This window comes from Bacteroidales bacterium, assembly GCA_012519055.1.
GTDB lineage: Bacteria > Bacteroidota > Bacteroidia > Bacteroidales > Salinivirgaceae > JAAYQU01.
The window spans coordinates 57672-105923 of sequence record JAAYQU010000010.1 but is presented as its reverse complement, the minus strand read 5'-3'; the positions used below and the strand labels follow the sequence as shown (position 1 = coordinate 105923).

At 34.0% G+C, this 48252-nt stretch carries 38 protein-coding genes (1 of these 38 cut by a window edge); 27 read left to right on the top strand and 11 right to left on the bottom strand.

The genetic code is table 11. From position 1 onward, the window contains the following. The 3 genes from GX311_02225 to GX311_02215 all read right to left on the bottom strand — a co-directional run. Positions 1 to 878, bottom strand: an 878-nt coding sequence (locus GX311_02225; GenBank protein ID NLK15196.1) for a hypothetical protein, incomplete at its 3' end; no start/stop codon positions are given. 9 nt (positions 879 to 887) lie between these two features. Then, the gene (locus GX311_02220) at positions 888 to 2297 is read right to left on the bottom strand and encodes an MBOAT family protein (protein ID NLK15195.1); all 1410 of its coding nucleotides are present in this window, start codon (positions 2295 to 2297) and stop codon (positions 888 to 890) included. Between the two features lie 131 nt (positions 2298 to 2428). Beyond that, a complete protein-coding gene (locus GX311_02215; GenBank protein NLK15194.1) occupies positions 2429 to 3229 on the bottom strand; it encodes an autotransporter outer membrane beta-barrel domain-containing protein in 801 nt (266 codons plus the stop codon). A gap of 112 nt (positions 3230 to 3341) precedes the next feature. Between GX311_02215 and GX311_02210 the strand changes: the two genes are divergently transcribed. Together GX311_02210 and rsgA are read left to right on the top strand one after the other, a co-directional pair. After that, positions 3342 to 4223, top strand: coding sequence for a DUF2797 domain-containing protein (locus tag GX311_02210; GenBank protein NLK15193.1), 882 nt, complete (start codon positions 3342 to 3344; stop codon positions 4221 to 4223). A gap of 82 nt (positions 4224 to 4305) precedes the next feature. After that, the gene (gene rsgA / locus GX311_02205; GenBank protein ID NLK15192.1) at positions 4306 to 5262 is read left to right on the top strand and encodes a ribosome small subunit-dependent GTPase A; all 957 of its coding nucleotides are present in this window, start codon (positions 4306 to 4308) and stop codon (positions 5260 to 5262) included. 207 nt (positions 5263 to 5469) lie between these two features. Here rsgA and rnpA read toward each other — a convergent pair whose 3' ends face one another. Next, complete coding sequence (rnpA, locus tag GX311_02200; protein ID NLK15191.1) at positions 5470 to 5859, bottom strand: ribonuclease P protein component; 390 nt, start codon at positions 5857 to 5859, stop codon at positions 5470 to 5472. Positions 5860 to 6035: 176 nt separating this feature from the next. On the opposite strand from rnpA, the gene GX311_02195 reads away from it, so the two are divergent. From GX311_02195 to GX311_02175, 5 genes are read left to right on the top strand one after another with little or no spacing between them, the layout of a single operon-like run. Next, positions 6036 to 6818 (top strand): peptidylprolyl isomerase, encoded by a 783-nt coding sequence (locus GX311_02195; protein NLK15190.1) that lies wholly within the window; start codon positions 6036 to 6038, stop codon positions 6816 to 6818. A 14-nt stretch (positions 6819 to 6832) separates the two neighbouring features. Then, complete coding sequence (lgt, locus tag GX311_02190; GenBank protein ID NLK15189.1) at positions 6833 to 7654, top strand: prolipoprotein diacylglyceryl transferase; 822 nt, start codon at positions 6833 to 6835, stop codon at positions 7652 to 7654. 5 nt (positions 7655 to 7659) lie between these two features. Beyond that, complete coding sequence (locus GX311_02185) at positions 7660 to 8265, top strand: hypothetical protein (protein NLK15188.1); 606 nt, start codon at positions 7660 to 7662, stop codon at positions 8263 to 8265. 32 nt (positions 8266 to 8297) lie between these two features. Continuing rightward, positions 8298 to 8879, top strand: a complete 582-nt coding sequence (locus GX311_02180; protein ID NLK15187.1) for a hypothetical protein — start codon at positions 8298 to 8300, stop codon at positions 8877 to 8879. Continuing rightward, positions 8876 to 10051, top strand: coding sequence for an amidohydrolase family protein (locus tag GX311_02175; GenBank protein ID NLK15186.1), 1176 nt, complete (start codon positions 8876 to 8878; stop codon positions 10049 to 10051). The genes GX311_02180 and GX311_02175 overlap by 4 nt, the downstream gene beginning before the upstream one ends. 6 nt (positions 10052 to 10057) lie before the next feature. Here GX311_02175 and vanZ read toward each other — a convergent pair whose 3' ends face one another. Continuing rightward, positions 10058 to 10456, bottom strand: a complete 399-nt coding sequence (vanZ, locus tag GX311_02170) for a VanZ family protein (GenBank protein NLK15185.1) — start codon at positions 10454 to 10456, stop codon at positions 10058 to 10060. 214 nt (positions 10457 to 10670) lie between these two features. On the opposite strand from vanZ, the gene GX311_02165 reads away from it, so the two are divergent. From GX311_02165 to GX311_02095, 15 genes are all read left to right on the top strand, one after another. After that, positions 10671 to 11249 (top strand): UbiX family flavin prenyltransferase, encoded by a 579-nt coding sequence (locus GX311_02165; GenBank protein ID NLK15184.1) that lies wholly within the window; start codon positions 10671 to 10673, stop codon positions 11247 to 11249. Positions 11250 to 11485: 236 nt separating this feature from the next. Then, positions 11486 to 12574: a mannose-1-phosphate guanylyltransferase gene (locus GX311_02160; GenBank protein NLK15183.1), complete on the top strand. Its 1089-nt coding sequence runs from the start codon at positions 11486 to 11488 to the stop codon at positions 12572 to 12574. Positions 12575 to 12623: 49 nt separating this feature from the next. Then, positions 12624 to 14297: a PDZ domain-containing protein gene (locus GX311_02155; GenBank protein ID NLK15182.1), complete on the top strand. Its 1674-nt coding sequence runs from the start codon at positions 12624 to 12626 to the stop codon at positions 14295 to 14297. Positions 14298 to 14432: 135 nt separating this feature from the next. Then, complete coding sequence (locus GX311_02150; GenBank protein ID NLK15181.1) at positions 14433 to 15701, top strand: hypothetical protein; 1269 nt, start codon at positions 14433 to 14435, stop codon at positions 15699 to 15701. 190 nt (positions 15702 to 15891) lie between these two features. After that, a complete protein-coding gene (locus GX311_02145; GenBank protein ID NLK15180.1) occupies positions 15892 to 17073 on the top strand; it encodes an ATP-grasp domain-containing protein in 1182 nt (393 codons plus the stop codon). Then, on the top strand, positions 17070 to 17711 hold the full coding sequence (locus tag GX311_02140) for a hypothetical protein (GenBank protein NLK15179.1): 642 nt from the start codon (positions 17070 to 17072) through the stop codon (positions 17709 to 17711). Before GX311_02145 ends, GX311_02140 begins: the two co-directional genes overlap by 4 nt. 2 nt (positions 17712 to 17713) lie before the next feature. Continuing rightward, positions 17714 to 18763: an NTP transferase domain-containing protein gene (locus GX311_02135; GenBank protein NLK15178.1), complete on the top strand. Its 1050-nt coding sequence runs from the start codon at positions 17714 to 17716 to the stop codon at positions 18761 to 18763. After that, on the top strand, positions 18756 to 19970 hold the full coding sequence (locus GX311_02130; protein NLK15177.1) for a glycosyltransferase family 4 protein: 1215 nt from the start codon (positions 18756 to 18758) through the stop codon (positions 19968 to 19970). Before GX311_02135 ends, GX311_02130 begins: the two co-directional genes overlap by 8 nt. Before the next feature lie 7 nt (positions 19971 to 19977). Further along, the gene (locus GX311_02125) at positions 19978 to 20952 is read left to right on the top strand and encodes a hypothetical protein (protein NLK15176.1); all 975 of its coding nucleotides are present in this window, start codon (positions 19978 to 19980) and stop codon (positions 20950 to 20952) included. 121 nt (positions 20953 to 21073) lie between these two features. Next, entirely contained in the window at positions 21074 to 22540 is a 1467-nt protein-coding gene (locus GX311_02120) for an oligosaccharide flippase family protein (GenBank protein ID NLK15175.1), read from the top strand. Between the two features lie 145 nt (positions 22541 to 22685). After that, positions 22686 to 23819 carry a DegT/DnrJ/EryC1/StrS family aminotransferase gene (locus tag GX311_02115; GenBank protein NLK15174.1) on the top strand — a complete coding sequence of 378 codons (1134 nt, stop codon included), beginning with the start codon at positions 22686 to 22688 and terminating at the stop codon, positions 23817 to 23819. A gap of 120 nt (positions 23820 to 23939) precedes the next feature. Next, positions 23940 to 25004, top strand: coding sequence for a helix-turn-helix domain-containing protein (locus GX311_02110; protein ID NLK15173.1), 1065 nt, complete (start codon positions 23940 to 23942; stop codon positions 25002 to 25004). Positions 25005 to 25174: 170 nt separating this feature from the next. Then, positions 25175 to 26500 (top strand): glycosyltransferase family 4 protein, encoded by a 1326-nt coding sequence (locus tag GX311_02105; GenBank protein ID NLK15172.1) that lies wholly within the window; start codon positions 25175 to 25177, stop codon positions 26498 to 26500. A 256-nt stretch (positions 26501 to 26756) separates the two neighbouring features. Next, positions 26757 to 29918, top strand: coding sequence for a hypothetical protein (locus GX311_02100; GenBank protein ID NLK15171.1), 3162 nt, complete (start codon positions 26757 to 26759; stop codon positions 29916 to 29918). Between the two features lie 143 nt (positions 29919 to 30061). Then, positions 30062 to 31213 carry a class I SAM-dependent RNA methyltransferase gene (locus GX311_02095; GenBank protein NLK15170.1) on the top strand — a complete coding sequence of 384 codons (1152 nt, stop codon included), beginning with the start codon at positions 30062 to 30064 and terminating at the stop codon, positions 31211 to 31213. An 8-nt stretch (positions 31214 to 31221) separates the two neighbouring features. Here the strand turns inward: GX311_02095 and GX311_02090 are convergent, their stop codons facing one another. The 6 genes from GX311_02090 to GX311_02065 form a co-directional block, all read right to left on the bottom strand. Then, positions 31222 to 32808: an aminodeoxychorismate synthase component I gene (locus GX311_02090; GenBank protein NLK15169.1), complete on the bottom strand. Its 1587-nt coding sequence runs from the start codon at positions 32806 to 32808 to the stop codon at positions 31222 to 31224. A gap of 141 nt (positions 32809 to 32949) precedes the next feature. After that, on the bottom strand, positions 32950 to 33447 hold the full coding sequence (locus GX311_02085; protein NLK15168.1) for a hypothetical protein: 498 nt from the start codon (positions 33445 to 33447) through the stop codon (positions 32950 to 32952). Between the two features lie 162 nt (positions 33448 to 33609). Then, positions 33610 to 34696, bottom strand: a protein-coding gene (locus GX311_02080; protein ID NLK15167.1) for a peptide chain release factor 2 whose coding sequence is annotated in 2 segments (ribosomal slippage) — positions 33610 to 34632 and positions 34634 to 34696 — 1086 coding nt in all. Because the reading frame shifts where the segments join, the coding sequence is not laid out codon by codon here. Positions 34697 to 34784: 88 nt separating this feature from the next. Further along, a complete protein-coding gene (locus GX311_02075; GenBank protein NLK15166.1) occupies positions 34785 to 36536 on the bottom strand; it encodes a DUF3857 domain-containing protein in 1752 nt (583 codons plus the stop codon). Positions 36537 to 36588: 52 nt separating this feature from the next. Further along, on the bottom strand, positions 36589 to 38550 hold the full coding sequence (locus GX311_02070; GenBank protein ID NLK15165.1) for a DUF3857 and transglutaminase domain-containing protein: 1962 nt from the start codon (positions 38548 to 38550) through the stop codon (positions 36589 to 36591). Between the two features lie 66 nt (positions 38551 to 38616). After that, entirely contained in the window at positions 38617 to 39162 is a 546-nt protein-coding gene (locus tag GX311_02065) for a hypothetical protein (protein ID NLK15164.1), read from the bottom strand. A gap of 245 nt (positions 39163 to 39407) precedes the next feature. Here GX311_02065 and GX311_02060 point away from each other — a divergent pair, with 245 nt between their 5' ends. From GX311_02060 to GX311_02040, 5 genes are all read left to right on the top strand, one after another. Beyond that, entirely contained in the window at positions 39408 to 40583 is a 1176-nt protein-coding gene (locus GX311_02060) for an aminopeptidase (GenBank protein NLK15163.1), read from the top strand. A 170-nt stretch (positions 40584 to 40753) separates the two neighbouring features. Beyond that, positions 40754 to 42985: a tetratricopeptide repeat protein gene (locus GX311_02055; GenBank protein ID NLK15162.1), complete on the top strand. Its 2232-nt coding sequence runs from the start codon at positions 40754 to 40756 to the stop codon at positions 42983 to 42985. Between the two features lie 42 nt (positions 42986 to 43027). Next, the gene (locus tag GX311_02050; GenBank protein NLK15161.1) at positions 43028 to 44848 is read left to right on the top strand and encodes a U32 family peptidase; all 1821 of its coding nucleotides are present in this window, start codon (positions 43028 to 43030) and stop codon (positions 44846 to 44848) included. Positions 44849 to 44935: 87 nt separating this feature from the next. Beyond that, complete coding sequence (locus GX311_02045; protein NLK15160.1) at positions 44936 to 45583, top strand: ATP-binding protein; 648 nt, start codon at positions 44936 to 44938, stop codon at positions 45581 to 45583. A gap of 141 nt (positions 45584 to 45724) precedes the next feature. Further along, positions 45725 to 48252, top strand: partial view of an N-6 DNA methylase gene (locus GX311_02040; GenBank protein ID NLK15159.1) — the 5' portion only. Its footprint extends 421 nt past the window's final position; the window shows 2528 of its 2949 coding nt (coding positions 1-2528); its start codon is at positions 45725 to 45727; the stop codon falls past the right edge of the window.

The window sequence follows — 48252 nt, the reverse complement described above, 5'->3', positions numbered from 1 at the left end:
TCTTCTATGATGGATAGTACCTTTTTAGCTCCAATCTCTGATAAATGGTCTCCATCTACAAAGTCGGTATCATTAAAAACCGGTGATTCCCAAAAATCAAAAACTGGTACTTGATACTTATTGCGAATTAATTCAAATTCTTTTTCCCCAATTTCTATAACTTCTTTATTGTAATTATTATAATAATTATTATGTTTTGGAAGATTAATTAATACGATATTAACGCCTTTACTCAACGTTAAGAAAATAATTTTTTCAAGATATGAAACATTTGAATTTACAAGATTTACATCAAACTTATGAACACTATGTTCTATTGCTCTATCCTTTGCAGAGCCAATTATAGGAGTAAACATTTTGTTCTCTTCCTTTATGTTTTGACTGTCAGCAATGTTTTCTTTACTTCTAAACAAATAACTAAAATCTCTATTTGAACGGAAAAAAGCTGATGTCGCCATAATTTTATTTGAATATGATGAATCATAAAGAGACTTAGTTTTTTTATAATAAGTCCTATCTAACCACATTGTATTAGCAATTTTATAATCATATCCAAATAAATCGTAGTCAACACCTATTATTACAAGCTCAATATTATTTTCTTGTTCTAAAACTGTTTTTAAAATCGTATAGAAATGAAAAATATCTTGACCTCCTATAGAAAAATTAAATGATGTTTTTCCATTAAACTCTGGTTCGTTTAAACATCCAACATGTGAATTGCCAATAAGTATTACTTGCGAAGATTTTTGTTTATTATAAGCATCGAATTTTTTATCAATTGTGGTTTTATAGTCTTTATAAAGATATTCTATAGTGAAAACACCAATAATTAGTATTGATAGTGTGGTTAAAACTACTTTAAAAAAAGGCTTCATTTTATATTATTAAAACTGAAAATAAATAAATTCTTGTACTTCAAAACTTCCAAATAGGTAAATACTAAGTAATAAGATTGATGAAAGAATACTTAAAACAAAAGTTTTCTCATACAATTTCACTTTTTGTTTTTCAAAATATGAAATAAGAATATCAACTATAAATAAAACAACAATAAATATAATAAGCATTAGAAAGTCACTCCGCTCCATAGTTGGAAGTCCAATTATTTTGGATGTGTTAATCTTAAAAAAATTAGTAAAGAAATAAATCAAATCGTGAATAGAATTAGCTCTAAAAACAACCCATGTAAACATCGTAATGCCAAAAACAAAAGAAATCCTAATGAATTTGAATGTTTTGATTTTTGTTAAATTCCTTGATAATATATTAAGAAGTCCATGTATTAGTCCCCATATAATGAATGTCCAATTCGCACCATGCCAAAATCCCGAAACAAGGAAAGTTATTAAAATATTAAAATTTGTTGCAATAGTTGTCTTTCTATTACCTCCTAATGGAATATATACATAATCCTTAAACCAAGATGATAATGATATGTGCCACCTTTTCCAAAATTCAGAAAATGAAACAGCAAGATATGGTTGTCTGAAATTTGTCATTAAGTCAAAGCCAAAAAATTTGGCTGTTCCTATTGCTATATAAGAATAACCTGCAAAATCACAATAAATCTGAAATGTGAAAAAAAATGTAGCCCAAATTAGTGGTAAGCCCTTAAAACTTTCAATATCGTTGAAGATGGTATTTACATAAAATGCTAAATTATCTGCAATTACTATTTTCATAAACAAACCCCAGCAGATAAGTAAAAAACCTTTATTTGCTTTTTCCCAATTAAAAACACGCTTTGAATAAAATTGAGGCAATAAATTTGTCGCTCTTTCAATAGGTCCGGCAACTAAATTTGGAAAAAAACTGACAAATGCGGCAAATGCAATAAAGTCTTTTGTAGGTTCGAATTTTCGTCTGTAAACATCAATAGTATAGCTTAGGGTTTGAAATGTGTAAAAGCTTATACCAACAGGTAAAATGATATTCAATGAATTGGCTTTAATATCTCGTCCAAAAAATGAAAAAGCTGCAACAAAGTTATCCACAAAAAAATTGTAGTATTTGAAGAATCCTAAAAATCCAAGATTCACAACAATACTGACCAGTAATAAAATTTTTCGTTTTCGCTGATTCTCCTCTTTGCCTAATAGGAGTCCCATTAAATAATCAACAACTATACTGAATGTGATCAATGATAAAAATCTCCAATCCCACCAGCCGTAAAACACATAGCTTGCCACTACAATTAGCAAGTTTTGAAGTTTTAAATTTCTATTTGTTACAAACCAATAGAGTATAAAAACTATCGGTAAAAAAATCGCAAAATCTATCGAGTTAAAAAGCATTAATTTTTTTTGTCTGTTAATCGTTTATTATTTGCGCTTTGTTATTTTAACGGTCTTATAAAATCTGCCACATATTAAATTCGTAACAATCCGTTTAATCCGTGTCGTCTGTGTTCTAATTTCTAGATACATCACGGAAAAATCCAAGAAAACCCCATTGCAACCTCAAAAACACCTAAATTGATACTTGTTTTATTTGGCTGAGAAGGTTTTTTATCAAAAAATTGGAGTTTGCCTGAAAAACCGAGTAGCAGGTGTTCTGTTATATGATAGTTTAACGTTGCCGAAAGATTTGCCCCAAACATTTGGTTCTCACCTTGAAACTCGTAAGCAGGAATTTTCCCTTTTGTTTTATAGTCCGAATATGTAAAAAGAAGTTGTGCTGTTACAAACAGTTCGTTTGTAACCGATTTACTGCAATATGCAACGCCTACTCCTACGTTGTTCAATCTTTCCATAGCCCAGGTATTGATACTGTCGTAGCTTTGCTTAAACCACATATGTCCATACTCCGCTGCCACTCCGAACAAGCTTCTATTGATATAATATTGTCCGCCAATTGTAAAGTGTGCTCCTCGCTTTAGCTCCTCTTTCAAAATATTTTGAGTAGAAATATTGCCAAAGGCTTGCACATAATTACTTATGGCAATTCCAATTCCAGTACGGACTATAAATCGCGGGTGCGACAAATCAGGGTATTTGGGATAAAAATGGTAATTTATTGTAGCAATATCATCGGGCGAAAAGAGTAAAACGTTGTCGGAAGAAGCCAACTGGCAGTAAACTTCTTCCATTTCCAAATTGAACTCTATTTCCGAACAATTTAAAGTATCGTTCTTGGTGGTTATTACCTGATGTTGCCCAAGCAATCCCAATGGGCTTGAAACAAAGAGGATAAATATCAGATAAAAAAACGGTTTTACAGTTCGCATCTATTCAGCAATTTAATAACAAATTAACATATACATAGTTAGACAAAATTGTCTGCTTCAAACTCAAGTTAAAAGACACCATAAAACAACGGTAAAATTAACCAATAAAGTATTGAAGTTCTGCAAATTTAGCTATTTTCGCATAGTTTTATCAAAATGGGCTATAAAACTTGGTTATTATTTACAACGCAACATGAATATGTATTCCGGGAATATTCTTAAGATGGTATCAATCCACGAAAACCCTGTAAAATATTTTTTGCCAATAGGTGATTCACAAATTGATATGAACGAACTATTGGGTGCAGAAATAAAGTTTTCCTATTTGGGCATAATCAACTGCGTGGCGTGTGGAGCTAAAACAAAAAAATCTTTTGCTCAAGGATATTGCTATAAGTGCTTTATCACAAGACCTGAAACGGAAGAAGATGTTTTGCACCCCGAAAAATGTAAGGCGCATTTAGGAATTGCCCGCGATATGGAGTGGGCAAAGAAAAACTGTTTGATAGAACATCATGTGTATCTATCTGACACATCGCAACTTAAAGTTGGAGTAACACGTAATCACCAAGTGCCCACACGCTGGATAGACCAAGGAGCTTCGCAGGCAATTAGCTTTGCACTTACTCCCAACAGGTATTTGGCAGGAATTATTGAGGTATTCTATAAAAATCATATTGCCGACAAAACCCACTGGCGAACCATGTTAACAAACAACAATCAAAAAAATGTTGACCTGATTGAATCGAAGCAGAAACTAAGCAGCTTGTTACCAGATGAATACAGGCAATATTTTAATAGCGACGATACTATTTATAAATTTGAATATCCAATTATCGAGAAAGTAACTGTAAAACAATCTGTTAACTTCGATAAAAAGCCTATCTTTTCGGGAAGACTGATTGGAATAAAAGGGCAATATCTCTTGTTTGACAACAGCTACGCTCTGAATATCCGTAAATATTCTGGTTATAAGTTCGATATTGAGGTGTGAAATAAAGGAGCAAGTAGCAAGGTACAAGGTACAAGGAACGCAACCAACTTTATAAACTTTTAACTTTTACTCAAACAAACACATGAAAAAAGAAACCGGTACTGTTCTTCGCTCTACAGGGGGCTTAAGCATAGTTAAACACGATAAAACTGGCGAACTAATTGAATGCACACTGCGCGGAAGAATTAGACTAAAAGGAGCACGGTCAACAAACCCTGTTGTTGTGGGCGATAAGGTTGTATTACATACTGACACCACGCACAATCAAACCGTTATTACAGAAATACTTAAACGTAAGAACTATATAATCCGCAGAGCGACAAATCTTAGTAAAGAGAGTCATATATTGGCAGCCAATATTGACAACTTTTATATTATAGCAACCTTGGCAGAGCCAAACACCTCTCTGATGTTTATTGACCGCATGCTGATTACTGCCGAAGCCTACCGTATTGATGCAAAAATTGTATTCAATAAAATTGATTTGTATGAAGATGAAGAACTACTTGAAAGATTTGCAGAATATATAACAACCTACGAATCTATTGGATACCAGTGTTTCCGTACCTCTGCGTCAAAAAACATAGGGATTGATGATATTAAAAACGATATGGCTGGCAAAGTATCTCTGTTTGCAGGTCATTCAGGAACCGGAAAAAGTAGTTTAATAAACAGAATAGACCCGTCACTAAATCTTAAAATCGGTGATATTTCAGAGGCACATAAACAGGGCAAGCACACCACAACTTTTGCTACAATGCATGAAACGGTCAACAATAGCTATATAATTGATACTCCGGGCATAAGGTCTTTTGGCTTGATTGATATTGACCGAGACGAGCTATACCACTTTTTTCCGGAAATATTCAAATCGTCCGAACATTGCCAATTTTACAACTGCACGCACATTCACGAGCCCGGGTGCAATGTTATTCAAGATGTTGAAGAGGGAATTATACCTGAATCGCGATATTTTAACTACGTTACTATATTTCTTGATGATGATGACGAAAAGTATAGACATGACGACTATGCGTAAATTTAAAAGGTAAAAGATAAAAGGTGCAAGGTAAGAGCGGGAAACAGGACGGTGCACTGAGCAAAGCGTTGTACTGAGCGAAGTCGAAGTGTAGAAATGAACATTACCAAAATAAGATTTATCAAATTTGGGCTAAAGCCCATAAATATATGTACCAACCTCCCCCATGACTTAAAAGTCATGGCTATTAATTTAGTAACCAGCCGTTTAATTGTTAATTATTAACTGAACAAGCCGTTTTAAAGATGCCTCAATTTTTTCGTTAATCTTCGCGAACTCTTCTTTCTCATTAGAGATATAGATAAGCATTACATCCATTCGTAAATTATTTTCGCCGAGTTTTTGTCTAAGTTCATGCTTGTGAACTCTCCAACTTTCGCGCATCTGACGTTTAAGCCTGTTTCTATCAACAGCACGTTTAAACTTACGTTTCGACACACTTACGCACACTTTCAGAGGCTCAGTATTGTCACCGGGGAAAACCTTAAACAAAACTCTAACAGGGAAAAGACTAAATGTTTTAGCATCAGACAATAAACATTCAATAGCTTTTCTGCTTTTTAAGCGTTCATGTTTATTTAAAGTATTTTGCTTCATGAAAAGGTTCGTCGAATACGTATTAATAATATTCAAAGTTACGTAATATTTTTTTAGCTAATTTTAACGCGCCGATTAATTATTATAATTCATATCTTTATCGACTGTAAATATCTTTAAAAAAAACATAAAACTATATACAAATGAGAATATTAACAATAGGCGCATTACTAATTATGTGTTTTTCTTTGCAATGCCAAACAGCTCACAAACGTAGCAAAGTAGAGATTGAAACAAAATTTGGCAATATCGTAATTGAATTGTACGATGAGACACCTAAGCATCGGGACAATTTTATCAAACTCGTTTCAGAAAAATATTACGATGATTTGATATTTCACCGTGTTATTAAAAATTTTATGATTCAAGGTGGCGATCCCAATTCCAGAAATGCCAAACCCGACGAACGATTGGGCAATGGCGGACCTGATTACACTATCGAGGCTGAGTTTGCTCCTCATCTGTTTCACAAGAAAGGAGCTATTGCGGCTGCACGACAAGGCGACAACGTTAACCCGGAAAAAAGAAGTTCGGGAAGCCAATTCTACATTGTACAGGGAACTACCGTAACACCTCAGCAATTAAAATCAATGGAGATGCGAATAAATCAACCGCAAATGCAAAGATTGGTTGGTCAATATATTGCAGGAAACCCAGAAATTGAAGCAAAAATAAGATCGTTTCAAGAAACCCAACAATATGATTCAATCAACGAAATTATTAATCCAATTGTCGAAATAATACAAAGATCACCTGAGTATAAGCCATTTAAATATAGCGATGAGCAAATCCAAATCTATTCAGAAATTGGAGGAACTCCACACTTAGACGGAGCTTACACAGTTTTTGGCGAAGTTGTCGAGGGGTTGGATGTAATAGATTTAATAGCAGCACAACAGACAGGACAAGCCGACAGACCTGTGGAGGATATTAAAATGAAGATTAAGATAATAAAATAAAAACCACACAAACTATGATAGGTTATATCATATGGGATGTTAGTCCCGAAATATTTACAATAGGTTCATTCTCTTTACGTTGGTATGGACTTTTGTTTGCCGCCACTTTCTTTTTCGGATATCTCATTCTGAAACGTTTTATTAAAATGGACGGATTGAGTATCAAAGTATTAGATTCTTTGGCTATGTATTTTTTTATAGGTACAGTTATCGGGGCTCGGCTTGGACACTGTTTCTTTTACGAAGCTGATTACTATCTTAGCAACCCTGCTGAAATATTAAAGATTTGGCATGGCGGATTATCGAGTCATGGCGGAGCGGTTGGTATCTTGATGGCTTTGTATCTTTTCTCAAGAAAATTTAAAATACCTATGATAAATATTCTCGACCGAGTTGTAGTGGTTGTGGCTTTAGGGGGATTATTAATCAGAATGGGCAATCTTTTCAACAGCGAGATATACGGAATTGAGACTACGTTGCCATGGGGATTTATTTTTGTCAGGGCTGGTGAGACTGTTCCAAAGCACCCAACGCAGATTTATGAAGGATTAGCCGCACTATTAATCTTCTTTTTACTGTACAAACTATTTGTTTCAAAGCACAAACAATTGCACAACGGTGTACTTTTTGGACTGTTTCTGACATTGCTGTTTACTATGAGATTTTTCGTAGAGTTCATCAAAGAAGACCAAGTTGCACATGAAGCCGGTATGGTCTTGAATATCGGGCAGTGGTTAAGCCTCCCGTTTATTTTGTTCGGAATAGGATTACTGATTTACATTTATTATAAAAACAAAGGTTTCCTGATTAAGAATGATTCACCTAAGAAATCTTAACCGCAATGAAGAAGATAATATTTATTGGAATAGTACTTTTGTTTGCATTTGGTTGCGAAGAGACCAATTATCCATTTATTTTTCCGGAAAAATATTTTCCTGCATATCCTGAAAGCTATTGGGTTTACTCTAACGGCACAACAGTAAAAGTAGATCCCGGATATCACAAACATATATACTACAAAGAGTTGGGGAATATGGCACAGTCGGAGTATGTTTTTGTTCCCCGTATTAACAACGAATATGTGTTTAAGTATAATATAACACAAAACAGCACACTTGTGCCAATCAAAACCCTACTAAAAACAACACCTGGCGCGGCATGGGTGGTTAATCACTGGGAAGGACAAGAAGTTTTTAGAAAGGTGGTTGAAGCATCTGCGTCAGTAACTTTGTCTCAAGGTGTTGGCACGAACGGTCAAACCGTGTTCGATTCCGTTATAGTGGTGGTTGAATTTATCGGACAAGAGAATGAAAACTCGTGGGTATGTCGCGAGTCGTACGCACCTGACGTGGGACTTATAAAACGCGAAATAAATAGCTCCCCCGACTCTGTTCCGGAACCATATACCGAAATGGAACTAAGAAGATATTTTATTAACAAAAAGTAATTTAAGCATAGCATAGCAGAAACAACTTAAGTATGACAATTAGTGGGTTTATAGAAACAAACTCTACACCTGAGCTATGCAGTATAGAAGAATTGTGCAAAAGCAAAGGCTTTGATATCGAAGTTGATGAAAGTACCAATAACAACACCCACGCAACGATAAGATATAATCAACTGAATATTAGCCTATTTGTTACCAACAATGGAATAAACTATAAAACTAAAATGCACAATCTATTTAGTTATGCATTTATAAGTGTAATAATTATTGCGCTGCTTTACAAGCTTTTGCCATTGGGCGTATGGATAATGTTGCTGTTTTTCGTTCCGCTTACCCTTATTGCAATTAAAGTGGTGTACGATAAGCGTGTATATAAAATCGTAGATTCTGTTATTCCCGAAAGTTTAAAGTTTTTGCCCGAAAAAGCCACAAAAGAACAATTGGAGTGGCTTAAAAATCCAAACGTCTGCCCTGCTTGCGGAACAAAACGCAATCCATATCACGACAAATGCTTTGATTGTGGACTACATTTTGGTGCTATTAAAAAACTTGTTGATAACCAATCACAAACAGGGGAAAGGAAGATTAAATATACTTATCAAAACGAGAAATGAGAAAAATAGCCGCCACATATATTTATCCAATTGTCTCTCCACCAATAAAATATGGCATCATATATTTAGACGACAATAATACTATTGTTAAAATAAAAGATAACGGAGGAGAGATGATCGAGGAGCATGGATGCGAATATTACAGTGGTGTAATTGTCCCAGGATTTGTAAATGCGCACACACATTTAGAGTTATCACACCTTAAAGGCTTTTTCAAACAAGGAACAGGTATGCGCAGCTTCTTACAATCGATGATAACACGACCAAAAACCGGAATAGCAAAAATTGTCGAATATGCCGAACAATACGACAAACTGATGTACAACCAAGGCATTGTGGCTGTTGGCGACATTAGCAATACTCTTGATACATTAGAGATAAAGGCTTCGAGTAAAATCTATTATCACACTTTTGTAGAACTATTTGGGCTTGTGCAACAAAAATCGGCAGATATATATAATAAAGGAGTATCTGTTTGCAATGCTTATAAGCAAAGAAATTTAGCATCTACCATAACACCACATGCATCCTACTCGTTAAGCAAAAGTCTTTTACGCAAAATCTACACAACCGAAAACAATCAGCTTCTTAGTATACACATTTTAGAGAACAGTATAGAACAAGAAAAATTGAACGATAGCCAACAATCCCTAAAATCGTTATATAACTCACTGGGCATTATTGATATCGCAAACAATACTAAACACCCGTTTCAATTAATGCTGCAGGATATTAATAACAGCCAGCTACTATCAGTGCACAATACACACGCCACAGCAAATGATTGGGATTTAGCACTTAACACTGCCCATGAAAACAATATATCTCTGTTTGCCGTAACCTGCCCTCGTTCAAACATGTTTATTAATAGCCTTTTACCAGACTACAGCCAATGGAGTGATAAAGTACCAATTTGTATAGGGACAGATAGTCTGGCTTCAAATACAGATTTGTCAATATTTAACGAAATATTGTTTTTGCTCGAGAAAACAAATTTTTCATTTGACGAACTGCTAAAATGGGGGACAATAAACGGAGCCAAAGCACTAAATGTTGACAAGAAATTCGGCAGTTTTGAGATTGAGAAAACTCCAGGAGTAAATTTAATTACACAGTTTGATTATGAAAAAATGAAGCCTACCGATAATGCAACTATCTGCAGGATTGTTTGATATAGTTTATTGTTTTACAACTGAAGTTGCAAAATTTTGCCCAATCGCTTTCCACAACCAACGTTTATAGACTAAAGCAGCAACTATAGCTCCAACTCCACTTGCCACAAAATCCCAAAAACTCGCATGATTAGTGGTTGTCAAAAACTCTTGTGCTAATTCCATCAATCCTCCGAAAACAATTGCAGCCATGATTGCGGTTAAAAATATCACTGATTGTGAAATACCCCTCTCTAACTGTAAGCATGAGAGGAAAAACGTAGTCATAATACCATACATCAAAAAGTGAACTATCTTATCACTATTGGGAAAAAGCGACACTTCACTATAAGTGGGATTCATTAAAGATAAAAACATCACTATACCTATCCACATTAGTGAAATACCGGAAAAAACAAGTCTCATATAATTAATGATTTTTTCAGTTTAATAATATTAGCAGCTAACAATCGAAAGTGATATATTGCTAAATTATTACAGTAATGATACGTTTAATAACCTGTAAAGTTGCACAAAAACAGTTCTATTTTGGCTAACAATCTTTCGAGTTTGACGAATGTGTTCGAATGCAAGGTCAAAAATATTTATCTATCTTTGTTTTTAAATCTCATAAAAAACAATGAGCACGGACAATCTAAAAAAAATAGTTTTAGCTTGCAGCGGAGCCAGTGGGATGTTATATGCTAAGCTTCTGATTGACAAACTATCAAGCTCTGGCGAAATAGAAAAAATCGCATTGGTTTTTACTGAAAATGCAGTAAAAATATGGGAATCTGAGCTACACACGGCTATACCTTCGGCAGAAGGAAAAATTGAACTGTTTGAAAATAACGACTTCTACGCGCCATTCGCTTCAGGAAGCTCCAAATATTCTGCTATGATAATTTGTCCTTCGTCAATGGGGATGTTGGCGAGAATAGCCAGTGGAATATCCGACTGTTTAATATCACGTACTGCTGATGTCATGTTAAAAGAACAGCGCAAACTTATTTTGGTGCCACGCGAAACACCCTACAATCTCATCCATATTAAAAATATGAAGCAAATTATTTCTGCGGGTGGTGTAGTGTGTCCGGCAACACCTTCGTTCTACTCTAACCCAAAAACAATAGAGCAACTATCAATGACTGTTGTAGATAGGATTATTGACTTGGTTGGATTGTCTAATAATACTTTCAGATGGGGATATAAACTTTAATGTTGGGTTTTGATTAATATAATTTCGTGGTTACAATTATATTATTTTCTATCTTTGGACGTTAAAAAAATAAGTTCGCTGCTAAACAAGACTTTTAAAAAAACATTCAAAATATTAATTGTCAGATACATTTCACTTATATTTAGATTATAAAACAAACCCCACAACTCAAACCTAATATATAAAAGAACAACAGTATTGAATCTGTAGAAATCAAGACAGTAAAACATTATAATATGAAAAATCCCAATAATTTCTGTATAATAATGGCAGGTGGCATAGGAAGCCGTTTTTGGCCCATAAGCCGTTCTGAAAAACCCAAACAATTTTTGGATATATTAAAAACAGGTAAAACACTTATACAGCAAACTTTTGAACGATACGAATATTTTTGTCCAAGAGAAAATATTTTCATTGTCACAAATTCGCAATACGAGAAGATAACACACGAACAACTACCTTTTATATCAAAAGAACAGCTGTTGCTAGAGCCAGCGCGTCGCAACACAGCACCGTGCATTGCCTATGCAAACGAAAAAATAAGATGCAAAAATCCAAATGCAAACATAATTGTAGCCCCTTCGGATCATATTATATTGAACGAAGATAAATTTAGAACAGTAATAAACAAAGGGTTAGACTTTACTGCCAACAGCGATAATTTAGTAACAATAGGACTTAAACCCACGCGACCAGACACAGGGTACGGCTACATACAGTTCGACGAAGAGGTTGAGGGTTTTGAATCAATACATAAAGTAAAAACGTTCACCGAAAAACCCAATCTCGAGCTTGCAAAAGTTTTTATTGATAGTGGTGATTTTTTATGGAATTCTGGTATTTTTATTTGGAATCTGAAAACAATAAGTAAAGCGTTTGCAACTTTTCTTCCTGATGTTTCAACACTATTCGGAGATATTTCAAAGTACTACAACACCAACAAAGAGACTGAACAAATTGAAAGAGTCTATGCAATATGTAAGAATATATCTATTGACTACGGTATAATGGAAAAAGCACAAAATGTTTTTGTTGTTGCAGATGATTTTGGTTGGTCAGACCTCGGAACGTGGGGTTCGCTTTATGAACACGTTGCAAAAAACGAGAATCAAAACGCAGGAGTAAACCCAAATATACTCACTTACAATACCGAAAACTCCATTTTTGATTTACCTCCTGACAAGATTGTTGTCATTCAAGGACTTACAGATTTTATTGTTGCAGAATCAGACAACTGTCTACTAATATGCAAAAAAAGCGAAGAACAAAATTTACAGAAAATTATTAGCGATATTAAAAAGAATTTTGGCGAAAATTACGTCTAACTATATCCTTTCAACTTGATTAATCCCTTGAAACTTAAAATATAAATTCATGAATATATTCAAACATACTAACCGAATATCTAAAAGATTAAGAGTAATTATCGCTGTTGCATGCGTAGGACTTACAATATTACTAACTGGAGCAGTCGATAACAGTTTCGAAGTTATAAAAAACTTAGATATTTTTTATACCGTAGTTAACGAATTAGACCAATTTTATGTTGACGAAATTGACCACGGAAAGCTAATTAAAGACGGCATTGACAAAATGTTGGAAACATTAGACCCATATACAAACTATATCCCAGAATCGAAAATTGAGGACCTGCGGTTTATGACTACAGGCAATTATGGAGGGATAGGTGCATTGATTCGAAAATCGGGGAAAAGAGCAGTAATAGCAGACCCTTACGAAGGCTTAGCCGGTCAAAAAGCTGGTCTTCGTGCAGGTGATATTTTATTAAAAATTGACGATTTCGATACCGAAAACCAAAACATTGAAGCTATCTCGGAAAAGTTAAAAGGTACACCTGGCACTTCAATGAAAGTTTTGGTAGAACGTTACGGAGAATCAAAACCTATTGAGTTTAATGTAGTTCGAGAACATATACATATTAATCCTATCCCATATTATACTGTATTTGACAATAACATTGGATATGTACAGTTTAACAATTTTACTCAAAACTGTGCCGGAGAGCTTAAAAGCACAATCGACAGTTTGCTAAATCAAGGAGCTAAATCGCTAATTTTAGACTTAAGAGGTAACCCCGGAGGCTTATTAGACGAGGCAATTTTGATATGCAACCTGTTTTTACCCAAAGGCCAATTGATTGTCTCAACAAAAGGGAAAGTTCAACAATGGAATCGCGATTTTGTAACAACAAAAGAACCCTTTGTTCCCAAAATGCCGGTTGTTGTTTTAGTTAACCGAGGCTCTGCATCAGCTTCAGAAATTGTTGCCGGAGCACTACAAGATATGGACAGAGGAGTTGTTATGGGAACACGCACCTTTGGGAAAGGGCTTGTTCAAACAACACGCCCACTAAGCTACAATGCACAAATAAAACTTACAACAGCTAAATATTATATACCTTCGGGGCGATGTATTCAAGCATTGGACTATTCAAACCGCAATGAAGATGGTAGCGTAGGGAACATTCCTGATTCATTAGTATCGGAGTTTACCACAAAAAACGGACGAAAAGTATATGATGGTGGTGGTATTAAACCAGATATCGAACTGGAAGCGAAAACAATGAGCCGTTTAACAACAGAACTATATGTTGGTAATCATATTTTTGATTTTGCAACACAATATGCTTCGAAACACAACTCTATCGATAAGCCAGATGTTTTCACAATTACCGACCAGGATTTTGACGGTTTTATTGAGTTTGTAAAAACACGCGAACTTCATTACGACAAAGAAAGCAAAGAGAAATTAGATGAATTAATTAAATCACTAAAACAAGAAAAACACTTCGATTTGGTTGAAAACAACATAAAAGAGATTGAAGAAAAAATTCAACGCGATATTGAAAGTGATTTAACTTTATCTAAAGATGAATTGATATTACTATTAAACGAAGAAATCGCAAGTCGCTACTACTATCAACGTGGACGCATTCAAAACTTTTTAAGACACGACACCGAAGTTGACTCTGCCAGAGCATTAATTAACAACATTGCAAGATATAACAAATTGCTTAAAGTAGAATAAACACAAAACTTGCACGTAATATTTTACAACCATAAAACGGTTTGTGAATTTTAAATGGAACAGAACTATTTATCCCCTTTGTATATAGTGCTAATAGTTATTTATTTAACTGTTCTGTTCTTTGCTTTTCATGCCATGTCAATTTTTAAACGAAATGAGTCTGGCGATAACAAACTGTTTATGTGGGGTTTTATTTTCAAAGTTGCAATGGGCTTGTGTTTTGGATTGATATACGATTTTTACTATCAACGCTCCGGAGACACTTTCTACTATTTCGCAAATTCATGTTACTTAGGTGATATGCTTTTTACCAATACTCGTGCATTTTTTAGAATGTTGTTTGACACAGTTACACCCGAAAACATAAACACACTAAGTCACACAATAACCTATTACCCACGCTTTCACGATCCACAAATATATGCTCTACATCGTTATTTGTCGTTGTTTACCGTCATTGGACTTAAAAATTACTATTTGACAACGATATGTGTTTCAGCTACAATGTTTTTGATTAATTGGAAAGTTTATAAATATTTGGCCGACATTTATCCCTCAATGCAAAAATGGATAGCTGTTGCAATACTTTTTATACCTTCGGTAACTTTTTGGGGTTCGGGCATTACTAAAGATACATTTTCGTTTACTTTCGGATTGCTGTTTTTTATTAAATTCCACGCCATTGTATTCCGAAAGAAATGGAGCATTTGGAATATTTTAGTACTACTCTTCAGCGCATATATCGTAATAACCATAAAGCCATACATACTATTTACTTACATAGCTGCAGGTTTTATCTGGCTCGGATTTGACCAAATAAATAAAATAAAAAACAAAGTGTTAAGAATAGCGGTGTTGCCCTTAACAATACTTTTGTTTGGTTTTATGGGCATGTGGGCACTAAACTACGTTATGGCATCAGTTGGAGGATCATACGGTAGTATAGAGAGCATGTTACAAAAGGCAGCTATTACACAATACGATTTAAAGCAAGAGTATTACGAAGGCTCGGCATTCGATATTGGCGATTTTGAACCAACCATTGGTGGAGCACTTTCTGTAATGCCAGCGGCGGCAGTCGCAGGTTTGTTTCGTCCATTTTTATGGGACTCAAGATCATTGGTTATGCTTATGTCTGCAATTGAAAACACTATTCTTTTATTGCTTTTTTTGTATGTAATATTTAAAGTTGGGCTTCGTAAAACATTAAAGATAATACAAGAAAACCGATTCTTAATTTTCTGCTTTATTTTTGCACTTTTTATGGCAATAGGCGTAGGCATTTCAACATCGAACTTTGGAGCATTAGTACGTTTTAAAATACCGATTACGCCGTTTCTGTTTCTTGGAACGGTTTTTATTATAATATTGAACAAGGAAAAAAAAGAGAACGTTGTTAGTTAATAACAGCTACCGAATAAAAACTATATTTGCAATAACAAGCAATAAATATAAAATATTCGATCTTCTTGTGCTGAAACTACTTAATAACACTAAATATATGAACTATCTTCATAAAAACATATGAATATAAAGTTAACAAAGAATTTGAGCTTTATTGTTAAAGTTCTAGTAGATTGAAGAACACAGATTTATGAAGAAAAATAAAAAATCTATTTTAGTATTTGGAGGTTCTAATTTTCAACTATCTTTAATTAAAGAATGTTTAAACAAGAATCTTTATACAGTTGTAATTGATCCCAATCCTAAAGCCATTGCTCGACTGTATGCTGATGCATTTGAAGTTGTGGATGGACAAGATTTTGAAGGCACATGTAAAGTTGTAGAAAAGCACAAAACAGATGCTATTGTTACGGCAGCCACAGATAAACCCTTGGTCATGATGGCACAAGTTGCCAAAAAATATAAATTCAACTTTTTCTCTGAAGAAACAGCGAAATTATGTACAGATAAATTTTTGATGAAAAAAAAATTTGCTGAATTGGGGTTCCCTTTTGCAAAAGGAAACGTTATTAAAACAGCAAACGATGAAATAAATTTCCCAATTGTCATTAAACCTACGGATAATTCGGGAAGTAGAGGGGTCGTTCTTTGTAAAAATAAAAATGATTTAGAAAATATTTTTAAAGAATCAATACAATACACTCAAAAGCCTTACTTACTTGCAGAAGAATTTATTGATGGCAAAGAATATAGCGTAGAGTCGTTACATTTTAATGGAAAATCAAAGATTGTACAAATTACCGAAAAAATAGTCACTCCTTTACCTTACTTCGTTGAGTTAGGACACATACAACCTGCTTTGTTAGAGAAAGATGTTCATAAAAAGTTGGAAACTTTAATCGAAGACGTGTCAAAAGCATTTGGTTTTGAAAATTGTGGAGCACATAATGAGGTAAAAATTAAAGATGGAAAAATAACTTTAATTGAAATTAGTCCCAGACTTGGTGGGGATTTTATATCTTCGACACTTGTTAAAGCATCTACAGGTATCAATATGGAAAAAGCATTGTTACAAATTGCACTAGATGAAGAACCAAATTTTTCTAACAAAAAGCTTAGTGTTGCAGGAATATTCTTTTTTTGTTTTGAACCGGGTATTATTTCTAAAATAAATGATGTAAAACAAATTCTAAACATACCTGAGGTAATTGACTACTCTTTTGATTTAAAAGTTGGGGACAAAATTCCTAAAATTGTTTCCAGTATTGATAGATATGGTTATTTTGTTTTAAAAACTGATAATAGAGAAAACTTGTTAAATTTAAAAGAAAATATTTTTAATCAAATTAAAATAAACATTGACAAGATATGAAAAGGGTCGCGTTTATAGGCTCTGGAGAAATGGCTCGCCATGTAGGGCATTATATGGTTGAAGACAACCAATTTGAAGTTGTAGGATATTATGATGATTTTACGCCAGTTGGCACAATTGTAAATAATTATCCTATTCTTGGCAAATTAGATGACGTAGAAATGCAATACAAACAAGGCGTTTTTGATGAACTTAGTATTGCTGTAGGCTACACAAGAATGCAATACAGAAAAGATGCTTTTGAGAGATTCAAAAACAAAATACCTTTTGCCACTTTTATTCATTCGAGTTGCATTATAGATTCTACTGCAAAAATTGGGGAAGGTGTCTTAATTTTTCCGAAATCTGTTATACTCATCGATTCAATAATAGAAGACAATGTATTTATACAAATTAATAGCTGTATTGCCGATGTTTCAGTTGTAAGAAAGCACAGTCTTATTTCAGTAGCAGTATCTATTGCAGGAAGAGCTGATGTAGGAGAATGTTGTTTTATTGGTGTAGGTTCTACTATAAGTAGCGATGTTAAAATTTGTAACAATGTTTTTACAGGAGCGGGCACAGTGGTCGTTAAAGATATCACGGAACCCGGCACATACGTTGGTATGCCAGCGAGAAAAATTAAAGACAATATGTAGTTATGAAACATGAAGATATTATATCATTAGACCATACTATCCTTTCGGCTATGAAACTTATGGACGAAAGAAAAAGAAAATTGCTTTTTATTACAAACAAAGAAAATTTATTTATTGGGGTTCTAAGTATAGGAGACTTACAAAGAGCAATAATTAACCAACATCCCCTCGACACGCCCATTGAGAAAATACTTAGAAAGTACATAACCATTGCACATACGAATCAATCATACGAAGAAATCAGGCAAGTGATGATTGAAAATCGTACCGAATCCATGCCTGTAATAGATAACAAAGGTTATTTGAAAAAAATATTATACTGGGAAGATATTATTGGCAGTTCACGGCAAAAAGAGTATAAAAAAATCAATTTACCTGTTGTTATTATGGCAGGAGGCCAAGGTTCACGATTAAAACCCCTGACAAATGTTTTACCAAAACCATTGATACCTATTGGTCACAAAACCATAATTGAAGATATTATGGATAGCTTTGCAAAATTTGCTTGTAATAATTTTTATATATCCATTAACTATAGAGCAGATTTTATAAAATATTATCTCAACAACTTTAGTGATAATAAATATGATATAAACTTTTTTGAAGAGAGCAAACCATTAGGAACTGCGGGAAGCTTGCATTTATTAGAAGGAAAAATTAAATCTACTTTTTTTGTAACAAATTGTGATATACTAATAGACCAAGATTATTCTGAGATTTTGCAATATCACTATGAAAACAAAAACGAGTTAACAATTGTTGCTGCTCTTAAAACATATTCAATACCCTATGGGACTATAAAAACTGGAGAAAAGGGGCTACTAAAAGAAATTACAGAAAAACCAGAACTAACTTTTAGTATAAATACCGGATTTTACATTCTGGAACCACATTTAATAAACGAAATCCCTAAAAACACTTTTTATCATATAACCTCATTAATTAAAAAATTAAAATCAGAAGATAGAAAAGTGGGAGTTTTTCCTGTAAGCGAAAATTCTTGGACAGATATTGGAGAGTGGGAACAATATTTAAAACTGATAAATGAATAAACAAAGGATAAATATATTAACCCCTATTCCATTTTGGCATCCCGGAACGTTGGAATTTATTTCTGAATTAAAGAAAAGAAATTATTCTGTTGTTGCTTTGGATATTTGGTCATTTCAGTTTTTTAACGAAAAAGAGGAGTATAAATATCTCTACCCAAGATTTTTGAAGGGCTTTGCCTTTAAAATCTATAGAAAACTATTTCGCAAAAGAATAATAAAAAAATATATAAAACATAACGATATTGTTGATATTCAATGGTGTGGGCATTACTACTCTCCCTATATGGACAGTATAAAAAAGCAAAGTAGCAAGATTGTCGCTACTCTGTTTGGATCTGATTTCTATAGAAGTAGCGAGGAAGAAAGGAGAACACAAAAAAAAATTTTTGAGACTGCTAAAATAATTACGATAGGTCCGAATATGAAAGAGGACTTTTTAGCTATTTATCCTGAATTTGTTGATAAAATAAAATTTGCACATTTTGGTTCTGCCAGATTAGATATAATTTCAGAACTATATAACGAAAAAAACAGACAAATTTATAGAGATAAATATAAAATCGAAAAAGATAAAATTGTAGTAACTGTTGGTTATAGCGCAAATCCCCTACAACAACACTTTATATTTCTTGATGTTTTAGAAAAGTTACCAAAAGAAATTAAACAAAAACTTTTCATACTCTTGCCCATGACTTATGGGAACAAAAAGGAATATTCAGAAAAATTATTAACAAAATTACGGGGTTTAGATATAGAGTTTATTGCATTTCAAAACCCCGACAATGATAAAAAACATTGGCTAACAAATAATGAAATTGCCGAGATTAGAATAATATCAGATATTACGGTTAACACACAAACTACCGATGCTCTGTCAAGTTCAATTAAAGAGGCTTTTGCAACAGGAAACATCTTATTAGTTGGCAACTGGCTACCATACGAAGTATATGAAAATATGGGTCTGTTTTTTATTAGAAGTTCAGAAACTAAGCTATTGGAAAACTTTACTTATATTTTGAATAATTACGATAAACTTAAACAAAAATGTATTAATAACGTTAGTCCTATTTTAGATTTTGCAACATGGAAAGCCGTAATGCCCTATTTTATTGATATATACAAGCAAGTAAACATAGATAAAACACATCAAACTAAAAGAGAAAGAAGAAAACTATATAAACTTTTAACTCAATTGTTAATTGATTAAAAACCGTATGAAAGGAATAGATAATAGCATATTAATAGATGTTGGCAATATATCGTGGGATAGAGAACTAGGAGCTTATTATCAAGACATTACGCCAGCAATAGTACATGTTGATAATGGAATTTTTGCAGCTTTAGACGACAATGGAATTCCTTACATTTTATTACAGGGAGGCATTAAATATTATGCACCCATTACTACTATTCAATATGCTTTAATGCAATACGACTTTTATGTAAAAGGCATAGAGATTGATAAATCTAAATCAATATTTATTAATTGTGTAAATTGGTTAGAAAATATAACCGAACCATTAAACAATTCGATAGTAATTAGACAAGGGTTTAATAAACAGTATAATATTCCCAAAGGTTGGGTTTCTGGCATGACTCAAGGACAATTAATTTCCGTATTTCTTAGGGCTTATCAATTACTTAACAATGAAAAATATTTAGATTTATCTCACAGGGTTTTCAAATCCTTTTATTTGGAGTATGAAGAAGGAGGATTTAGACGAATCGATGAAAATGGATACTTGTGGTTTGAAGAGTATCCAACTAAAACCCCATCATACGTATTAAATGGATTTATATATTCAATTTTAGGAATATTAGACTATTACCGAGTAACCCGTAATAGTGAAGCCAAAAACATTTGGAACGAATGTGTCAAAACCTTAGAGGTAAACTTACATAAATATGATGTTTGGTATTGGTCGGTTTATGATCAGTTAAAAGAACAATTAGTTAGTTATTATTATCAAAAAAACGTGCATGTTCCACTTATGAAAATAATGTATTTGCTAACTAAGAAAGAGATATTTAATTCTTATGCTATCAAATGGCAAAAAAACTTGAACAATAAATTTCATTATTTGATTACTAAAATTATGTATAGAGTGCAGCCAAGGGTTAAAAGAATAACAGAGGTATTAATGCGCAGACAGAGCAAAAAAATAAATGGGGAAACTTTTAAACCATGAGCAAATGGACTGACAATTATTTTTAAAAGAAGCTGATTGTTACAATAACACCTTCAGGATTGAACAGTATTTGAAAAAATCACACGTTTAAACAGACTGTTTGTAAATCAAAAAATAGCAGATGGCAAAACTAAAGGGATTTATAAATGAAACTTTAATTTACGGTTTTGGGAATGTTTTTTCTCGAATATTTGCGATGTTTTTAATCCCTTTATACGCAAATTATTTAGGAAAAATTGATTATTCAAATTTGGTAATGCTACAGGCTGTTTTTTCAGTCTTAACATTTCTTACAGCACTGAATGCAGGCGTATTTTTTTATTATTACGAATATGATAATCTAAGATATAGAAAAATTGTGCTGACTTCTTGGTTTTACTATCAATTAGTAGTTAGCATTTGTGTTTTATTTGTTTTGCTTTTTTCCTCGCAATTTCTTTATAGACTATTTGTTGTTGATACAACAAATGCAGATAGTTTAAAACTATGTCTTGTTTTAATAGGCGTTCAATTATTCCCTTATATATTTAACAATACTAATCTTAATTTTTTTAGAATAGAACGTAAAGCTAAATCTGCTATTACAATAGTGCTATTAGAAGCTTGCTTTACTTTAATTTTAGTTTGGTTAGTTCTGGCAGTGTTTAAACTTGGCATAGTAGAAGTTGTTATAGCACAAATTCTTTCTCGTTCATTAGTTAGTATAATATATACAAACAAAGCAAAAACTTATGTTTATATTAAGAACTTCTCCAAAGCACTATTAAAAAAAATATTTATTTATGCATGGCCCTTTATTTTATCAAGTATTTTTTCTGTAATAATTACGAATGCCGACAAGTTTGTCGGAGCCCAAGTATTGCCAAAAAAAGATGATGTAGCTTTATTGGCACTTGCTATGCAATTAGTTTTACCAATTTCAGTTTTATCAGACATGATACGCATGGCTATAGGTCCATATGTAATGTCAATTCGTAAGGATAATGATGCAGAAAACACTTATCAACAGGTATTTGATTTAACAATTTTTGTTACTTGTATAGTTATAATTGGAATTATTGCTATTGCCCCATTTTTAACGTTAATTTTGACAAATTATAGTTATATAAATGTAATATATGTAGTTCCTTTAATAGCTTTTGCAAGTATTTTTAATTTAGCATCTAATCAATTTTCTATAAGTTTTAATCTGTGTAAAAAAAACATTTATATATTATGCGGAATAGTTATTGCAGGAATTTTGGGTCTGTTGATTAATTTTATTTTTATGGGGAAATATGGTTTTGTTGTCAGTGGTATTTCTCAAATAATATCGTACTTAGCTATGTCTGTGTTTTTATTTATTTTGGGGAGAAAAATAGCAAACTTGAAAATTAAACTAAACAAAAGTATTATAATTACTGCTGTACTATGCCTATATATACTTCTTATTTACTTTTTTAACCATCTTGTAGTTGAGGGGAAATACTATCCTTTAATAAGTTTGAGCCTTGTAACGTGTATTATAATTAGCACTATTTTTTTGAGACAGCATAAATTGAATTTAACAATTATAATTAAAAATATCTTAAAAAAAGATAAAATTTAAAACTCATAATAATAAAACAAATCTCTGTAACTTTGTCCATAGAAATCATAAGGAAACTGTCTGAAAACTTATTGTTATACTAATTGTAATTTAAAAATTATCAATTCTTAAAGACTTATATAAAATTTACGTTATAATCGCTGATATGGAATACAAAATCCCACTTTTTGACCTAAACTTTGACGAAAAAGAGATAAATGCTGTAGCAGAGACAATACGCTCAAACTGGATTTCCACTGGACCAAAATGTGAAGAATTGGAAAAGGAGTTCTCTGAACTTCTGAATGTAAAGCATGCAATAAGTCTGGCAAACTGCACAGGCGCATTACATTTGGCATGCATATTATGCGATATCAAAGAGGGCGATGAAGTGCTATGTCCTTCGTTGAGTTTTGTGGCATCAGTAAATTGTATTAGATATGTTGGGGCTACACCTGTTTTTTGTGATATAAAAAGTACAGGCAATATGAACATTGACCCCAAAGAGATTGAAAAAAACATTACAGCCAAAACAAAAGCCATAATAGTAGTACATATGGCAGGTTTTCCTGCTGATATGGATGAAATAATGCTTATAGCACGCAAACACAACTTAAAAGTAATTGAAGATGCTTGCCATGGACCTATGTCGGAATATAAAGGGAAGAAACTGGGAACCATTGGAGATGTTGGATGCTTTAGCTTTTTCTCCAATAAAAACATTAGCACTGGTGAGGGAGGAATGCTTGTTACCAACAACGACGAGTTTGCCAAACGCTGTAAACTATTGAGGTCGCACGGAATGACTACTATGTCATATCAAAGATCAAAATGGCATGCTACAAGTTACGATGTTGTAGATTTAGGTTATAACTTTAGAATGGACGACATTCGTGCATCCATCGGAATTGTTCAGCTAAGAAAACTCAAAGCAGATTTGGAAAAAAGAGTTGACGTAAGAAAGTATTATGTTGAAAAGTTATCTGGTATCGAAGAAGTTATTATTCCTTTCAAGGATAATAGAGAATTTGTGTCTAACTACATTATGCCAATTGTTTTAAAAAATTCAACTGTTGAAAAACGAGATGAATTAAGAAATTTTATACATTCAAAAGGAATTCAAACAAGTATCCACTATCCACCGATACACAAGTTTTCCATATATCAAAAATATCCTGCTTGTTTGCCCATAACTGAATATGTTTGTGATAATGAAATCACACTACCAATGTATGCAAATCTAAAACAACAAGAGATTGATTTGATTACAGATACAATAAAAATGTATTTTAATAAATAACCTTTTATACTGGTTGTATAGTTTCCTGTTTAACGTATGATAAAAGTTGACACTTTTTGTCATAATTTCTTTCTTTTATAACAAAATATGACTATTTTTGTCATGTAAAATATAGTCATTATGCAAACAATATTAGAAATAAAACGAAAAGAGTTGGGAATAAAAATTTTCGAACTTGCCAATGCTGTGGGAATAGACTCAAGTTTAATGAGCCGTATCCTATCTGGAAAACGTGAGCCGACTCTCCAACAATTACAAAAATTAGCACAACTGCTTTCAATTGATTATCAACAATTACTAAAAGAAAGAATGAAAAACAGAGTAGTAAACATATTAAAAGAGTACCCCGAATATGCAAGTGAAGTTCTAAATGAGGTAAGAGAAGAACGTATCCCCTACCTTTCAGGCAAAAATAAAATGGAGATAATTAACATCTCCCATTTAAGCGAAGCGTTAAAGCAATTATCTAAACTGCAAAAACAGTGGGAAAATCAAAAACCTCTTAACACAACCCAATTGCAAAAAATGGCAAACTACTTTCGTACCAAATATACCTACGAAAGCAATCAAATCGAGGGCAACACCCTTGATTTCCAAGAAACGCACCTTGTAGTGAACGAAGGTATAACTATTGGTGGGAAAACAATGCGCGAACATTTAGAAGCAATTAATCATCAAGAGGCTATAGACTTTATTATCGATTTAGCTTCAAGAAAAATTGATTTGAACGACACCGTTCTTAAACAAATACATCAATTAATTTTGAAAGGGATCAATAAAGCCGGAGCAGGAGTTTATAGAACAGCACAAGTACGTATAACTGGGAGTAGGCATATACCACCCGAAGCCTTTTTGTTAAATGGCTTTATGGACGACTATTTTCGTTTTTACAACCAACAAAAAAACGGGTTACATCCTGTAATATTAGCAGCAGAGATGCATGAACGCTTGGTATCAATACACCCATTTATTGACGGAAACGGGCGAACCTCTCGTTTGGTTATGAATCTTATTCTTTTGCAAAACGGATATCCTATTGTCAGCCTAAAAGGAGATTTGGCAAATCGCCAAAGATATTATCGAGCCTTAGAGGCTGTACAAATAGACCATAAAAAAGATGATTTCTACCAATTGATTATTGAGCGCACACGTGAAGCTTTAAAAGAGCATATTGAGCTAACATAAATTTTATGGTGGTGGCATCACTTCGGCTCCGCTCAACACATCACAACAAACTCAGTGATCGTGAACGGTCACTGAGTTTATATTTCGAAGTGACTTTTTGTATTCCTGTTTCTTAACTATATTTGCACCGAATATTGTACGCTTTATTCTAATTTTTCATATCGCCAACGATGAAAAAAGTTCTAATATTAGCTTATGATTTTCCCCCTTACGTTTCTGTTGGAGGGTTACGCCCGAGTTACTGGTACGAGAACTTTAAGAAAATGGGACTCTTCCCTATAGTAGTTACTCGTAATTGGAACCCAATTCATGGCAACACTTTAGACTACATACAGCCAAGTAAAACAAAAGAAGTCGAAGTTGAAGAGACAGAAAAGGGCATTTTAATAAAAACCTCATACAAGGCGACTCTTTCAAATCGCTTAACTCTAAAAAGCAAAAACGACCCTCTCTCTAACTTGTTAAAGAAAATATCTACTGGCTGGAACGAAATTGGGCAATGGTTTTTACCAATAGGAACAAAATATGAGTTATTTAAAGCTGCTGAAAACTTTTTAAAAGATAATAGAGTTGATATAATTATAACTACCGGCGAACCTTTTATTTTGTTTAAATACGCTTCCCAATTAAGTAGAAAATTTAATATCCCTTGGGTTGCAGATTATAGAGATCCTTGGAGCCAGAATACATCTCGACGCAAGGGGCTGTTTTTTAGATATTTTACACCCATTTTGGAAAAAAAATACTTAAAAAATGTCTCTTTTATTTCTACCGTTTCAGAATTTTTTAGTTTCAAAATAAAAGAATTAGTAAAAAATAAACCTTTTGTGATTATTCCAAACGGATATGATGAAAATATTTTCACTAGCTATACAAAAACTATTCAAAACAATGATACTCTGACAATATCTTTAGCTGGTATTATTTATGAATACCATCCTTATAAGCTTTTCCTAAATGTAATTTCAGATTATTTAGAAATTAACTCTAATAGAAAAGTTAGAATTCACTTCTATGGTATAAGCAATAAAAAAGAGATTTATAGTATTATTGAACAACGTGGCAATTTAAAAGATAGCATTAAAATATTTCCTAAAATTCCAAATAATCAATTAGTTCAAGAGTTATCTAAATCAAACATTTTACTTCTATTCAATGACTATTCAATAATGGGCACAAAAATATATGACTATTTAGCTTTAAATCGTAAGATTATTCTCTGTTTTGAAAATGACGAGGAGGCAAATTTATTGAAAAAAAGGTGTTTTAACTATAAACCAATCAAAGGGTTAAGTGAAAGTTTACAAGCCGATTTGATTAGAAAAACAAATAGTGGAATTATTGTTAAAGATAGAGAGCATTTACATAAAGTTTTAGATGATCTGTGCCATGAGTTTGAAGAAAAAGGTTACATAGAAAACCATACTGTTGGAGCAGAGATGTACTCTAGAAAGGTGCAAACGGAAAAGTTAGTAAGAAAACTAAAAAGCATATAAACAGATAGAAAAACATAAACTAGAAAAACACTCCTCCCCCAATGTAAAAACTTCAATACTCGTTAAATCAAATAGATATTTATTTATATAAATCAATCGGATATTTTTATAAACAAAAACAATTTTTTTCACATTATATTTTTCTAGTATTATTCCAAAACTTATTGACTTAACATTATTTTTGACCAACAAAATAGTGTAATATTTACCATTACGTAAATTAACTTTATATTTATGGGTTCAATTCTGCTACTCTATGTCCGGTTTTTTTAGATTTATATTTCTGCTGTTTTTGTTGCAATCATGGCTGATTACAATAAATTCCATATCAGCACAAATTCCAACAGATAATCTAAAACTTTGGCTTAAAGCTGACAGTGTAGAGCTTGTAAGTGGATTGGTCTCGCAATGGTATGATGCAAGTGGTAATAATTTACACCTATCTCAATCAAATGAAGTAAACAGACCTTTAAAAACTTCAAACATATATGCTGGTCATCCCGCTATTCGTTTTGACGGCACAAACGACCAGCTAAAAGTTAGTTTTTCTGAATTAATGAATCAACCTGTCACTTATTTTGTTGTATGGAAAAGGAATATTCCCAAAGCACAAAACATTTTGGACGGAGTAGATGAATTTAATAGAGTGACACTTGGTCAGCCCTATTCAAATTTGGAGTTTTTCGCAATCAACGCAAAAGGCTCTGCCTACTTGGGTTTATATTATACAAAGCCTGAAACATCAAATCTCACAGTAAGTTCAATAATACTCTCTTCACCAACAAATTTTTTTGACAACGGTGTTCTAAAAATTTCCGGCGATGCTGGAAATATGGGAATAAATGGATTAACAGTTGGCGCAGCTTATAATAACTCTAGATTTTTCAATGGTGACATAGTCGAAATAATTATTTACGATACTAATCTAACAGATACCCAACGTCAGCAGGTTGAACAGTACCTGATGGACAAATATGCGCCTCCTATTTCACTGGGAGAAGATATCACTGTTGATTATGGTTTTTGTCCCATAACACTACAAGTCAACGAAGGGTACTCTGATATTGAGTGGTCAACTGGCGATAGCACTGAGCAAATTACGGTCAACCAGTCAGGAGAATATTGGGTTACAGCTACCGATTTCTTCGGAAGGATAACATCGGATACTATAAATGTTAACTTTTTTGAACCTCTATTACCAACAGATATCGTTTTTTGCTATGGCTCACAAGAAACAGTCGAAGTAAACGTAACCGGAGATTATTCTGTTGTTTGGTCAACCAACGATACAGCTAATTCAATTTCTATCTCCGAACCAGGAACATACTGGGTAAAAGTAATCGACACCCTTGGTTGCTTTATTCAAAAAGAGTTTGATGCCTATGTTGATATGTTTCCCGTTACTGCCACACTTGGAGACGACAAGGCATTATGTAACGGAAATCGAATTGTTTTAGAAAACGGAGCTGAAGAAGCGGTCACTTATCTTTGGTCTGATGGTTCATCATTGCCTTGGTTTATAGTTGATAATCATACTCAAGCAAGCGTTACTGTAACAAATATCAACGGCTGCATTGCTTACGACACTGTACAGATAAATATTCTAGGCAATGCCCCAAATATTGCTTTCGACCACACTCCAATTTGTAAAGGTAACAATTTTGTGTTCAACAGCTTGTCGCAAACTAACGATAGTTCAAGTATTGATACATGTTTTTGGATTTTTAACCAAACAGACACCATAATTGGAAACGAAGCAGTTTATATTTATCCGGAAGTAGGGAATTTACCTGTATATCTGCATGTTACAACTACAGCAGGGTGTTATAAAGACACATCTTTTTATGCAACAGTTAACCACATTCCTAATGTTAGTTTTGTCCCAAATTCTGCATGCGAAAGAAACGATGTTTTGTTCCAAAGCACATCAACTATAGATGATGGCGAAATAACAGAGTGGCACTGGGACGTTAATGGGACACAATATTACACCTCTGGTTTCAATCATTCGTTTGACAGTGCAGGCAACTTTTCTGTTTCTCTTATAACAATTTCGGATAAGGGCTGTGCCGACTCTATTGAGTCAATGTTTAATGTTAAAAACTCGCCTATTGCCGATTTCACTTTTGGAAAAGGTTGCGAGGGCGAGCCTGTTGCCTTTTTCAACCAAAGCTCCAGTTGGTTAGGCACTTCGGTAGATTATATATGGTATTTTGACTCACTATCCCAATCAACTCTAATCAATCCTGAACATCTGTTCAACGGAACTGGAAAATTCCCTGTGAAATTGGTTGCAACACAACAGGTAAATCACTGTAAAGACACAATTGTAAAAACTGTTTTAATTTCAGGAAAACCGACATCTTTACCCAACGATGTTGAAGTTTGTGCCAAAGATATAGTTACATTAACCGACAACAGTCTGCCCGGTGAAGATGAAAATATAATTTCTAAAGTGTGGGGAATATCTCAACCTGTCGGAAACATCGAAGAACTATTCCTTTATACTTTTGACACATCAGGAGTTTTCAGTTTGACGTTAACTGTTGAAAACAGTGCTGGTTGTACTGATATGAAACAATCACAGCTTATAATTTACGAAACGCCCGATGCAATAATTAGCACACCGCTCGATACTGTTTATATTCCAACTACAGCAACGCTATTCGCCGAAGATCCTTCTATAACTCACTTCTACCGCTGGTATATTGACAATGTTTTTTTAAGCGACAATGCATCGATTACGCACCAAATAAACAGTGAAGGAGCGTACAATTTTGGGCTTGCAGTTGAAACAAACAAAGGGTGTAGTGACTCCACAAACAGGGTTCTAACAGCCTTGGTTCCAAGTGTTGATTTGGAAGTAAAATCACTGTCGGCGGTAATTTATGATGGCAAAATACTAATACGTCCTGTTTTCCGAAATAACGGAACCTCTCCCCTGTCGCAATTTGTAATAAATGTCAGATTTGACAACGGTACAAGTTTCTCAGAAATTTTCGAATCTACATTATACCCGGGAAATGAATCGGGTTACACTTTGCACACAAGGATGAATACCCCCGAAAGAGGAACTCCAATATATGTCTGTTTAGATGCCGTTACAATTCAACTCGATCAAAATCCTGACAACAACTACAAATGCTATGTTTTTGACGATAACATTCATATATTCCCTCCATCTCCTAATCCTGCTAAAAACGAAATTAAGTTCACGGTAATTTCTGATACTGAAAGCAGTTGCGAAATATCAATTATCAGCTCCAACGGCGCATTACTATGGAAAGACACTCGCAGTATCACTTCAGGAGTAAACGACATAGTAATTCCGACTCCTGCAAGCACGTTGGACATAAATTACATGAAAGTTAAAGTAAACTCAACACAACAAGTTTTTAAAATAATAGTTAGAAAATAAACAGACACTAATTTTAATCCTTGGGAAGATTCAAAATAACTTATAATTACCTCTTGTTTGGACGATAAGCCAATAAATACCTACCTTTGTACGACATTTCTTACATAATAGAAGTCCTATAACTACATTAACTAAACTGAAAATTGGAAAAATTTGACATAATAGCGACAACACTTTACGGGCTTGAAAACGTGCTGGCAGAGGAGTTGAACGCTATAGGAGCAACCGATATTTCTGTTTTAAACCGCGCTGTTAAATTTCGTGGCGACAACAGTTTATTATACAAAAGCAACTTATGGCTGCGCACCGCCATTAAAATATTAAAACCAATACATGCTTTCCGTGCGAACGACGAAAGACAACTATATTCAAACATCAAACGGTTTGGGTGGGAAAACTATTTATCCATAAAAAAATCGTTTGCAGTCGATTCGGTTGTAAATAGTAACATCTTTACACATTCTCAATATGTGGCACTAAAGACAAAAGATGCAATTGTTGACCGTTTCCGTGATAGTACTGAGCTACGACCTTCGGTTGATACAGAAAATCCAGATGTTCGCATTAATATTCATATCAGCGGAACAATGGTAATAGTCTCTTTAGACAGTTCGGGTGTAATGCTTGGTAAACGTAACTATCGCACCGAACAAGTTGAAGCTCCAATCAGTGAAGTGTTAGCTGCCGGAATTATTTTGCTTTCAGGTTGGGACAAAAAAACCAATGTTATAGACCCAATGTGTGGATCTGGAACTTTCCCCATAGAGGCAGCCATGATTGCAGCAAACATTGCTCCAGGTTTAAATCGTAAGTTCAATTTTGAGACTTGGCTAGATTTCGACAAACAACTTTTCGACAAAATCAAAAAAGAAGCAGTTGAAAAACAGATTTCAAGTAGTGCTCAAATCTACGGTAGTGATATTGACAAAAAAGCAATAAGCATCTCTATAAACAATGCTAGACGTGCAGGAGTACGAGATATTATAAAATTTGAAAACAAAGATTTTTTCGATAGCGAAAACAACAATAAACCCGCTTTTGTCTTTATGAACCCTCCCTACGATGAACGTTTACAAATTGAAAAAGTCGAGGAGTTTTACGATGAAATAGGTTCACAACTTAAACATCATTATCAGGATAACGAAGCATGGATAATCAGCTCTAACTTCGATGCTATAAATCACTTTGGCTTAAAAGCTGAAAAGAAAATCAAACTCTTTAACGGCAAGTTAGAGTGTCGTCTTTTGCACTACAAAATGTACGAGGGAAGCAAGAAAAACAAGGACAAAGCATAAAGATTACTTTAACTAAAAATGATAGATTCTGTACTTACAGAAATATCATCGTCAATATCAATCATTGCATTGATTAGATAAACTTTCCTAAACTTTGGCATATCGGCTATTGTAATATCTTTCTCTTTTATTACACCACTGTTTATCAGACTTTTGCGCTTTGTTCCTTCAAGCAAAAAAGTTTTTGGAGTAAACATCTCTCCATCAAATGTTTCAAATACAAGATTAGCAAACGAACTGTCGGTTATTTTTTCGTTTTTTGCAATAATAATATCATCGGCTCCTGCCCTTTGTTCGAACAGGCTGTTTAAACAGTCCCTGTCAATTGATTTATAACTATACTCAATATCGTTACCATTAACAACACGAAGAGAATTGATTTTCTTAAACTTATATGCATGATATTCAATAGCCTTGACATCTGACGAATATAAAACTCTACACTTTATGGTTTTTTGCTTTAAATCAGAGGGGATAGTTGAAAAATCAATATGTAATTTGGGCTTTGTTCCATAATAGTGGAATGCTGTTTTCTGCATTCTCTCTTGGTGTAACTTAAAATTATAAATCTTGTTGTTTTCAATTTTCAAAGTCTCAACAAAAACGGGCTCCTTTAAACAAAACGGCAAATAAATCTTATTCAAGACTTCTTGATACTCCTTTTCCCAAACACTGTCTATAGTTATTCCACCGCCACTTCTAAAATATAGTTTATTGTTTTTTGTATTTTGCTCTATAAAACGAATTAAAACTGCACTATCAAACTCATTACCATCGAAATAGCCTGCAATACCACAATAGTAGCCCCTTTTAACACCTTCAATCTTACTTAACAACTCAAAAGCCCTCTGTTTTGGTGTTCCTCCAATAGAGCCTGCCGGAAGAAGATTAAAAACAATATCTCCAAAATGGTTTTCATAATCAGGCAACAGTTCGCCTACGATTTCAGAACTAACTTGTAGCAAGGTTTTCCTGTTGTTTTTAACTTTATCAATATATCTAAATCGTGAAGTTTTAACATTTTTTGCAACTGTTTTCAACTCATTACTTAAAAAATTTACAACAGCTGTATGTTCGGCAATCTCTTTTTTATCATTCAATATAATTTCTTCAGCGTAGGGGATTGAGGCATCTATTGTACCTTTCATGGGGTTTGTGTAAATTTTGCCATCTGCTATTCTTACAAATCGCTCGGGAGAAAAACATACAAATCTTTCAGGAACAAACAGTTGATACCGTGATTCGCTAAGGGCGAAAATATCTTCGATGGAAGCGTTTGTTTTAATTTCTGTTTTATCAGTTAGGTTTGCAAATACAATCTCTTTGCTTGCTATAAACTCTTGCAGTTTTTCAAACTTACTTTTATATTCCTCGGGATTATTTGTAATAACCTCAAACGTTATACGTTTTGATGGCTTAGCAAATTGCTTATTATCAGCATTGGGGAATTTAAAAAATATCTCTCTTTGATTTAAAGGAGCCTCAATACAGTAGCCTTCAGTTTGTTCGTAATTGACAATAAAGAAAAAGGGTGTTTTGTTGCTATATAGTTGATTGATTTTTGATTTTAAAGCAGTTATATCACTATAAATCATACAAATAATCTAATTTAGTAACTCTCAATATTGAAGTTAGTCTTGAGTAGTTAACGTGCAAGCCAAATAACCAAATCTTCGATATACAGGATCTTAATTTGCAAGTCAATAACTGTTTAACAGCAATTTTTTTTTAAATTTCTATTTTGACTCCATTAATCCGAGCATCAAAATACAACAACCATCTCGCGCATTTTTAAAGCTAACCGAAACGTAGTAAACTTGCGTTTTATTACAAACAAAGTCAAAATGCACAGACATGGTGCCATTATCGACAGTTATATACTCGGTAGAACTATCATAAATTCTGATAACAGGTATAGCTTCCAAAAGAGGATCTGAAGCTATGGAGAATCGGTATCGGCTACCCTTATTAAGTATAATGTTTTTTTCATCAGTTGGAGGGTTTTTCGCCCTTCCTCCCGGCAAAGAAATTCTAAAATCACGCAAATAGGTTCCTGACTCTATACTTTTGTATGCTTCACGTTTCAAACTATTGTCACATTGTGCTTTAACTTCAACAGGGATAGCAATAGAAAGAATAAAAACAAAAGAAACTAGGTAAATTAATCGACCTTTTAGAGCAAAATCTGCGTTAAAAAAAGAATTGCAGAACTTCTTGTTTTTACGATTTTGCATAGAACTAAATATATATGGTGTTTTTAGCATTCTATCTTTTTACACAAAAGTAAACTATGTATTCTACTTTATAACGACAAAGATAATATTTTAGTTTGTTCTTTATCATTGCTTAATTATCAAATACATGTTGTTGGTCAAAATAATGGTTTCTATTTCAACCTATTCCGCCATAGACATCAAATAAGATTTGATAAAATCGTCTATCTCTCCGTCAAGAACCGATTGCACGTCTGATGTTTCATAAGACGTTCTGACATCTTTCACTAATTTATATGGATGCAGAACATAGTTCCTTATTTGCGAGCCAAAATCAATTCGTTTTTTCGAACCTTCTATTTCAGCTTGCTTTTCTCTTTTTTTCTGTAATTCCAAATCATATAATTCCGATTTCAACAATCGTATCGCATTTTCGCGATTGGTGTGCTGCGAGCGTGATTCGGTGTTTTCGATAATAATACCCGAAGGTATGTGTCTCACTCTCACTCCCGTCTCTACCTTATTAACATTTTGCCCTCCTGCACCAGACGAACGGAAAGTATCCCACTCCAAGTCGGCAGGATTTATCACAATATCAATATTTTCATCAATAAGCGGTGATACAAAAACAGAAGCAAACGATGTCTGGCGCTTGTTTTGAGCATTAAAAGGGGATAATCTTACAAGTCGATGAACGCCTATCTCGGCTTTTAGATATCCATAGGCATACTCGCCTTCAAATTGTAGCGTGACCGACTTTATTCCTGCTTCATCACCGGGAGTGCAGTTTATTTCGCTTATTTTAAACTTATTACGTTCGGCATATCGTAAATACATTCTCATAAGCATATCTGCCCAGTCATTGCTTTCTGTTCCTCCGGCTCCTGCATTTATTTTCAATATAGCACCGAGCCTATCCTCTTCATTGCGGAGCATATTTTTAAACTCCATATTTTCAACTAAATCCAAAGTTTCGGCATACTGAGCAGCAATTTCTGCCTCGTCAGCTTCACCCTCTTTAAAAAAATCGAACAGTAAAACCAAGTCGTCCCCACTTTTGGAAACCTCTTCATAACCCTCAACCCACTTTTTGAGTTCTTTAATATGTTTCAATTGCTTTTCAGCCTTTTCGGTATCTTCCCAAAATCCAGGAGCTTGTGTTTTAATCTCCTCCTCCTCAATTCTGGTTTTTTTTGTATCAATGTCAAAGATACCTCCTCAGCTCTTCAATGCGCTTCGTAAGCTCTTTAATGTGATCAGGTGTTATCATATTTTAATTTTTATAGACTTAACTTTCATCTTGCTCCTTGTCACTTGTTTCTTGCTCCTTGTCCCTTTTACCTTTATCTTGTTCCTTACTATTTTACTTCAATATAAAACTCCTTTGTTTTGTCGCTGTTCCAAAGCTGAAAAATCTCTGCAAACACTTCGTAATCAGGAGGTAAAATCAAACTCGAGCGTATTAATATTTTTCTTTTAACAACTATTTGTGTTTTGGTATATGTTAAAGATAGTTCAAGTTCGCCAAAAGTTGTTTCCCTTTTTTCAGAAATCTTTTTTGTAATTGGGAGAGCGCCTTTGGGGATATTTATTGTATATATCTCCTCTTGTTGCAATCCGTATGGAAGACGTAAAGGATTTGCCTGACTTCTGTTTAACAAATCTAAATTCCAACTGTTTATACCGGGTTTTGCCATAGGCAACTCAACTTTGTAAACTCTGTGTGTTCCTTTAAGGTTGTTATCTGAAAATTCGAGTTCGTAGCTACACGAATACAGATCTTTTTCCTTGCTGTTTTTTATTTGTGCGTTTTTGGCACTTACAATTTCACTCGCCTTAGGCTGATACTCTTTACTTACAACATAATTGTTACCCGCGCCCGCAATCGTTACCTCTCCTGTACCTGAAAGTGAAAGCAGCTTTCGCTTTTTATCATACTTCAGTTGTAAATCAGCATTAATAGTAGTTTTGTTTATCGACTTTCTGTCCACTATTTGTAAACCTTGAGAGGTTTTAGCAATATAAGTATACCCCTGAATATCAATGGGATTGCTTTTATGCAAATAGACTGGCGATAAAGCACAAGGAGTTTTATCAACATCAAGCAATACAAATATATCTGTAACTGCACCAATATTTGCACAATTGTCATCAATTAGCACTTCGGGTGCTTTAAATAGTATTGCTGAGCTTATTCCTCTGTCACTCAACATTTTTTGAAATAAAATAGCTTTTTCTAAAGGTGTCCCACTGTTGCGTTTGGTTGTAATATCAGGCGTTTGCAAAGGAAAGATTTGAAACTCCACAGGAACATTAATCGTTCTAATATTAACTATCTCTTTTTGAACGTCTAAGACTGTATCAAAATCTTCAATAGATATTGATTTTTCCCCTCCTGCCGTAGGTGTTATTCTTTGCAATAAATCAGATAGTGATTCAGTACCTGTCTGCGCTATTATATGTGGAATAAACGATTTGTCGGTCATAGACGGGATCTCTACTGCAGGAACTTCAGTAAGAGTATATTTGTAAATTGTTTTATCTGGCTCTGTAACAATCTCAGGGGCAGGCAAATTTGTCTTTTCCGATATAGAAAAATCAACACCGTTAGGGACAATAAAAATTATTTCTAAATTATCAACAGGCACGTTAATACGCAGTGGTTCAACTATTTGAATATTGCCAATTGTGGGTTTTTTCGAATTGATTGTATATGATAATTCAGAAACGGCTCCAACTTCAAGACCTGTATGGGTAACAACCATTTCTCTGATATGATTATACGCTCCAGAATTAGCTGCCCAAGAAGGAAGAACCTCGTTCAAGGCATTTTCGGGTCCTACAATCAGTTTACCGTCAGCCATGGTGGTCTGATTACGAGTAACATTTAAGGTTTGGTATTGAGGATCGTAAATAATAAAGGTCTCCCCATAAAAACGATGAAAGGATTGATATGTATTAAACTGCAACTTATGTTCATAATTCAGAGTATATCCTCCTTCATTGTTAAATATGTACTCTTTCTTTAACAATTTGTAGCAAGCATCGTAGTTATTAGAAAAAAGGCTAGACACAACAACTGATAGTAATATTAAGAGGCTTATCTTCATTTGATTATAATTTTTAAGATTATTAGCTATTTACAACGTGATTACTTATAATTTAGAACTTAATAATAAAATCTTGTCGGAATCTGTTTTTAATATCAATAAGCTCAACAAACTCTTTCCATGCTTCCGCTGGATATACTCGTTGTTCATAACGTTCCGTCGATTTTGTTTTTAACTCTCCGTTCTCAATTTTTGCTTCGGTCTGTATTGAAACGTATTTCCCTTGTTTTCCCCCGTTAAAATCATCAATCCCTTGAATTTTAACCTTCCCTGGCAGCGATATGTTTTCGGTTATTTCAACAAGTTGAGAACAATTCCCGACTATTTCATACTTACGATCTTTATGACTATTACTCCATCCATCGTAAAACTGGGCATAACCGAATAATCCGTTGCTTGTCATGGTTTTTAAAACCATTGTTTTGCCGTTTATTTTAACAAAGTCTGGTATGGAGTACTTAATAGTCAATAAAACTGGTGCTTCATAATATTTATAAGGGTCTGAATAGGTAGCCTCGCTTATCACGGCATTGGGATATAATTGCAAAACCTGATTCCTTAAATTACTTTCCCATTGATTCTTACGGCTTCGTGTAAATATTGATCTTACTGTTGCATCACTTTGCCCCTCGGCTGTTACGGTAATAGTTCCCTCTATATTGCCGTCATTATCTACTGTTGCATTGTTGTTGATTTTGAGATAGTGGTTTTCGGGAGCCGAAATTGGTGTAATCATTAAATCACAACCTTCGGGCGACCCAATCAAATAGTTTTGCTGTTGTTCACGACTCGACCACATCTCTCTGACAAATGACACCCAAGTTGGGTCAAGAAGTTTGAAAGAGCCATCACGCAATTTTACAACTGTCACGCTGTGATTAAACTGGTCGGCAGGGATATTTTCAATTTTAGAACCTGCCATAGTCATAGCTGCATACGACTCAAAACCTGCTGCGCGTAGTAAAGTAATAAGCATTCCTGCTTTATCCTTACAAACCCCACAACGGTCGGTAAAGTTCATATCTCCTGAATGAAGAGTGTAACCCTCACCTTCTCCCATTGAAATGCCGCTATATCTGATTTCATCTGCTGCCCAACGATTTAAACGTCCTATCGAATCAAGCTCATCTTTTGCGCCTTCGAGTATCTCTTTTACTTTTAGATCAATTTCGGGTGTTGACTCAAAACTGCCGTAATCTTCGTTAACCCCATAGAACCATTTCGACTTATCCTCCCAAAATTTGGTTGTAGTAACAATTACCTTTGGCGCAATTTCAACATTGCCGACACTTCTAAACTCTCTTTTGGGTGGCAATATCTCTGTAAGCTCGAACTCCCCGATTTTTTGTCCATCAGCTTCGCTTATATTTACCTTAAAATCAGCGTTATATGTTTCATAAACCAAATCTTTTGATGATGGCAAATTAACTCTGAAATACTTCTGATGAATTGGCTTTGTATCGAAAAACTCAACTATATCATAGTAGTGACCACGCATTGGTGGGATATATCTATCGTCATCATCGGCTTGCAACAACGCATAGGTAAAACCTTTTCTTACATATTCAATATAAACCGCATCTCCACTCTGTAGCAATCCGGGCTCAACCATTTTTTGCCTTGCTCCCCAATAAATCATTCTGGCAGGTGCAGGATAGTCGTAAACTTTTTCTCCGCTAAAAAGCTCCTCTCGACTGCCGTCTTTACGTATAATGTATGACTCCTTTATTGAAATATCAGCCGATAGCGGATCATAATCCAATATTATAGAAGAAAGTTCTGATGCTGTCTCTGACTTTATCAACACGTAAAGTGTTTTCCGGGTCACATAACTTAACCCTGTCTCTTGAACATTAGCAATTGCTGAGTCAAACGCAATAACCTGATTGTAATCCTTGTACTTTTCTATAAGATTTTGCTCCTCGATAAACTTTTTAAATTTGTTATCTTTCGCATATGTTTGTGGTAGTGATATTATACACAACAACAAACAAATAAAACCATTTTTTATCATAAGCTTTAGATTGTAAAATTATGTTTGTGATAGCGTGTTAGCTTCAAGTATTCTATTTGAATTAGTTTAATCTTCATTCTTTTTAAACACCAAAACATCACGACTATTGTTTTTATTTATAGCGATATAGTACTTTTTATCAATCGTATATAACTCTTTTTTAGGCAGAGCAGGTTCTTTGGGCAAACATCCACGGGGAGTTACGTTACATTCAACAGTATCTATTTTGTCTGTTGATAAATCTATTCGCCTGTACTTTGATGAGTACCGCCCATATTCAACAAAAAAATATCTTCCTTCGGTATCTGCAAAAGAGTTTCCCAAGTCGAACCATTCAGGAATCATATACTCCTTATATAACTCCCAATCAGACAGGCGGTAAAAAAGGACGTGTGTTGGATTTGAACTAACCGTAAGAATTAAAAAACGTCCGTGCGGATCAAGCATCATCTCATTCACCTCTGGCTTTCGAGACCTCGGTGTCTTAATCTTTTGTATAAATGTATACCCCTCTTTTTCATATTGACCATAACCAACAGAGGAGAGCAAAAGCAAGCAGCCAAGCAAAAATATTCTGGCAATAATATTTTTTTGATTTTTTGAAAACAACATTAGACCCGAATTTATATACTACAAATATATTGAATAAAATATTAAACCAAGTGTTCATAATTTATGCCATGATTTGACAAAAATTATTAGTTTAATATAGAACAGTAGGCCTATTTTACACAAATCTCTGATTATCAACAACAATTATGATTTTATTAAAACTTATTTTGCCGAGGATTATTTTTTTATCATATTTGTTAAAAAATTGTTAATTTTGCATTTGAGTTAGATAAAAAACCAAAACCATGAAAAGATTAATAATTCTCTTATTGCTGACAGTACCTTTAGTAACAGTTGCAAAAAAAGAAAAGTCGAAAGAAAAAGAAAAGGGGTATGAGTTTACTTTAGTTAAAGAGATTGAAGTGTCGCCCGTAAAAAACCAGTACCGTAGTGGCACATGTTGGAGTTTTGCTACTGCTTCTTTTGTTGAAAGTGAAGTTCTAAAGGCAGGTAAAGGTTTGATTGATATCAGCGAAATGTACGTTGTGCGAAAAGTTTATGAAGAAAAGGCTGACCTTTATGTTCGTATGCACGGTAGCAACAATTTTAGTGGTGGAGGAGCTTTGAATGACGTACTTGATATAATTAAGAAATATGGTGCAATGCCCGAAGAGGCATATCCCGGATTAAATTACGGAACAGATAAACACGTACACGGCGAACTTGACAAAGTTTTAAAAGCATACGTTGATGCTATTATTTCAAATCCAAACAGAGGATTATCAACTGCTTGGAAAGCCGGATATAACGCAATCCTTGACGCATACTTAGGTGTTGTACCCGAGACTTTCGAATACGATGGTAAAAATATGACACCAAGAGAGTACGCAGATCGGTATATTGGCATTAATCCGGACGATTACGTTTATATAACTTCTTTCACACATCATCCATTTTATGAAGAGTTCGTTTTAGAAGTTCCTGACAATTGGTCATGGAAACGTTTTCAAAACCTACCTTTGAATGAGATGATGAAAGTTATTGACAACGCAATAGAACAAGGATACGGAATTAGCTGGGCAGCCGACGTAAGCGAAAAAGGTTTCTCTTGGAAAAACGGTCTTGCCATTGTTCCGGAAACTGAAATAGAAGAATTAACGGGAAGTGAAAGACTTCGCTGGGAAGCAATGAGTGAAGAAGAGCGTCAAAAACAAATGTTTAGCTTCGATAGCCCAGTGCCTGAAAAAAATATTACACAAGAGATTAGACAAATTGATTTCGATAATTTTAAAACAACCGACGATCATGGCATGCATATTGTAGGTATATATAAAGACCAAAATGGAACAAAATATTACAAAGTAAAAAACAGCTGGGGTCCGGAAAATCATAAGTACGATGGATACTTATACGCTTCAGAAGCTTTTGTGAAATTTAAAACTGTCTCCATCGCGGTTAACAAAAACGCACTTCCTAAATAAAATGGAAGCGCGAATTAAGGAAAGAATTAAAGAAGCTTTTTCATAGCAATTTTGGTTTTGGTTAGACAATAAGGACATCACTTGCAAAAGGGTGTCCTTATTTGTTATTTGACTGAAACTTTGTATTGTTTTTTTATGCAATTTTGCAAAATAGCGTAATAAGTATATAAATGAATAGGCATTTATCATTACTGTTTTTAGCTTTAATAGCCTTAACCTCCTGCGTAAGTCGTTTTTATTCGCATAAGCTTCTAGACAAAGGCAAGGAAGCAATTGCTGCAAACGATTATAAAAATGGTATTGCACAAATAAACAAGGCTATAAAAGTAAACAAACAGTTAGACGAAGCTTATTTCATCAGAGGAGAGATATATGAAAAGCAAGGAAAATACGACGAAGCCATAGATGATTACATAAAAGCTTATAAATACTCCAACGACAAATCAAAAGAGGGATTAGCTGCCGGAAGATTGTTGTACGAACAGCACAGATATAAAGAGAGCTTGCCATATTTACTGAAATCTTACGAAAGAGACTCTACAAATCAACTATCTATATACTATCTAATGCTCACATACTCATCTGTCGGGCAGGCTGAAGATGCACTACTGCTGTCTGAAAATCACCAAAATTATAATCAAAACCCTAAACTTATTTATGCCAAAGCCGTAGCATCTGATTCTCTTGGAATGACAGACTATGCAGGGATTTTTTACAGAAGCTCTATCGAAAAAGATAAAACAAATCCCGATGCCTATATAAGTTATGCCAATCTGCTACTGCAAACGGGTAATGAACATGCTGCCATGGAGGTCGCTACAGAAGGAATTGAGCTGTTCAACAATCCTGAGTTGATGAAAATCAGAATGTCAATCTTTACGTCTTGGTATATGTGGCATGATGCAGTATCGGAAGCAACCACGCTATACAATTTAACACACGACATAAAATTCATTGAGCGCCGGGCACGGTTTTATCGTTTTATAGGATTACTCAACAACGCGTGCAATGATTACGATTATATTATAAAAACCGACAGCAACAACACAGACGCACTATTTAACAGAGCAATCGTTAATCTGCGTTTAAATAATGAAGATGAAGTGTTTACAGATTTACACACTTTTTTAAATCTTAAAACAGAAAAAACACCTACTTGGCAACTAAACAGAGCTCGAGAAATAGTTTCACTGCTAAGTAAAGAGATAGAACCACCCGTTCTAACTATCACAAAACCAGAAATTTACTTGAACACCTACTTGGGAGTAAAACAAAAAGAGGATTCTATCAGAATAACAGGAAGTTACGATGAAAAATCCTCAATTATCGAATTAACTGTAAACGATATTAATGCTCTAAATAGCGATACAAGAACTTTCGATGCCAAAATACCATATCCATCTAACGATACAGTTTACATATCAACCGTAGATATATATGATAACAACAGCATATCGTACTATACATTAACGTTATACGACTCTATTGCACCTGAAATTGTTATACTTAAACCTAAAATTGATTCTCTCGAAACATCGTGGATTAAAACCGATAAAAATGATATTAATATCAAGCTTCTTGTTGCCGACAATAGTTATATTAACTCTGTCTTAATCAACAGCATACAGCTTTACAGTGGCATTGATAAAAGAACCGTTTTTATTGATACGCTTATTACAATACCTGCCGACAATAAGATTATAGTTGAAGTAACTGATATGTTTAACAATCAGTCTGTTAAGACATTTAATATAGCCTACGCCGAGGACATTGAAAAAACAATTTTGCCAATAAAAGATATACTTGTACTTTCATTTGACGGGATGTATAATTCAGATAGTATGTGTATTAACCTTGTTGAGTTCTTAGAAAGTTGTTCAAACGTTGATATAAGTAAATTTAAAAACACAACAAAAAAATCATTGGAACGTCTGCTGCTATTCGATTTAAATGAACTTATAGAAGAAAAAAATTACAAAAACGTTGTTCTATGTTTTAACGGAAGGGGCATAACTTGGAAAGATGGGAACTATTGGCTACCAACGAATTCTGATACAACGAATAAATCAACATGGTTTAATTTATCATTTTTATCGTCTGTCAATAATAATCTTAATATCGAAGGAACTGTTGCCATAATAACCAATGATATTGATATTCCTGAACACAATTTTAGTGAAAACAAAGAACATGAGATATACACATTTGTCCAATATTCTAACAATATAGAAACAGATTCAACACTAACTTTAGACTCTCTTACTACAGGTGCTCAAAAAATTGATTTCATAAAATTATTAGAACAGATATCTGCAAAGCAACCCAAAAGATATACCGGCAAATATATTAAGAGCCACAATATCAAGCCAATGATTCTTTTTATTGACGAAAAGGAGGAGTAGAAAAAATTTTTTAAGTCAGACGTTTTCAAAAACAACTAACTAATGAAAAAACTCGAGCTATTAGCACCTGCACGAAACGCAGCAACAGCCATTGATGCCATAAATCATGGAGCTGACGCTATCTATATGGGTGCTACAAAATTTGGTGCTCGCGAACAGGCAACAAACAATTTCGCCGATATCGAAAAGGTAATTAAATATGCTCATCTATTTAATGTTAAGGTATATGTAACCGTTAATACAATTTTTTTTGACAATGAAGAAAAACAGATAAGAGACATACTAATAGATTTATGGAACTTAGGTGTCGATGCCATAATTATCCAAGATACAGGAATTTTGGAAATGGATTTGCCCCCTATCTGCTTTCATATGAGTACGCAAGCGAACAACGCAACTTTTGAGCGTATTAAATTTTGGGAAAATACAGGTATTTCGAGGGTGATTTTAGCACGCGAGCTTAGTCTGACCGAGATTGCCGAAATTAAAAACAACACCTCCTTAGAGTTAGAAGCCTTTATCCACGGGGCTCTATGTGTCTCATATAGTGGCAATTGCTATATGAGTTACGATATGAGCAATCGTAGTGCCAACAGGGGTAATTGCGCACAACCGTGTCGTTTTGCGTACAATTTAATCGATTCAGAGGGGAAAGTTATCAGGAAAAACAGTCACCTGCTCTCTTTAAGCGACTTGGATACAAGCCTTATTCTGAGCGATTTAATAAAAGCGGGGATATCCTCATTTAAAATCGAGGGGAGACTTAAAGATTCAATATACGTAAAAAACATAACTGCACATTACAGCAATTTGCTGAACAGTTTTATCAGCAAAAACCCTGATTATCAAAGAGCTTCAAAAGGTATCTGCACAATAGGTTTTAGCCCCGACCCTGAAAAGAGTTTTAACCGCGGAAGTTCAACCTACTTCTACAAAGGCAGAACCGAGGGGTTGATAAATGAAATCTCCCCAAAATCGATGGGGAAATATATTGGCAAGGTTACTAAATACGGAAACAACTGGTTCTCAATTAATTCCAACATCGTACTTGTAAATGGCGATGGAATATGCTTCCAATATCAAGGTGAACTGTTGGGAACGCAAATAGTAGGAAAATCGGAGAAAGGTTATCTGCCCCAAAATATCGAGGGAATAAAAACAGGCACCGAAATATACAGAAACCGTGACCACGAATTTATTAAACAGGTTGAGAAGTCGAACAATGGCAGAAAAATTCCCTGTGATATAAAGGTTAATTTCACAGCGCAAAAAATTACGGTCATAGCAAAATCGGGCGATGTTGAAGTAGAAAAGGAGATTGCATTTACCGAAGTTGCTCAAAATCAAGCCAAAGCGCGAGAGGCGTGGCAAACTCAGCTCTCTAAACTTGGCGACACATGTTTTGTTTTGCAGTCTATTGAAATAGAGGGCGATACGGTTCCGCATGTGCCCATATCGGCAATAAACAGCATTAGGCGCGAAATAACAACTGATTTGGAGAATAAAATTCGCTCGTTGCATCTCGAAAATCGAGATGTAACACAAATTAAAGTATCTAATTTCTATAAATCAGCTGTCGATTATCAAGAAAACGTCTCAAACAGTCTTGCGCAACAATTTTATAAAAAACGGGGCGTTTCTGTAGTTGAAAATGCTTTTGAGGTAGAGAAACCCAAAAGTGACGAATATACGGTTATGACAACTAAATATTGCATTATGTTTGAACTTGGAATGTGCCTAAAAAAAACTAACAAACAGGATTTACCAAAATTTCCACTATTTTTAACGCACAAAGAGCGAAAATACAAATTGGAATTTGATTGCAATAAGTGTCAGATGAATATCAATAGAGTTAAAAGGTAAAAGGTAAAAGTTGCAAGTAGAGACAGGGCATGCCCTGTCTCTTATTAAACGAATGAGCAGACGTGGCTATCAACAATTAAAAAACACGTGAAAAAACACTACATACATAAGCTAATAGAAGAGGGAGAGCACCAGCAGCAAGATTTTAAGTTTGCTATTACAGATGCGAAAAAGATTGCTCGCTCGCTAACTGCATTTGCTAACACAGATGGCGGACGTCTCCTAATAGGCGTAAAAGACAACGGCGTTATTGCCGGCGTGCGAAGCGAAGAGGAGCTACATATGATAGATGCCGCTATGCAAATGTACACACGTCCAAAAATCAGATGTAAGGCAAAAACATGGATAGTTGAGGGAAAGACCGTAGTTGAAGTGATTGTTGAAAAGGGAAACAACAAACCCTATTCTGCTCCAAACGAAAACGGAAAGTGGACGGTTTATATTCGACAAAATGATAATAATATATTGGCAAATAAATTGTTAGTTAAATCGTGGAGAAAGAAAAAATCGCCTCTCGGCATGTTTATAGAGTTAGAAAGGGAGCACAATATTTTAATTGACTATCTAAAAGAGCACGAGCATATAACTATATCTAAATTTTGTCGAAAAGCCTCGATTAACCTAAAACATGCTGAAGATATTATTGTCGATTTGTTAACCATTGACCTGATTGATTATGAGAATGTTGACACGAAAACGGTATATTCGCTAAAACGAACGAACAATGAAAGTTAACATAAAGCAAACACTTTTTTTGATTGTCATGCCCTATAAATGAAGATCATAATCGGACAAACGCGCATGAAAAATAACCTTTAACTCTCTATATTAGCAAATGTTTTCGTAGGTTTGCATAAACAATTATAATTCGAACCAATGGCTTTTTTTCAACAAACTGTATTAAACAAATATCTCCGCAATCTTAATAGTGAAAATATATTAACAAATTATGAGGTATTCAAAAAAACATTTCATAACCCTGAAATACAGGAGAATATTCGACAAAGCAATGAGGAGCAATATCAAGGAGGGTTTTTAAACGATCTTTTTGTAAACGTTCTTGGTTATAAACTCAATCCACAAGAGAACTTTAACTTAACTACTGAATTCAAAAACGTAAAAGATTCAAAAAAAGCCGATGGGGCAATCCTCATAAACAACAAAGTAAAGGCTGTAATAGAGTTGAAAGGAACAAACACCATCGACCTCGATAAAGTTGAAGACCAAGCATTCGGATATAAAAACAATCAACCCGATTGTACATATGTTATCATCTCTAATTTCGAGAAACTTCGTTTCTATATCGATAATGCCATTGAGCACATAGAGTTTAATCTTTTCGCGCTTACTGAAGAACAATTCAAAATATTATGGTTATGCTTGGCTTATGAAAATATCGCCGACGATTTACCAAAAAAAATAAAAACAGCCTCTATCAGTCAGGAAGATGAGATAACTAAAAAGTTGTACGAAGATTATTCACAATTTAAACAAGAGCTATTTCGCAATATTGTAAAACTAAATCCCGAACATGACGAGTTAGAGCTTTTCAAGAAGTCTCAAAAACTGTTAGACCGCTTTCTATTTATTTTCTTTGCCGAAGACAGAAACCTGCTACCTCCCAATTCTATGCGAAAAATTTTGCACCAATGGAAACAGTTGCAAGAGTTAGATGCATATATACCTCTATACGACCGATTTAAGTTGTACTTCAAATATATGAACACTGGACATAAAGGCAAAAATGACGATGTTTATGCATACAACGGCGGACTATTTAAACCCGACACCATACTCGATTCCATTATAATTGATGATGCTGTGTTACACGAACACACGTTAAAACTATCCAACTATGACTATGCAAGCGAAGTAGATGTAAATATCTTGGGGCATATCTTTGAGCATTCACTCAACGAAATAGAGGAGATAAAAGCTAATCTCGAAGGAAAAGAGGTTGATAAAAACAAAACAAAGCGCAAAAAAGACGGAATATATTATACTCCTAAATATATTACCAAGTACATTGTAGAAAACACAGTTGGCAAATTGTGTGACGAGAAAAAACAGGAGTTGGGCATTGTAGAAGAAGATTACATCACAGACAGAAAAAGAAACACTTCAACTAAAAAAACTCTACTCAATAAGTTAGAGTTGTATCGCGCTTGGTTATTGAAACTTACAATCTGCGATCCCGCATGTGGTTCGGGAGCGTTTCTGAATCAAGCGCTCGACTTTCTTATCAAAGAACACCGCTATATAGATGAACTTATTGCCAAAGTTACCGGCGCTTCTATTGTGTTTGGAGATATTGAAATTAGTATTTTAGAAAACAACCTTTTTGGCGTTGACTTAAACGAAGAGAGTGTTGAAATTGCCAAACTTTCTCTATGGTTACGCACTGCACGCCCGCAAAGAAAATTAAACGACCTTAACGACAATATTAAATGTGGAAATTCACTGATTGACGACCCCGAAGTAGCAGGAGATAAAGCGTTTAATTGGGAAGCCGAATTTCCACAAGTATTTGCTGAAGGAGGGTTTGATGTGGTGATTGGAAATCCGCCGTATGTAAGAGGGAGAGAATTAGAAGAAAAGGAAAGAAGATACTTGGACAAATATGGTATAGCATCAAACGATACAGCAATTTTATTTATTAAAATAGGGAAATCTTTAATTAACACGAAAGGGGTTCTGTCGTACATTGTCCCTAAATCTTTATTGTATGCTTCAAATTGGGATGTAATCAGATATGAAATATACAAACACTTGTATATGGTTATTGATTGTGGTAAAGTATGGAATGAAGTATTATTAGAACAGGTTATTTTTGCTTTATCTCATTGTTATTCTAAGGAATACAAAACTGGCTTTAGATTTGAAAATACAATACAAGAGTTAGATTTTGTTGATAACAAGTATGTAGAAATTTTCAATTTTTTACCAGCAAGAGAAACATCTAAGACATTAAGTATTGCTAAAAAAATGTTAAATTCAAGTACTTCTTTGAATTCAGCTTACAAAAATATCGCAGGAGTACCTAACCAAAAACACATAACAAGCTACGGAGATTATAATATGATCGGAGGTGCTGAATTTAATAGGTTTGAAATTTACAAATTCAAAGGCAAGATTGATAAAAAATGGGTACAAACAGATAATGCTTTTATAAAGGAGAATACTTTAATTGTACAAAATATTATTGCACACATATTGTATCCTGTTGAGCATATCAAAATAACTGCTTGCATTCCCTCAAAGGAGCATATTAATGTTACTACTATAGCTAATACTGTAAATCAGCTAAGCACAGAGTTAGAGATTTCTAATAAATTCACATGGTGCATAATTAATTCTAAATTAATAAACTGGTATGTTTTCCATTTTGTCTTCGCAATGGCAAT

Excerpts from the sequence above, each read along its gene's own strand:
- GX311_02220 (NLK15195.1), bottom strand. The coding sequence starts at position 2,297 with ATGCTTTTTAACTCGATAGATTTTGCGATTTTTTTACCGATAGTTTTT.
- GX311_02215 (NLK15194.1), bottom strand. The coding sequence starts at position 3,229 with ATGCGAACTGTAAAACCGTTTTTTTATCTGATATTTATCCTCTTTGTT.
- rsgA (NLK15192.1), top strand. The coding sequence starts at position 4,306 with ATGAAAAAAGAAACCGGTACTGTTCTTCGCTCTACAGGGGGCTTAAGC.
- rnpA (NLK15191.1), bottom strand. The coding sequence starts at position 5,859 with ATGAAGCAAAATACTTTAAATAAACATGAACGCTTAAAAAGCAGAAAA.
- GX311_02195 (NLK15190.1), top strand. The coding sequence starts at position 6,036 with ATGTGTTTTTCTTTGCAATGCCAAACAGCTCACAAACGTAGCAAAGTA.
- lgt (NLK15189.1), top strand. The coding sequence starts at position 6,833 with ATGATAGGTTATATCATATGGGATGTTAGTCCCGAAATATTTACAATA.
- GX311_02185 (NLK15188.1), top strand. The coding sequence starts at position 7,660 with ATGAAGAAGATAATATTTATTGGAATAGTACTTTTGTTTGCATTTGGT.
- GX311_02180 (NLK15187.1), top strand. The coding sequence starts at position 8,298 with ATGACAATTAGTGGGTTTATAGAAACAAACTCTACACCTGAGCTATGC.
- GX311_02175 (NLK15186.1), top strand. The coding sequence starts at position 8,876 with ATGAGAAAAATAGCCGCCACATATATTTATCCAATTGTCTCTCCACCA.
- vanZ (NLK15185.1), bottom strand. The coding sequence starts at position 10,456 with ATGAGACTTGTTTTTTCCGGTATTTCACTAATGTGGATAGGTATAGTG.
- GX311_02165 (NLK15184.1), top strand. The coding sequence starts at position 10,671 with ATGAGCACGGACAATCTAAAAAAAATAGTTTTAGCTTGCAGCGGAGCC.
- GX311_02160 (NLK15183.1), top strand. The coding sequence starts at position 11,486 with ATGAAAAATCCCAATAATTTCTGTATAATAATGGCAGGTGGCATAGGA.
- GX311_02155 (NLK15182.1), top strand. The coding sequence starts at position 12,624 with ATGAATATATTCAAACATACTAACCGAATATCTAAAAGATTAAGAGTA.
- GX311_02150 (NLK15181.1), top strand. The coding sequence starts at position 14,433 with ATGTCAATTTTTAAACGAAATGAGTCTGGCGATAACAAACTGTTTATG.
- GX311_02145 (NLK15180.1), top strand. The coding sequence starts at position 15,892 with ATGAAGAAAAATAAAAAATCTATTTTAGTATTTGGAGGTTCTAATTTT.
- GX311_02140 (NLK15179.1), top strand. The coding sequence starts at position 17,070 with ATGAAAAGGGTCGCGTTTATAGGCTCTGGAGAAATGGCTCGCCATGTA.
- GX311_02135 (NLK15178.1), top strand. The coding sequence starts at position 17,714 with ATGAAACATGAAGATATTATATCATTAGACCATACTATCCTTTCGGCT.
- GX311_02130 (NLK15177.1), top strand. The coding sequence starts at position 18,756 with ATGAATAAACAAAGGATAAATATATTAACCCCTATTCCATTTTGGCAT.
- GX311_02125 (NLK15176.1), top strand. The coding sequence starts at position 19,978 with ATGAAAGGAATAGATAATAGCATATTAATAGATGTTGGCAATATATCG.
- GX311_02120 (NLK15175.1), top strand. The coding sequence starts at position 21,074 with ATGGCAAAACTAAAGGGATTTATAAATGAAACTTTAATTTACGGTTTT.
- GX311_02115 (NLK15174.1), top strand. The coding sequence starts at position 22,686 with ATGGAATACAAAATCCCACTTTTTGACCTAAACTTTGACGAAAAAGAG.
- GX311_02110 (NLK15173.1), top strand. The coding sequence starts at position 23,940 with ATGCAAACAATATTAGAAATAAAACGAAAAGAGTTGGGAATAAAAATT.
- GX311_02105 (NLK15172.1), top strand. The coding sequence starts at position 25,175 with ATGAAAAAAGTTCTAATATTAGCTTATGATTTTCCCCCTTACGTTTCT.
- GX311_02100 (NLK15171.1), top strand. The coding sequence starts at position 26,757 with ATGTCCGGTTTTTTTAGATTTATATTTCTGCTGTTTTTGTTGCAATCA.
- GX311_02090 (NLK15169.1), bottom strand. The coding sequence starts at position 32,808 with ATGATTTATAGTGATATAACTGCTTTAAAATCAAAAATCAATCAACTA.
- GX311_02085 (NLK15168.1), bottom strand. The coding sequence starts at position 33,447 with ATGCAAAATCGTAAAAACAAGAAGTTCTGCAATTCTTTTTTTAACGCA.
- GX311_02075 (NLK15166.1), bottom strand. The coding sequence starts at position 36,536 with ATGAAGATAAGCCTCTTAATATTACTATCAGTTGTTGTGTCTAGCCTT.
- GX311_02070 (NLK15165.1), bottom strand. The coding sequence starts at position 38,550 with ATGATAAAAAATGGTTTTATTTGTTTGTTGTTGTGTATAATATCACTA.
- GX311_02065 (NLK15164.1), bottom strand. The coding sequence starts at position 39,162 with ATGTTGTTTTCAAAAAATCAAAAAAATATTATTGCCAGAATATTTTTG.
- GX311_02060 (NLK15163.1), top strand. The coding sequence starts at position 39,408 with ATGAAAAGATTAATAATTCTCTTATTGCTGACAGTACCTTTAGTAACA.
- GX311_02055 (NLK15162.1), top strand. The coding sequence starts at position 40,754 with ATGAATAGGCATTTATCATTACTGTTTTTAGCTTTAATAGCCTTAACC.
- GX311_02050 (NLK15161.1), top strand. The coding sequence starts at position 43,028 with ATGAAAAAACTCGAGCTATTAGCACCTGCACGAAACGCAGCAACAGCC.